The following is a 54,760-nucleotide window of genomic DNA, read 5'->3' as shown; positions in this document are numbered from 1 at the left end:
GGAAGTGATCGGCCCGCGAACGGCACGGCTGAGCATCGTCGAAGGTCGCTACCATCAGGTGAAGCGCATGTTCGGCCACTTCAACAACAAAGTGCTGCGCCTGCACCGCGAATCCATGGGCCTGCTGCACCTGGATAACGCGCTAAAACCGGGCGAATACCGCGCCCTGCGCACCGAAGAGATCCATTTGTTCTAAGCCGCCGACCGCTCAGCAGAAGTTGTCGAACAATTTACCAACGGCACTTGCGCGATCCGGATCCCCCTGCTTGAATCAGGACGTCGGCCAAATTGTGACCGATGAGTCACACATAACTTCTAAGAAACCTTTTGCCGGTAGAGAGCCCTCAAGGCTCCGCCTCAGCCGGCAGATTGCCCGCCAATAACAATACCCGTCGACCTGCCGTTCCGGATCGACATGGGCTCCCAAATTCCAGGCGTATGCCTACCTGTCACAAAGCTCGTGCAATCTCTATTTGCGCGCATACCCGCTTGCCAGGAGTCTTATGACATGAGGCCAGAAATCGCTGTGCTGGATATACAGGGTCAGTATCGGGTTTACACGGAGTTCTATCGCGCAGACGCCGCGGAAAAGACCATTATTCTGGTCAACGGCTCGATGGCCACGACTGCGTCGTTTGCACAGACCGTGAAAAATCTGCACCCGCAATTCAACGTGGTTTGCTACGACCAGCCCTACGCGGGCAGGTCGAAAATCCACAATCGCCACGAGAAACATCTGACGAAAGAAGTCGAAGGTCTGATCCTGCTGGAACTGATCGACCACTTCGCCGCCGAACATGTGCTGTCGTTTTCCTGGGGCGGCGCCGCGACCATGGTCGCTCTCGCGCACCAGCCCCGGCGCATCGAAAAAGCCGTGATCAGCTCGTTCTCTCCGGTGGTCAACGCGCACATGCTCGACTACCTGGAGCGCGGCGTCGAATGCCTCGGCAAACGCGACGGCGACCGGGTCGGCCATCTGGTCAACAACACCATCGGCAAGCACCTGCCGTCGCTGTTCAAGCGCTTCAACTATCGCCACGTCAGCAGCCTCGCCGAGCACGAATACGGGCAGATGCACTTTCACATCAGCAACGTGCTGAACAGTGATCGCCAGTGCTATCTGAACGCAGCGAAAAAGATCAACGTGCCGGTGCTGTTCATGAATGGCGAATGGGACGAATACACCGCCGCCGAAGACGCCCGGCTGTTCGGCAACCACGTGGCGCAAAGCACCTTCACCACCCTGCAAGCCACCGGGCACTTCCTCGACATGGAACACAAATCCGCTTGCCGGGACAGCCAGAACGCCTTGCTCGGTTTCCTGAAACCTGCACAGCAGCCCATCAGCCGAACGCGTCACCCGTTTACTCAGGATCACCATGCATTGGCCGTTTGAAACAGCGTCGTCGCGAGCGAGCCTGCGGGTCTGAGATAAAGCCGTCCTCCAGCCCGCAGCGCTTGCCCGCGATTGACCGATCCGGCTCTGATTCAGGCTTTTCCACTCGCCACACGCAAAGAAAACTTCAAATCCGTGGCCGAGTCTGGTACAAAGTCAGCCGCTCTGAGCGGGTGTCGTATAATGGCATTACTCCAGCTTCCCAAGCTGATAACGAGGGTTCGATTCCCTTCACCCGCTCCAATCGAATTCATGTCCTGCGTCGTGGTTTGACGAGGGATACGCAAACAGAAAAAACCGGCCTTGATGGCCGGTTTTTTTGTGTCTGGGGTTTGAGTTTTCATCGGTAAATCCAAAGATCGTTACCGTCGGCTCCATCGTGATCAGCTTATCGCTGCAAATTCCGCATACGTATGATCCTTCTCTGACGGCGAAGCCAGGTTTAAACCCTCATAAGCAACGCTCCGTATTCAGGCCAAAGAAGCTGGTAACCGACCGGCACAGGGATTGACCATGAACGACACTGCTATTCCCGAGGGCTTCACTCCGCTGACTCGCAGCAGCCCGCTACTCGACTTGCTTGGCCCGATCTATACCAGAGGCAGCGGCTTGCAACTTGAAATCGGTCTGCGGACAGATTCACGACATGCCAATGGACGGGGCACGTTGCATGGCGGTGTATTGGCGACATTGGCGGATGTCGGCATGGGTTACGCCATGGCATTCTCCAGCGACCCTCCCCTGCCATTGATCACGGCGAGCATGACCCTGGACTATCTAAGCGCAGTGCAGATCAATGAGTGGCTCGAGGTACGCGTTGAGCACTCCAAGAAAGGACGGCAGCTTGCGTTTGCCACTGTCGGGTTGCATGTCGGTGATCGAATGGTTGCCCGTGCCAGCGCAGTGTTCGCTGTGCCGCAGTAGTACCCCACCCAAATCCAACCGGTCTTGATGACCGGTTTTTTGTGCCCGTTTCATTTCGCAGCAACGGCCCGCAATACACTCCCCATCCCGCTGAAGCATCCCCACCTAGACTCCTTCGTAAACACCAGCCTCATCAAAGGACGATGACCGCTCGGTGGTTATAGTGTTGATCGTTAAAAAATCGTGGGTATAGTACCCACCAAGCACACCACAAGGAGGTGTTGTGAACAGCCGTTTTCTAATTGGCCAGCTCGTCGCAGACGGTTGGTATCTGGTGCGCATCAGGGGCAGTCATCATCACTTCAAGCATCCGACCAAACCTGGTTTGGTCACAGTGCCTCACCCGAAGAAGGATCTGCTCAAGAAAACGGCCATCAGCATTTTGCAACAGGCGCTGCTTTGACTCGTTCGGTCAACTGCGCCGTGGAGGACGACACATGCTTTACCCGATCGCGATTTCAGTGGGTGACGAAGGACATGCCTGGGGAGTGGAGGTGCCGGATATTCCGGGCTGCTTCTCCGCTGGAGATGATCTGGACGACGCAATGGCCATGGCTCGCGAAGCCATCGAAGGCCATTTCGAGATTCTGGCCGAGGACGGTTCGCCGATCCCGCCAGCCAACAAGGTCACGCTGCATGCCGCCAATCCAAAATACGCTGGCTGCACGTGGGCTTTGGTGGACATCGATGTAACCAAATACCTGGGCAAAGCTCAGAAACTCAACATCACATTGCCGGGCTACCTGCTGAACCGTATTGATGAATACGTGTTGCACCACCCGGAAGAGAAAAGCCGCTCCGGATTCCTGGCCTCGGCGGCGCTTAAGGTGTTGCAGCAAGGTTGAAGCTAAATTGAGAAACCGGTCCTGATAACCGGCTTTTTAATGTATGTTTTTGATGCAACCTCAGGGCCGTCATTCCTTGATAAACAATTCAGATCACATGCTTCAACGTGGGCCCCTACGCTTACGACAAAGCGACTCACCCGCTTTGCTCAATGGATATCAGAGATTGCATCTCTGTTAGGCGAAGACTACTATCTCCCAAAACGGGAGGAGGCATGGATGCGGATAATTGCAAGAGCAACCTTGCGGGAATTTTGGGAGAGCAATCCGGCTCATCTTGATTCCCAGACCCCGCTGGTTGAATGGTATCGCCATATGGAAAAGGCACTCTACCGCACGCCGCAAGAGATCAAGGCCGAGCTCAGAACCGCCAGCATCCTCAAGGGTGCAAGGGTTGTCTTCAATATCGGTGGAAACAAATATCGAGTGATTCTGGCAATTGATTACCAGCGGCAGCTTGGCTTCATCCGGTTCGTCGGCACCCATGCCCAGTATGACCAGATCAACGCGGAGACCGTGTAATGAACATCAAGCCAATTCGTAGCCAGGAAGATCTGGCTGCGGCGTTGACACGAGTAGAACAGCTCTGGGGAGCCGAGATCGGCTCGGCTGAAGGTGATGAACTGGAAATCCTCGTGCTACTCATCGAGAAGTACGAAGAAGAACATTACCCAATACCGCCGTCCGATCCGATTGAGGCAATTAAATTTCGCATGGAACAGCAAGGCCTGACTCCTCGTGACCTGGAGCCTTTCATTGGCACCAGCGGACGCGTGTCAGAAGTACTGAACCGCAAACGAAAATTGAGCCTGTCGATGATCAAACGCCTTCACGATGGATTGCGAATTCCTTACGAAAGTTTGCTTTCGGGCGTTTCCTGACAGAAATCATCCAGGGATACGGAAACCAAAAAACCGGTCGCGATGACCGGTTTTTTTTATGCCTGCCAGAACAGCTGCAATTCAGCTCTTCACCTCAACATGATCCAGCGCCTGATTCACCGCCAATTCCCCCAGCATCACGACTTGCGCAATCCCCAGTGCTGTCTTGCGATGGGACGGATCGAGCACGGCGGCGAAGTTGCTGAGCATTTCGCTGGCCGAGCCCAGGGATTCGCTGGCGTTGGCGAGCAGGGATTCGGTGTTGTAGGCCGGGTTGGCGAGGAACATCGGTTCAGGCTGGTTGGTCGTGCCCATGACATGGGCGCCGGGGCAGAGGTAGTGATCGAGGGCGCGATTGGCGGCGTCGTTGAGTTTTCTGGAGTCGATTGAGGTGTAGGGGGAGGTTGGGTCGGTTTCGACTTCTGGGGGATTCGGTGTCGGCTTCTTCATAATGGCTTCTTTCTAGTCGATAGGTGGAGCTGACCTACTCGGTTCCAATCGAAGAGGTGGCAGCTGTACACGAGTTGGAACCCGGGCGAAAAAAGCCAAAAGCCCGACAGACTCGAAGTCTCTCGCGCACAGCCGCCATAACAGAGTGCACACCATGAAGGCGGGCAAGCATACGTCATGAAAGCTGCTTTTGCTTTTTTGGTAAGCCGCGGGGTTCCAATCCCGATCGCCGATTCATCAGCGACCTTCACAGGCTAGAGCCCGCACTTCCGACGGACAACCTGAAAACCTTGTGGGAAGAATCAGTAAACAGGACCATCTCTTTAAACATCCCGAATCGAAAAACCCCGTTTACAGATCCGCAACACTCCCTCAGTTCTCACACTCGCCACGACCCGCTAGCATTTCCCCATCACCCACCACCCTCCCCCTGCGCGGCCATCGACGAATACGCGCCATCACGTTTCGAGGGACTTCAAATCGTGGCCGTTGAGCCACCCGAATCAAATTCAGACGAGCACCAAACCATGACCCAGAACATCTACGACGACCCCGAATTTTTCCAGGGCTACAGCCAGATGAACCGCTCCATCGGCGGCCTCGATGCCGCGCCTGAATGGCCGGCGCTGAAAGCCTTGCTGCCCTCCCTGCACGGCTTGCAGGTAGTGGATCTGGGCTGCGGCTACAGCTGGTTCTGCCGCTGGGCCAGCGAGCAAGGTGCAGCCGAGGTGCTGGGGCTGGATGTCTCGGAGAAAATGCTCGAACGAGCGAAGGACACCACCTCGGCCGCGAACGTCCGCTACGAACGTGCCGACCTGGAACAGCTCGACTTGCCTACGTGCACATTCGATCTGGCCTACAGCTCGCTGGCCCTGCACTACATCAAGGATCTCTCGGGGCTGTTCGCCAAGCTGCATGCGGCGCTGAAACCCGGTGCGCATTTCGTGTTTTCCATTGAGCACCCGATCTTCATGGCGCCGCGCAATCCGGGCTGGCTGGTCGACAGCGAGGGCAACAAGCGCTGGCCGCTGGACAGTTATCAGATGGAAGGCGAACGGGTTACGAACTGGCTGGCGGACGGCGTGATCAAGCAACATCGCACGGTCGGCACGCTACTCAACGCGTTGATCGACGCCGGATTCACGATTCAACACGTCAACGAATGGGGCCCGAGCGATGCCGAGGTGGCCGCACAACCGGCGCTCGCCGAAGAGCGTGAGCGGCCGATGATGATGCTGGTCGCGGTAGAGCGCTGACCGCAAAAGAAAGGGCCGATCCAATCGGCCCTTTTTCATTTCAACATGTGGCAACGATGAACAACCGCGGAAACGGCAACAACACCGACCCATCCGCCAGCGCCGGATAAGCCTTCGCAACCTCCGCCAGATAGTGCGCCAGATACTCCGCCCGCTCGGCTTCCGTCAGCGGGCTGAGGAACGGAATCAAACCGCTGCCCTTGAACCACTCGACAACGCCTGAAGCGCCGCCCGCCAACTGATGGTGATAGGTGGTGCGCCACACATCGACCCGCGAGCAATGCGGACGCAGCATCGAGAAATAGGTGCTGGCATCCGCCATCTCGGTCCGCTGCCCCGCCGCACCGGCCAGTTTGCTGGCCCAAGGCCCGTTGGCAGCAACCTCGCGCATCAAACGATGGGACGGCTCGTTGAGGTTGTCCGGCATCTGAATCGCCAGACTGCCACCCTGCGCCAGCTTGCCCGCCAGCGCCGGCAACAACGTCCCGTGATCCGGCACCCACTGCAACACCGCGTTGGCGAAAATCACATCGAACGGCCCTGCATCGGCCCACTTATCAATGTCCGCCACCTCGAACTGCAGCTGCGGCAGACGCTTGCGCGCGGCATCGATCATGTCAGGCGAACTGTCGAGCCCCTGCACTTTCGCCCCCGGAAAACGCTCCACCAGCAGCTCGGTCGAGTTGCCGGGGCCACAACCGATATCGACCACTGAACGCGCCTCCCGCGTGGGAATCGCCGCCAGCAGGTCACGGGCCGGGCGGGTGCGTTCATCTTCGAAAGCGACGTATTGTTTGGCGGACCAGGTCATTGCGTTCTCCTGTCTTGGACGTTTTGGCGAAACGTGGAAAAAGCGGCTGCCGTCACGATACAACGAACGTGTTTATCTGCCTTCCCCTACCTACGTCCGATATCGCCGGAATCACGGCCTGCGGCGACTTCCATAGAGAACAGAAAACTGTAAGCAGAATTTTCCTCCCTCCCCCGCTGTCTGAATTTCAAGCTCCCCCCACAAGGAACACCGCCATGAAATTCGCAAAGATTTCCCAGACGCTCGCACTCTGGGCCGGCAGTCCGAAGACGTTCATGGGGGCTTTGATTCTGATCGGGTTGTGGGGGTTGAGCGGGCCGATTTTTCATTTCAATGACACCTGGCAGCTGATCATCAACACCTCGACCACGATCATCACGTTCCTGATGGTGTTCCTGATCCAGAACACCCAGAACCGCGATACCGACATCCTGCATTTGAAGATCGACGAGTTGTTGCTGGTAACCAAAGAAGCGCAGAACGCGATGCTCGGGCTTGAGGCGCTGGATCTCAAACAACTTGAAGCGTTGCGCAAACACTACCGGGCATTGGGTGAAGGCGAGGTTTTCAACCTTGACGGGTTGGGTGAAAAGAGCAAACCGAAGCAGGACCTGAATGACTGCTGAGCAAAAAAACGGCGCCTTGAGCGCCGTTTTTTGTTTGACCCGGTTTCAGCGACTGGCTTGCAGCGCCCGCGCCATTTCCAGATGGCTTTGCAGTTTCGGCAGGGTCTCATCGGCGAAAGCCTTGATCTCCGGCACGTCGGTAGTCTGGGCTTCCTGCTGGATCTGCTCGATGGCTTCTTCCGTGGCTTTGACCTGACTGGCGGCATAGGCCTGATCGAAAGATGCGCCGTCCTTCACTTCCGGAATCAGCGCCTTGGCCTTGTCGGCGATTTCTTCACGGGGGGCGATGGGCAGATCAAGTTTCTTGGCGATTTTCGCCAGATGCTGGTTGGCCGTGGTGCGGTCGTTGATGACCACGATGGTGTAATCCTTGACCTCTTTGGATTCGGCCTTGCTGTGGGCCTGGCGGCTGGCCTCGATGTCGGCCATGCCTTTGGCCGAGGCTTCGTTGATGAAGTCGGCGGGCGACTGGGCAAATGCGCTGCCGGCACTCAGGCCCAGCAGGGTGACAAAACTGATGTTGCGTACTCGGGTGGCCATCCGGCTCATGGTCGCGCCCTCCTTCTCGGCAAATTCAAGCGGGAGCTTGCGCCCCCGCCTCTCAATCAAAACAACCTTCGCCGACTACTTCGATTTCTGAGCGGGCTTGCGGCCCATTTCAGTTTTAGGTTCTTTATCGACAGTCGTGGTGGTGGTTTTCCCACCCTTGCGACCGGCTTCAGAGGCCTTCGTTCGATCGTTGGCAAAGTTTCCCGAGTTCGAGTTTCTTGAGTTAGGCATGATTCTCTTCCTCTTGGTATTGATCGTCAGCGAGCAGATGCCCGCCTGGATTGAGAATTCGCCAGCCCCCAAAGGTTTAGAAAAGTTGCCGTTGCCGCGACGAACGGCGGTCGCCAGTCAGATATCACGCGCCCGATGATTTTCCCGTTTGGCGGCGTACATGGCCTGATCGGCGTGGCGAAACAGTTGCTGCTCGTGATGGCCATGTTCGGGAAAACGCGCAACGCCGATGCTCGGCTCGATGTGCAGGTTGTGCCCGTCCAGACGCATGGGTTGCACCAGCACCTGTCGGATTTTTTCCGCCACGCTGTCGGCATCGTCCGGGGCGTGGACGCTGTGCAGCAGCACCACGAACTCGTCGCCGCCGATGCGCGCCACGGTGTCGGTCTCGCGCACGCAGCCCTTGAGGCGGTTGGCCACGGTCTGCAGCAGCATGTCACCGACGCCGTGGCCGAACGTGTCGTTGACCTGTTTGAAGCGATCCAGATCGACATACAGCAGCGCCATGTGCCCCGAGGTTTCCCGAGCGCTGGCCAGCGCAGCCTTCAGTCGATCACGCAACAATTCTCGATTGGGCAATTGGGTCAATTGATCGTATTGCGCCATGCGCCGCAGGCGGGCGTGCAATTGCTGGCGTTCGATGGCGGTGGCGACCTGGGCACAGACGTATTGCAGCAGTTCCTTGTCGCGCTCGGTGTAGCGCTCGCCGCCGGGCAGGCTTTTGACGATCAGGGCGCCGATGGTGCCGTTTTTTGAATTCAACGGCACACCGAGCCAGCACGGTGATTGCTGCCCCGCCACCAATGCTTCGAAGCCTGCCGGGGCCTGCGGGCAATCCGGAGTCAGCAGGATCGGCTGGCCGCTGCGGATGACCTCGGCGCACAGGCGACCGGTCACAGTGCCGGGTTGCTCCGGTTGCAACTCGTCATCGTCGACGTGGTAGGGGAAATTCAGTTTTGCGCAGTGTTCGTCGTACAGCGCCACGGAGAAATTCAGCGCCGGCAGCCACTCGCCGATGATCGTATGGATGCGCTTGAACAGCGCCAGCAGATCTTCCGCCGCATGGGCCGCTTCGGAGATCGCATACAACGCGGCCTGACGGGACTCGGCCAGTTTGCGCTCGGTGATGTCCCGGGCCACGGCGATACGCAATTGATCGACTTCCGACCAGCGTGCCGACCAGAGGATGTGCACAAGGCTGCCGTCCTTGCGCACGTAGCGGTTTTCGAAATTGTGCTTGGGCTCGCCGCCCATGATGTCGCTGGCGGCGGCCAGGGTGCGTTCACGGTCGGCGGGATAGACGTAGTCGATCATCGACTGGCCGATCAGTTCGTCAGGGGTATAGCCGAGAATCCGCTCGCAGGCTGCGCTGACAAAAACGAAGCGACCTTGTTTGTCGACCGCGCAAACGGCGTCCAGCAACAGATCGATGTAACTCGCCAATGGCGCAGAATTTCGGCTTTCCATGGTTCAGCGTGGGTGTCCGGGCAATGCAGCACTGATCAACCGTCCCTGACCTCGACCTCGCGTCCCAGCGATTTTCTTCAAGTCTTGCTCGGCATCAGCCCCGGCAACGCGTGCACCAGGGCATTGATGGCGAAACCGATGAACATTACCCCGCACAACCGGGTGATGGCCAGTTCATGGCGCTGATACAGCGTGCGCACCCGACGGGCGCCGACAACGCCAATGAGAATAGCGTAGGCGAGCAATCCGCCGAGGAAACTCAGGGCAATCAGCATCGGCAGCATCGACCAGTTGAGCAGTTCGGCGCGGCTCGACAGCAGCGCGGTGAACGTCGCCACCGCCACCGGGTAGGCTTTGGGGTTGGTCAGGCCGAACAGGATGCCGTGCCAGAACGGCTGACGCGCCGCGCCCTGGGGCTGATCACTGTTGCTGCGCTTGGCCCGCACCGCGCGCCAGCCGAGCCAGAACAGGTACAGACCGCTGAGTACGCCGAGCACGTCGAATGCGGTGCTGCCGATTTCCCGGGCGCCGACAATCGCGATCAGCGCGGTGCTGCACCAGATCACATCGCCCAGCAGATGCCCGCACAGGAATCCCGCCCCGGCCCGACGACCGCGCGCGGCGCCAATGCCGAACACCGCCAGCACACCCGGCCCCGGCGTGATGCCGTAGATGAAACCCGAGGCCAGCACGGCCATAAGCAACGATGGAGTCATGGAATACCTGCAAGCGCCGGAAAACGTGGCCGCCAGTCTATCCCAGCGGTTTGTGAATATTCACGACTCGTTGAAAAAACGCATCCCCGCGTAGGGCTTTTGCCGACACGCGGCCAGTCGCGAGGCCAGATCGCCGACATGCGCTTCGAGCTTGTGCCCGTCCGGGTCGAGAAAGTAGAACGATGCACCTTCGCTGCGGTTGTCGCGCCATTCCTGCACGTTCGCAGCGCGAAGCTGTTGCACGAATCGTGGAAAGTCCGCTGCGCCGAGGCTGAAGGCGTAGTGGGTGTAGTCGGCGGCGGGCTCGGATTGGCGTTGCGCATCGAGCGACAGGCACAACCACAGGCCCGGGAGCGACAGGTAGGCACCGGCATCCCACGTGGCCTCGACCCGCAGCTTGAGGACGTCGCGATAGAACGCAAGGCTGCGATCCAGGTCGCTGACGGCGAGGGTCAGGTGGTTGAGGCCGGTGAGCATCGGTCAGTAACCTCGCAGGTCTTCGGGGATGGTGTATTGCTTGCCGTCGTAGGTCAGGGTGATTTGGGTGTTTTTCAGGTCGGTGGTTTTGGAAACACACTCTTTTCCTGACTGGGTCGATGTGGATACCGAACCACTCGAAGAAACGATCAAATCTGCAAATCCATTGTGGCTGGAGGGGCCGATTTCCACAGTCCTGCGGATTTGCGTGTCCTTGTTTTCACACTCCCCCGAACCCTCGCCGAATACCTTGCGAATGACCAGCCCCTCAAGCACCGGCCGCAACTTGGCACCTTCACGTACGTACAGCGCCAAATCTGTCCTCGAGTAAGGGTTGGCGCTGGAGAGATGGATAGAGAAATCCGAACGTAACCCGAAGGCGCGAACGTCCGATGCGAGACGGTAACGGGCGGTATCGATCTTCAGGTCGTCGAACCGGGTGGCATCAGAGTTGTAGGCACCGGGCTTGGCATAAGTCGCCAGCGGTTTGGCGTCGGAAGCGTTGAGCAGCGACAGTTCCAGATCAAATACTCCGTCCTGGTCACCTTCCGAATCCGGCACGAACGTGGACTTCGCCGAGATCGCCTTGTCCGGGAAGGCCGGCCACACTTTGCAGCGTGACAGGGAATGGCCGTCGAGTTTCTTGACCTCACAGGCGGCGTGGGCCTGAGTGGTGATGGCCAGAATACCGAGGGCGATGAAAAGTCGGGTTGGAGTGAGCATTGTTCTTCCTTGAAATAAGTCGTGTTAAGCAGGCGTCAGTCACGAGCCTTTGTAACCTTGAGGCAGGACGTAAGACTTGCCGTCATACCGAAGTGTGGTCAATACGGGTTTATCGGCCGTAGTCTTCAATTCACAAGTCTCCGGTGGCCCCTCGCCCACAAGGCTGGTAGAGACGGATTTAACAATCAGGTCGACGTAACCGTGCGAACTGGTTTTACCGATTTCAATGGTGCGTTCCGTGTAATAACGCTCACCCGCGCACCCACCATCCCATTCGCCACCGTAGTCATACATCACCAGTCGATCCAGCACCGGACGCAACTTGTCGCCCTCTTTCACATAGAGCGACAACAGGACTTGATCCAAAGGATTTACGCGAGAGGAGCCCTTGAATCTCACTCGAACGCCAAAAGCCCGAAGCTCGGGAGTGAGCTTGTAACGCGCCGTATCGAATTCCACGCTTTCCAACGCGATGGCATCGGACATGAATGCAGCGGGCAAGTGATAGCTTGCAATCGAATTCGACTCATCTGTCGTAACCGATAAGCCAAGGTCATAACTGCCGACATTACCGGTTTTGCCATACTCCGGATCCGGCTCAAACTTCGAAACCGCATTCAGCGTAAGTCCGGGATAAGCCGGCCAATCCTTGCAAACAGAAAAATCCCGCTGGTTCACCACCGGCACAGGCACACAATCAGCCCACACCTGCCCCGCCATCAGCGCCCCGCAAATCGCCAGACACCCCACCACCCCAGACTTCACTGTCACGCCCCGCTCCTTGATGTTTTTCAGCCGCGCACTATCCCCTCCCCGATCCGCCGATTCAACCAGTTCAACGCCTGATCCCCGCCCCGCCGCTTGTGCCATGCCGACACAAACGTGAACGGCGCAATTTCAAACGGCGGTGGCACGACGATCAGCGAATCGTCATCCACATCCTTCAACGTCCGCGAGGCCACGGTCAGGATCAGATCCGTGCCACTGATGAACTGCGGCGCGACGCTCCAGTGCGGCAGGCTGATGGCGACGCGGCGCCGCTCGCGCAAGGCGGTCAGTGTGCGTTCGATTTCCGGCGTGCCGCTGCCGCGCATTTCCAGCAGGACGTGGGGTCGGGAAAGGTAGGTTGGCAGGTCGAGAACACCTTCGGCGGGAAGGCTTTGACGATCCAGCAGGCAGACATAGCGCTCCTCGAACAGCGGCGTGCTGCACAACTCACCGGGCAATTCCGGAAGCACACCGGCAGCGAGGTCAATGTCGCCGTTGAGCAAACCTTCAACCATCCCTTCGCGACTGGCGTGGCTGATTTGCAGATCAATGCCCGGAGCCTCCGCGCGCAACGTGCGAATCAAACCCGGCAGGATAATCGCCGCGCCATAGTCCGACATCGCAAGCCTAAAGGTCCGACGAGCGCTGGCCGGGTCGAAGGTGTTCGGCGCCAGCAGCGATTGCACCTGGGCCAGGGCCTCGGCCAGAGGTGCAACCAGTTCCAGCGCCCGGGCGGTAGGCACCAGCCCCGAACCGGCACGTACCAGCAATGGATCACCGAGCAAGTCACGCAATCGGGCCAACGCATGACTGACTGCCGGTTGACTCAGGTGCAGACGCTCGGCCGCACGGGTGACGTGCTGCTCGCCGAGCAAGGCGTCGAGGATCACCAGCAGGTTGAGATCGATACGCCGAAGATCATTCATCTGATGCATGTTCCGCATGACAAAACAGAATTTAAATCTGCGCGACGAATACCCTAGAGTCCAGCAAAACCTTGCTGGAGAACGATCATGAGTACGTTGCAGTGGGCCGGTCTGTTGCTGCTGGCGGCAGTGGCCGGGGCTGTCGTCCCGTTTCAAAGTGCAATCAATACCAATCTGGCCCGAGGGTTGGGCCATCCGTTATGGGCGACGTTGGCGTCATTGCTGGTCAGCGTGCTGGTGTTGTTGCCGGTGATTGCCGCGCTGCGCTTGCCGTTGCCATCGCTGGCGTTCATCGGCAAAGCGCCGCTGTGGATGTGGGCCGGTGGCGCGTTCGGGGTGTGTTTTGTGGCGCTGGCGGTGGTGCTGGTGCCGAAACTCGGGGCATCGGGGTTTGTCGCGCTGGCACTGGCCGGACAGGTACTGGCTTCGATGGTGCTGGATCACTTCGGGTTGTTCGGGCTGCTGGAGAAGCAACTCACGTTGCCCCGGGTATTCGGCGCGGTGTTGCTGATGGCGGGCGTAGTGCTGATCCAGTTCTCCCCGGCGCTGGAAAAGAGCGCCACCGCCGTTGGATAACAGGGCAAAGGTAAGCCCTTCACTACCTGGGTTGTCGGGCATTTCACCGCCTTACAACCCGGCGAGGCATCGCCCTACAAACAAAACTCCTACAGCCCTCAGCGCTATCGGATACAGCCGATTCTGGCCCTGCATTGCTCTCTGTAAAGTCTGGCAACACACACAAATTGCAACACCCCATGGATTGCCATGCTCAAGGAGAGCTGCCTATGAATCACTCGCCGGAATCCGCCAACACCTTCTCCAACTACCGCAAAGTCATCGCGCTGGCCGACCACGACTGGGAGGCCGCCGAAGCCGGAAAAATCGCCGCCCTCAACGTCGAAGTCAAAGGCTGCAACCATTTGCTCGATCAGCACGGGCGCCGGTTCCATCACTTCTGCACTACTTCCTATCTGGGTCTCGATCACCATCCCGCCCTGCTGGAGGGCGCCATCGCGGCGTTACGTGAAACCGGCACACTGCGCGTTGCCAATTCGAAAAACCGCTGCAAACTGGCGCTGCTCGACCGATACGAAAGCGAGCTGTCGCAATTGTTTGGCGCCGTATGTCTGAGCACTCTGTCCTGCAGCGCCGCGAGTGCCGGGATTCTGCCGCTGTTGGCCAGTGGTGTGTTTACCCAGGGCCGTCCACCGGTGATGGTGTTCGATCGTCTGGCTCACTATTCGATGAATCACCTGAAGGCCAGTTGCGCCGACGAAACCCAGGTATTGACCTGCCCCCACAACGACATGGATTTTCTCGAATCGGTGTGCCAGCGCCACGCAACGGTCGCCTATATTGCCGACGGTGCCTACAGCATGGGTGGCGTGGCCAATCTGGACGGTCTGCTGTACCTGAAAGAACGCTATGGCCTGTTCCTTTATCTGGACGACTCCCACGCGTTGTCGGCGGTCGGCAGCAACGGCGCCGGTCTTGTACGGCCAAGAATGCCGGCGCTGGATGAGGACTGTCTGATCGTCGCGTCACTGGCCAAATCGTTCGGGGCCAGCGGCGGTCTGGTGATGCTCGGCCATGAGCGGCAGCGGAAACTGATCCAGCGTTACGGCGGGCCGAGCAACTGGTCGCAAAGCCTCAATTGCGCGGCCATCGGTGCGGGCCTGGCCTCGATCCAGCTGCATCGCAGTGCAGAGCTGCGCGCGTTGCAGATTCGGCTCCAGGCCAATATTCGCCTGTTCGACAGCCTGTTGTGCACCGAACAGCACGGCAGCCCCATGGCCATCCGTTTGATCAACTGCGGCGAGGCTGCCCTGGCCACTCGCATCGCCATTGAACTGGCCGAACACGGCTTTTTCACCAGCGCCGTGTTCTTCCCGGTGGTGGCTCAAGGTAAAGCCGCGATCCGTGTGACCCTGCGTGCCGACATGGAATCGACACTGATCCACCAATTCTGTGATTTGATCACCGGACTGTTACTGACTCACAGCGGCCATCGCGACCGCTGAACCTTCACGGACGACTCATGAACCCCGGACTCATCCTGCTCATCACCTGCTCCACCGTGTTCCTCGCCCAACTGGGCATGAGCATTTACCTGCCGGCGTTGCCGCAGATCGCCGGGCACTTGCACGTCGATGCAACGCAGGTGGCCTGGGGTTTGTCGCTGTACCTGATCGGCATGGCATTGCCCATGCTGTTCTGGGGCAGCCTGGCGCAGCGCATCGGGCGCAAACCGGTGCTGCTGGCGGCGCTGGGGATTTACGGGCTGGCGAATCTGGCGCTGCCGCTGGGTTCGACGCTGGAGTCGTTCCTGCTGTTGCGACTGCTTCAAGGGATCGGCGCCAGTGGCATTTCAGTGATGGCGCGGGTGCTGATCCGTGACAGTTTCCGGGGCGATCTGCTGGCGAAGGCGCTGTCCTGGATTTCGATTTCGTTTGTTGTTGCTCTGGGGATCGGGCAATACGCCGGCTCGCTGATTCAGGTGACGCTGGGCTGGCAGGCGATCTTCTATCTGCTGGGTGCGGTCAGCCTGTTGATGGCCGCGATTGTCTCGCGCCTGAATTTCCCGAAACTCGTCGAGACGCCCACAACCGCTTCACCCTGGGCGGTATACGGAAGGATTCTGACCCACCGGGCGTTTATTCTGCCGGCGCTCGCGGGCGGTCTGGGTTATGGCGTGATCATCACGTTCAACAGTGCTGCGCCGTTGATTCTGCAAGGCCCGTTCGGTTGGTCGACGACCGAATACGGGTTGCTGGGCTGGCCGATCAGTGCGGCGTATTTTCTGGGGGCGCTGGCGGTCAATCGCTTTGTGCTGCGTACCGGTCAGCATCGGTTGATGGCGTTGGGTGTGGGCCTGGTGATGGCCGGCAGCGGGGTGATGCTGGCTGGCAGCCTGTTGGCCAGTTCCGTTGCCTGGCTGCTTTGGCTGCCTTACTGCGTCGCCGTGTTCGGCCAGTCGCTGAACTATCCGATCAGCCTGTCACGGGCCAACGATGGAGCGCCGATTGCCGGCGCTTACGCGATGGCCCTGAGCGGTTTCATTCATCAATTGATGGCCGCATTGATCGGCGCGGTGGCCAGCCTGCTGGCCGGTCCACACGCGTGGCCGCTGTCGCTGTTGTGTTGCGTACTGGCGGCGGGCGCGGTGCTCTGCACGAGGTTCACGCCCGAGCGCCAGTCCGCTTAAAACGCGCTGCGGAAAATCTCCTCGATCTGCCGCTGATCCGCCGCCCGCGGGTTGGTGAAACCGCAGGCGTCTTTCAGGGCATTGGCAGCGAGTACCGGAATGTCGGTGCATTTGGCACCGAGGTCACGCAAGCCGCCGGGGATGTCGACGTCTTTGGCCAGGCAGCGGATGGCGTCAATCGCGGCTTTTGCGCCCTCCTCCGGGCTGAAACCACGAATGTCGGCACCCATGGCGTGGGCCACATCGGTGAGACGATCGGCGCAGACCAGCGCGTTGAACATCTGCACATGGGGCAACAACACCGCGTTGCACACCCCATGAGGCAGATCGTAGAAACCGCCCAGCTGGTGCGCCATCGCATGCACGTAACCGAGCGAGGCATTGTTGAACGCCATGCCGGCGAGGAACTGCGCGTATGCCATGTTTTCCCGCGCCGCCAGATCGCTGCCGTCGCGTACCGCCAGACGCAGATTGTTGCTGATCAGGGTCATCGCCTTCAGCGCGCACGCGTCGGTAATCGGGTTGGCGGCGGTGGACACATAGGCTTCGATCGCATGGGTCAGCGCGTCCATGCCGGTGGCGGCGGTCAGGCTTTTCGGCATGGCGACCATCAGCGCCGGGTCGTTGACCGACAGCAGCGGCGTGACATTACGGTCGACGATGGCCATTTTCACGTGGCGGGTTTCGTCGGTGATGATGCAGAACCGGGTCATCTCGCTGGCGGTGCCGGCGGTGGTGTTGATGGCGATCAGCGGCAATTGCGGCCTGGCCGATTGATCGACGCCTTCGTAGTCACGGATCTGCCCGCCGTTGGTCGCGCACAGGGCGATACCCTTGGCGCAGTCGTGGGGCGAGCCGCCGCCGAGTGACACGACGAAATCACAGCGGCTGTCGTTGAGCAGCGCCAGCCCGGCCTCGACATTGGCGATGCTCGGGTTGGGTTTGGCGCCGTCGAAGATCACCGAATCGATGTCCTGCATCGCCAGTTTCTCGGCGATCATGGTCGCCACGCCAGCCTTGGCCAGGCCCGCGTCGGTAACGATCAGCGCCTTGCGAAAACCGTAGTTGCGGATGGCATTCATGGCTTCGTCGAGGCAGCCGCTGCCCATGATGTTTACGGCGGGAATGAAAAAGGTGCTGCTCATGGCGCGTCTCCTGACAGGGGCCGGATCGACTCCTGCGATCCGGCGGATGCATACAGGATCGACCGATCGGTCACGGCGGATGTTGATCTGGCTCAATGCCCGCTCGTGATAAAGTCGCCGCCCATCTGCCCCTTGTTTTGAGACGTGCCCTGCAATGACCGATTTTCTGGATGTCGACGCCACCCTCGAAGACTGGAACGCGTTACGCGCCACCACCGACTTTCGCGGTTTGCTGGTGGGCAACGGCGCCAGCCGCGCGGTATGGGACGATTTCGGCTACGACTCGCTGTTCGAAAACGCCCGCACGGTGGAAGAAAAACCGTTGAGCCCGTCGGAACTGAGCGTGTTCGACGCCATGCAGACGCGCAGTTTCGAGCAAGTGCTCGGCGCGCTGAAAACCACCAGCCGGGTCAACAAGGCACTGGCCGTCAGCTCGGCCGCGCCGCGCAATCGCTACTACGCAATCAAGGAGGCGCTGATCAACGCCGTCCACGACTTGCACATTCCGTGGCGACTGGTCGAAGCGTCGACCCTGACGATCCTGAACCACGAACTGGCCAGTTATCGCACGGTGTTCACCACCAATTACGACCTGCTCAACTACTGGGCCCTGCAACATCAGGGCGAGGCCATCGACGACCTGTTCAACGGCCCCGACGCCAGCTTCGATCTGTGCGAAAGCCACACTGAAAAACCGCGTCTGCTGTACCTGCACGGCGGCCTGCATCTGGTACGCAACCAGGACGGCAGCGCCCGCAAACTGACCGCCACCGAAGGCACGCTGCTCGGCAGTTTCGCGATCAACAACACCCTCAAGACCCTCGACGACGTGCCGCTGTTCGTCAACGAAGGGCCGAGCGCGGACAAGCTCAAGACCATCCGCAGCTCCGATTATCTGTCGTTCTGCTACGACCAGTTACTGGAGCATGGCGACAACCTGTGCATCTTCGGCCATGCCATGGGCGAGCAGGACAGTCACATCGTGCGTGCCCTGCGACTGGCGAAACCGAAGACCGTGGCGATCTCGATCTACCCGCGCAGCGCGGCGTTCATCCAGCACCAGAAGCGGCATTACGCGAAGGTATTCGAGGACACGGGCGCCGAGTTGCGGTTCTTTGATTCCAAGAGCCACGCGCTGGGTAATCCGAAGCTGTCGGTGCCGGTCGAGGTCTGATCACTCTTCGCTGCTATGCACGACCACCAGCAGTTGTGCCTGCTCCTCGCCCACCGAGCGTATCCGGTGCGGTTTCTGCGCATTGAAGTGCAGCGCGTCGCCCCGCTCCAGCAGGACCCGTTCGTTCATGAAGTCGACTTCGACCCGGCCTTCATGGACGAACAGAAACTCCTCGCCCAGATGTTCCTTGAAGGTCTTGTCGGTGAATTCAGTCGGCGGATAGATGATGAACGGCAGCAGGCTGCGCTCGCTGACCTGATGGGCCAGCACCGCGTAACCGGGGCTGTGATCGTTGGCCGCCAGTGACTGGCGTTCGTGACTGCGCACCAGGCTGTAGCTGTCGAGGCTGACGTTGTCTTCCGAAAACAGCTCCTCGACCTTCACATTCAGCGCTTTCGCCAGTTTCAACGCAGCGGCAATCGACGGCGTGTTCAACCCGCGCTCGACTTTCGACAGGTAACTCTTGGTCATGCCGGATTTCTCGGCCAGTGCCTCAAGGGTTACGCCAAGTTTTTTTCTCAATAATTTCAAACGGATAGACATGCGAAGCGATTATTCCAGCAAAGGAAAGACGATTTGTCCTTGCCAATGACACAAAGTGTCATATAGCCTCTTAAGTGTCATCCATGGCAACCACCACAGGACACGGATATGGCGAAGACATTAGCACTACCCAAAGACGAACTGGTCAAGCAAGCGCTGACCCAGATGCAAAAAAGCCTGGCGGATAATACGTGGACGGACCGGCAAAAGCTGGCCCTGACCTGCCGGATCCTCTTCGAGAACGGTCACGATTCGGGCCTGGCCGGGCAGATTACCGCCCGTGGCCCGCAGCCGGGCACTTACTACACGCAGCAACTGGGGCTGGGGTTCGATGAAATCACCGCGAGCAATCTGCTGCTGGTCAACGAAGACCTGGAAGTGCTCGAAGGCCACGGCATGGCCAACCCGGCCAACCGTTTCCACAGTTGGGTGTACCGCGCCCGGCCGGACGTGAACTGCATCATCCACACCCACCCGACGCACATTGCCGCGCTATCGATGCTGGAAGTACCGTTGCAGATTTCCCACATGGACTTGTGCCCGCTGTACGACGACTGCGCGTTTCTTGAAGGCTGGCCGGGCGTCCCTGTCGGCAACGAAGAAGGCGAGTTGATTGCCGGGGCGTTGGGCGACAAACGGGCGATCCTGCTTTCCCACCACGGTCAGCTGTCCACCGGCACGACCATCGAGGAAGCCTGTGTCATCGCGCAATTGATCGAACGCGCCGCCAAACTGCAATTGCTGGCCATGGCCGCCGGGACGATCAAACCGATCATCCCCGAACTCGGTCGCGAGGCCCATGACTGGGTCTCGAAACCCAAACGCCACGCCGCAGCCTTCAACTACTACGCCCGGCAGAACCTGCGCCAGCACGCCGATTGCCTGAACTGAACACTTCATCCTTGCGGAGCACTCTCATGTCCAACATTCACGGCATCATCGGCTACACCATCACCCCGTTCGGCGCCAATGGCGAAGGTCTTGATCTGCCGGCCCTGGGCCGTTCGATCGACCGGCTGATCGCCGGCGGCGTTCACGCCATCGCGCCACTGGGCAGCACCGGCGAAGGCGCCTACCTGAGCGATGCGGAATGGGACCAGGTCGCCGAGTTCAGCATCAAACACGTGGCCAAACGGGTGCCGACCGTGGTCAGCGTGTCCGACCTGACCACCGCCAAAGCCGTGCGTCGCGCACGTTTTGCCGAAGCCCACGGTGCCGACGTGGTGATGGTGCTGCCGGCGTCCTACTGGAAGCTCACCGAAGCAGAGATCCTTGCGCATTACCGCGCCATCGGTGACAGCATCGGCGTGCCGATCATGCTCTACAACAACCCGGCCACCAGCGGCACCGACATGTCGGTGGAACTGATTCTGCGCATCGTCAACGGCGTGGAAAACGTGACCATGGTCAAGGAGAGTACCGGCGACATCCAGCGCATGCACAAGCTGCAACTGCTCGGCGAAGGCCGGGTGCCGTTCTACAACGGCTGCAACCCGCTGGCGCTGGAAGCCTTCGCGGCCGGTGCCAAGGGTTGGTGCACGGCGGCGCCGAACCTGATCCCGCAACTCAACCTGGACTTGTACGAAGCCACGCTGGCGGGGGATCTGGGCAAGGCGCGGGAATTGTTCTACCGCCAGTTGCCGCTGCTGGATTTCATCCTCAACGGTGGTTTGCCGGCGACGATCAAGGCCGGGCTGCGTGACACCGGGCTGGAAGTGGGTGATCCACGCCTGCCGGTGTTCCCGTTGGGCGAGGCCGGGCGCAACCAGTTGCAGGCCATACTCAAAACCCTGAGCTGATTTCAAGGTAAACACCAACCCTGTGGGAGCGAGCTTGCTCCGGGCGGCGATCCGACGATGAGGCCATCAGATCCGACAAAGATGTCGACTGATGAACCGTCATCGCGAGCAAGCTCGCTCCCACAGGTTTTGTGCTGGATTCAAAGTACCGGCAGGGTTTTGTCCTTGATCACCTTGGTCGGTCCATTGGTCTTTACGGCAGCAATGCCTTTGGCGCACGCCGCCTCCGACGAATAAGACTCGCTGCTGCCGATGATCTGGTGATTGGCCGCTTTCAGGTTGAAGTAGGGATGGCCGTCCTTCGTCGTTTTCTTCTCGTAGCGCTCATCCAGCGGACTGTTGCCCTGCACCGCCGCGATACCGTTTTCGGCGGCACTGTGAGAGGTGTACAACTCGCTGGTCAGAATGGTTTCGGCATTCGCCGCTTTCAGCACGAACCTGAACTGGCCGTTGCTGCTTTTGCTCAACTCATACCATCCGGACATGCTGCGTCTCCTTAGCGATGGGTCACAGGGTGATTTTAGTCCCGAGCAACCCCAGGAACCCGGCCAGCCATTTCGGATGCGCGGGCCACGCTGGAGCGGTGGCCAGATTGCCCTGGACATGGCCGTCCGTGACCGGGATATCGATGTAAGTGCCGCCGGCCAGCCGTACTTCCGGGGCACAGGCCGGATAGGCGCTGCACTCGCGTCCTTCGAGAATCCCCGCCGCCGCCAGCAGTTGAGCACCGTGACAGACGGCAGCAATCGGCTTGCCGGCCTTGTCGAAAGCCCTCACCAGTTCCAGGACTTTTTCGTTCAGCCGCAGGTATTCCGGCGCACGACCACCGGGCACCAGCAGTGCGTCGTAATCCTTGGCATCGACCTTGGCGAAATCGAAGTTCAGGGCGAACTGGTGACCGGGCTTTTCGCTGTAAGTCTGATCGCCTTCGAAATCATGAATCGCTGTGCGCACGGTCTTCCCGGCGGCTTTGTCGGGGCACACGGCGTGCACGGTGTGCCCGACCATTTGCAGGGCCTGGAACGGCACCATCACTTCGTAGTCTTCGACGTAATCGCCGACCAGCATCAGAATCTTTTTCGCGGCCATGGACAGGACTCCTCTGGTGAATGCACAGGAGTATTCAAAGTAGTCCAAGGACCGCGATGGCGTTTGCAAACTGTATGGATAACTCTGCGCTCAGCTGTAACAGCCCGGTTGCCGTGGTTTGTGGCTAGATGAATGCACCTCCCTGCCACCTTCGAATCTGGTTGCCATCATGTCTTCGCGCGAAAACACCGGCATGGCCCTGGGCCTGCTCGGCGTTGTGATCTTCAGCCTCACCCTGCCCTTCACCCGCATCGTGGTGCAGGAACTGCACCCGTTGCTCAATGGCCTGGGCCGGGCGTTGTTCGCGGCAATTCCGGCGGCATTGCTGCTGTTGTGGCGACAGGAAAAGTGGCCGACCTGGCAACAGGTCAAAGGCCTGAGCCTGGTGATCGCCGGGGTGATTCTCGGTTTCCCGGTGCTGTCGGCGTGGGCCATGCAAACGCTACCGGCGTCCCACGGTGCGCTGGTCAACGGTTTGCAGCCACTGTGCGTGGCGCTGTACGCCGCGTGGCTGTCCCATGAGCGACCGTCGAAAGCCTTCTGGGCCTGCGCCGCGTTGGGCAGTGCGCTGGTGCTGGGTTACGCGTTGTACACCGGCGCCGGCAGCATTCAGGCCGGTGATTTGCTGATGCTGGGTGCGATTGCAGTGGGCGGTCTGGGTTATGCCGAGGGCGGACGCCTGGCACGGGAAATGGGCGGCTGGCAGGTGATCTGCTGGGCGCTGGTGCTGTCGACGCCGTTGCTGATCGGCCCGGTGCTGTATCTGGCGATTCAGCATCAGGGCGCGGTGTCGACGAAAACCTGGTGGGCCTTCGGTTACGTCGCGCTGTTTTCGCAGTTCCTGGGTTTCTTCGCCTGGTACGCCGGGCTGGCCATGGGCGGCATTGCCCGGGTCAGTCAGATCCAGCTGTTGCAGATCTTCTTCACCATCGCGTTTTCCGCGCTGTTCTTCGGGGAACATGTGGAACCGATCACCTGGCTATTCGCCTGCGGGGTGATCGCGACGGTGATGCTCGGGCGCAAGACCTCGGTGCGCCCGGCGCAACCGGGCACGTTACCGGCCGGGGTTCAGCTCAAGCCTTGAGCGGCAGCAGGCCATCGGCGAGCAGCAGGGTTTCCAGGCAGTGCTCGCTGATCTGGTAGAACGCCTTGAGTTCCTGGATTTTCACCAGCAGTTGAGTCGGGTCCACCGGCTCGGCGCGCTTCACGGCGAGGATCATCTTGTTCTTGTTGGTGTGTTCCAGCGAGATGAACTCGAACACTTTGGTCTCGTAACCGCAGGCTTCGAGGAACAGCGCACGCAGGCTGTCGGTGACCATTTCCGCCTGCTGCCCCAGATGCAAACCGTATTGCAGCATCGGCTTGAGCAGCGCCGGGCTCTGGATTTGCAGGCGAATCTGTTTGTGGCAGCACGGCGAGCACATGATGATCGCTGCGCCGGAACGGATGCCGGTGTGGATCGCGTAGTCGGTGGCGATGTCGCAGGCATGCAGGGCGATCATCACTTCCAGCTCGCTCGGCGCCACGCTGCGCACATCGCCGCATTTGAACACCAGCCCCGGGTGGTCGAGTTTCTGCGCGGCGGTGTTGCACAGCTTGACCATCTCTTCGCGCAATTCGACACCGGTGACTTCGCCCTCGGCCTTCAGCGTGTTGCGCAAATAGTCATGAATGGCGAACGTCAGGTAACCCTTGCCCGAACCGAAATCCGCCACCCGCACCGGTTTGTCCAGGGCCAGCGGCGAGGACGTCAGCGCATGGCTGAAGACTTCGATGAACTTGTTGATCTGTTTCCACTTGCGCGACATCGCCGGGATCAGCTCGTGTTGCGCATTGGTCACGCCCAGATCCTTGAGGAACGGACGGCTCAACTCAAGGAAGCGGTTTTTCTCGCGGTTGTGCTCGGCGGACGGCACTTCACGCAATTGCTGGGGTTTGCTCATGAACAGCGAGCTCTTGCCCTTTTTGCTGTATTCGAGCTGGGCTTCGTCGGTCAACGTGAGCAAATGCGCATTCTTGAACGCCGTCGGCAGCAGCCCGGCAATCGTCGCCACCGCCTCGTCCAGCGGCAGGTTCTTGGTGATGTCGCGGGTCTTGTAGCGATACACGAACGACAGGTTCGGCTGCGCCTTGACCGTCACCGGTTTGATGATGATCCGCTGCAGGTCCGCTTCTTCGCCGACGTACTTGGCCAGCACCAGTTTGATGAAGCCGTTCTGTTCGAGGCTGGTTTGCAGCAGCTCGATGAACCGGGCGTGGTGGTCGGGGGTGGAAACGGCGGTGGCAGACATGCAGAAAACGGCCTCGGACGGGCAAATCGGGAATGGCCGCTAGTTTAGGGGGGATGGCGTTCGAGGGCACGGCTAATTTCCCGAACGGCTTATCCCAACACCACCAACCGATTCGGCAACTCATTCCTCACCTGCGTCACCGGCACATGCACCTTGAGCAATTCGCCGCACGCCTCGATGCAGGTCACGAACCCCTGTAACGTCTGCCCCTGGCGCACCTGCTCGGTAAACGCCGCGACAATCGCATCCCAGCTCTTGTCGTCCAGCCGTCTGGAAATCCCTTCGTCCACCAGAATCTCCACGTACCGCTCCGCCTCGCAGACAAAGATCAGCATGCCGGTGCTGCCCACCGTGTGATGCAGGTTCTGTTCGAGAAACTGCCGCCGCGCCAGGTTCGAGGCGCGCCAGTGCCGGACATGACGTGGAATCAGGTGAGTGGTGACTTTGGGCAGACGAAACACCAGGCACAGCACGACAAAACTGATCCACTGCACCAGCAACAGACTGTGCATGGTCAGCCAGCCGGTCAGGTAATGCAGGACCCCCGGCACCACCAGCGCCAGCAGGCTGGCCCACAGCAACGGAATGTACGCGTAATCATCAGCGCGGGCCGCGAGCACCGTCACCAGTTCGGCGTCGGTGTCGCGCTCGACCCGGGCGATGGCCTCGGCGACCTTGCGTTGTTCGTGTTCAGTCAGTAATGCCATGTCGTGAAGTGCCTGCTCGTTATTGTTATCACCAGCCGCCGGAGGACCCGCCCCCGCCGAAACTGCCACCGCCGCCGCTGAAGCCCCCGCCTCCACCGCCGCCGCCGAATCCACCGCCACCGAAGCCGCCCCCTCCTCCGGAGCCGCCCCGGCCGGCGGGAAGGATACCGAGCATCTGGCAGACAAAAACAGTCAGGATGAACAACATCACCAGAAATACGAAAATTCCCGGATGCCGCGAGACAAAGTCGTCCGAAGGATCGCCGGACGATTCGTACACCGTGGAAGGTTCGTCCAGCGGATTGCCGCCCAGCACCACCAGCATCGCCGCCACGCCGTCGCTGATGCCTTTGCTGTAATTGCCGGCCTTGAACGCCGGCGTGATCACCTGATGGATGATCACCGAACTCTGGGCATCGGTCAGGCGATCTTCCAGCCCGTAGCCGACTTCGATGCGCAACTTGCGCTCGTCCCGGGCGACGATCAGCAAGGCGCCGTTGTTCTTGTCCTTCTGGCCGATGCCCCAGTGCCGGCCGAGTTCGACGCCGTAATCCTCGATGGTGGCGCCTTGCAGGTTCGGCAAGGTCACGACCACAAGCTGCTCGCCGGTCGCCTGCTCGTGAGCCTGCAACTGCTGGCTCAACTGCGCGCGCACCGCCGGCTCGATCATCTGCGCATCGTCCACCACCCGCCCGGTCAGCGCCGGGAAGGTCAACTCGGCCCGGGCGCTGACGGCGAACAGCCACAACATCAGCACCAGGCCCATCTTCAACGCACGCATTGGCATCACCGAGTCAGAACTTCACTTCCGGGGCCTTGTCCGCGCCGGGGCTGGTGGCTTCGAAGGTCTCACGGATCGGCAGGTCGCTGTACATCACGCTGTGCCACAAACGACCGGGAAAGGTGCGGATTTCGGTGTTGTATTTCTGCACCGCCAGAATGAAATCCCGGCGGGCCACGGCGATGCGGTTTTCCGTGCCTTCAAGTTGCGACTGCAGGGCGAGGAAATTCTGGTTGGCCTTGAGATCCGGATAACGTTCGGACACCACCATCAAACGGCTCAAGGCACCGGTCAGCTGATCCTGGGCCTGCTGGAATTGCTTGAGTTTTTCCGGGTTGTCGAGGGTACTGGCATCGACCTGGATCGACGTCGCTTTGGCCCGGGCCTCGACCACCGCCGTCAGCGTGGCCTCCTCGTGTTTGGCATAGCCCTTCACGGTTTCCACCAGGTTGGGGATCAGGTCGGCACGGCGCTGGTACTGGTTCTGCACCTGGCCCCAGGCGGCCTTGGCCTGTTCGTCGAGAGTGGGAATGTTGTTGATGCCGCAGGCGGTCAGCAACGCGGCCAGCACCAGCAAGGTGGCGACCTGCAAACGCGAGCGGTAGACAGGACTGACATTCATCGTTCGGGAGCTCCCTTGCACATTTCATGAATGATCGCGCGTGAAACCTTCTGGACCGGCTCTTGGGGCATAATCGCCCGCGCCACTGGATTGCAGCGGGCCGATGGGCTAAAAAGAGGCCCTGCGCGATCACGTCGCCGAAACTGTCGACGTACATTCGGCTGTCGTTTTTTGAATCAGCACCCGAACAACAATAGTCGCTCCCTAAATTTTGGCTGGCCGGCGTTGTAACGCCGTTTAGGCCCTTGAGAAAACTATTCATGAAGAAGCTGTGTTTGCTGGGCCTGTTCGTCAGCCTGGCCAGTCATCAGGTACTGGCCGCCACGACCCCGGTACCCCTGGAAAACAAGGACGCGTTCATCAGTAACCTGATGAAACAAATGACCCTCGACGAGAAGATCGGCCAGTTGCGCCTGATCAGTATCGGCCCGGAAATGCCCCGCGAGTTGATCCGCAAAGAGATCGCCGCCGGTAACATCGGTGGCACGTTCAACTCGATCACCCGCCCGGAAAACCGTCCGATGCAGGACGCTGCGATGCGCAGCCGCCTGAAGATCCCGATGTTTTTCGCGTACGACGTGATCCACGGTCACCGTACGATTTTCCCGATTCCGCTGGCCCTGGCATCAAGCTGGGACATGGACGCCATCGGCCAGTCCGGGCGCATCGCCGCCAAAGAGGCGGCAGCCGACAGCCTCGACATCACATTCGCGCCGATGGTCGACATTTCCCGCGACCCGCGCTGGGGCCGCAGCTCCGAAGGCTTCGGTGAAGACACCTATCTGACCTCGCGCATCGCCAAAGTCATGGTCAAGGCCTATCAGGGCGACACGCCGAGCGCGGCCGACAGCATCATGGCCAGCGTCAAGCACTTCGCCCTGTACGGCGCGGTCGAGGGTGGTCGCGACTACAACACCGTCGACATGAGTCCGGTGAAGATGTACCAGGATTACCTGCCGCCGTACCGCGCCGCCATCGATGCCGGCGCCGGTGGCGTGATGGTCGCGCTGAACTCGATCAACGGTATCCCGGCCACCGCCAACACCTGGCTGATGAACGACCTGTTGCGCAAGGAGTGGGGCTTCAAGGGTCTCGCGGTCAGCGACCACGGCGCGATCTTCGAGCTGATCAAGCACGGCGTGGCCGCCGACGGTCGCGAAGCGGCGAAGCTGGCGATCAAGGCCGGCATCGACATGAGCATGAACGACACCCTGTACGGCAAAGAACTGCCGGGACTGCTCAAGTCCGGCGAGATCGAACAGAAAGACATCGACAACGCCGTGCGCGAAGTCCTCGCCGCCAAGTACGACATGGGCCTGTTCAAGGACCCGTACCTGCGCATCGGCAAGGCTGAAGACGACCCGGCCGACACCTACGCCGACAGCCGACTGCACCGCGCCGAAGCCCGGGAAGTGGCGCGTCGCAGTCTGGTGCTGCTGAAGAACCAGAACGAAACCCTGCCGCTGAAGAAAACCGCGAAAGTCGCCCTGGTCGGCCCGCTGGCCAAGGCCCCGATCGATATGATGGGCAGCTGGGCCGCCGCCGGTCGTCCGGCTCAATCGGTGACCCTGTTCGACGGCATGAGCAACGTGATCGGCGACAAGTCGAACCTGATCTACGCCCGTGGCGCCAACATCACCAGCGACAAGAAAGTCCTCGATTACCTGAACTTCCTCAACTTCGATGCGCCGGAAGTGGTCGATGACCCGCGTCCGGCCAACGTGCTGATCGACGAAGCGGTGAAAGCCGCCAAGGACGCCGACATTGTGGTGGCGGCCGTGGGCGAATCCCGTGGCATGTCCCACGAATCGTCGAGCCGTACCGACCTGAACATCCCGGAAAACCAGCGTGAGCTGATCCGCGCCCTGAAAGCCACCGGCAAGCCGTTGGTGCTGGTGCTGATGAACGGCCGTCCGCTGACGATCCTTCAGGAAAAAGAACAGGCTGACGCGATCCTGGAAACCTGGTTCAGCGGCACCGAGGGCGGCAACGCCATCGCCGACGTGCTGTTCGGTGACTACAACCCGTCGGGCAAACTGCCGGTGACCTTCCCGCGCTCCGTGGGCCAGATCCCGACCTACTACAACCACCTGAGCATTGGCCGGCCGTTCACGCCGGGCAAACCGGGCAACTACACCTCGCAGTATTTCGATGACACCACCGGGCCGCTGTTCCCGTTCGGTTTCGGCCTGAGCTACACCGATTTCGCCCTGAGCGACATGGCGCTGTCGTCGACCACCCTGAACGCCACCGGCAAGCTCGACGCCAGTGTCACGGTGAAAAACACCGGCAAGCGTGACGGCGAAACCGTGGTGCAGCTGTACATCCAGGACGTCACCGGTTCGATGATCCGTCCGGTCAAGGAGCTGAAGAACTTCCAGAAAATCATGCTCAAGGCGGGCGAACAGAAGGTCGTGCACTTCACCATCAGCGAAGATGACCTGAAGTTCTACAACGCCCAGCTCAAGTACGCGGCCGAGCCTGGCAAGTTCAACGTGCAGATCGGCCTGGACTCCCAGGACGTGACGCAGCAGAGCTTTGAATTGCTGTAACAGTAGTCACACTGCAAAACCTGTGGGAGCGAGCTTGCTCCCACAGTTGTTTTGGGGCAGCGACTAGCCGCGTCTGTCCAGCAAGTTGACCACCACCCGATCCACCCACCCCCAGATCCGCTGCTTCACCCGCCGCCACAGCGGCCGGCGCTGCCATTCCTCCAGACTCACCTGCTGACTCAGGCCAAAGTCCTTCTCGAAACTCGCCACCACCGCTGCCGTCAATGACGGATCCAGCGCCTCCAGGTTCGCCTCAAGATTGAAGCGCAGATTCCAGTGGTCGAAGTTGCACGAACCGATGCTCACCCAATCGTCCACCAGCACCATTTTCAGGTGCAGGAAACACGGCTGGTATTCGAAGATCTTCACCCCGGCCTTGAGCAGGCGCGGGTAGTAGCGATGCCCGGCGTAACGCACCGACGGGTGATCGGTGCGCGGCCCGGTCAACAGCAGGCGCACGTCGAGGCCACGGACGGCGGCCTTGCGCAGGGAGCGGCGGATTTTCCAGGTCGGCAGGAAGTACGGCGTGGCCAGCCAGATGCGTTTCTGGCCGCTGTTCAGGGCACGAAACAGCGATTGCAGAATATCGCGATGCTGACGGGCATCGGCATAGGCCACACGGCCCATGCCCTCGCCCGTATCGGGTACGCGCGGCAATCGCGGCAGGCCGAAATTCGCGTGAGGCTTCCAGGCGCGGCGGTGGCGGTTGGCAATCCATTGGCGGTCGAACAGCAGTTGCCAGTCGAGCACCAGGGGGCCGGTGATGTGCACCATCACTTCGTGCCATTCGCTGGTGTCGTGGCCCGGCTGCCAGAACTCGTCGGTGAGCCCGGTGCCGCCGACCACCGCCAGACGCTGATCGACCAGCAGCAGCTTGCGGTGATCGCGATAGAAATTGCCGACCCAGCGCCGCCAGCTCAAGCGATTGTAGAAACGCAGTTCGACCCCGGCGAGGGTCAGGCGCTGACGCAAGGTCAGGGTGAGCGCGAGACTGCCGTAATCATCGAACAGGCAACGCACCCGCACGCCCCGCTCGGCCGCCAGCACCAGCGCCTGAATCACGGTTTCGGCGCAGGCGCCGGCCTCCACCAGATACAGCTCCAGTTCGATCTGCTCGCGAGCGCTGGCGATTTCCTCCAGCATGCGCGGGAAAAATTGCGGACCATCGATCAACAGTTCGAAGCGATTGCCGTCCCGCCACGGGAACACTGCGCCGCGCATGTCAGCGCGCCGTGAAGATCAGCACCGCACCCACCGGCACCGACAGACTGATGGCCGACAGGCCGGCCATGTTGCGCAGGTTTTCCAGGCCCGGCAGCAGATCGAAATCCTCGGCGCTGATCACCAGCGGCTCCAGGGTCACCACTTGAAAGCGTCGGTCATCGAGGCGCGTGGCGAGCAGTTCGGCGGGGTATTCGTGTTGCTTGCCGTGCAGGTTGACGGTCAGCGGCAGGCGCAATTCAAGCTGCGCGCCGGGGGCCAGATCGTTGATCGGGCGCAGGTCGATTTGCGTGGTGATGGTCGCTTCGGGGAATTGCTCGATCTGGAACAGCTCCTTGCGCATGCGCTCGTCGCGCAGTGGAATGCCGCTGTTGATCGAATCCAGCTCGACCTCGACTTCGGCGCGGCCATCGGGATCGACCTTGCCGTGCAACACCAGAAAGCGCTGCACCTCGGAAATATTGGCGTTTTTCGTGCTGACGAACGACAGCCGCGATGACTCGCCGTCCAGATACCAGTTGGCCTGGGCCGGCAGCGCGGCGGCGCCCAGCAACAGGCCGGCGAAGGCGTTGCACAGAGAACGGTTGAACATTGAAGACTCGTGGGGCCGATAAACCTGCACGAACCTTAACTGCCTGAAGCCGGGATGCAAACCGGTAGTTGATTTTGCGGATCAGGGCTTGAGGCGACAGCCCTGACGTTCGCCCTGCCATTGGGCGCTGTTGCTACGGCCCATGCCACTGGCGCTGACGAGTTTTTGCGTGCTGTCATCGGTCAATTCGCTGGGCAACCACTGTTTGACGTAGCCCCGACAGTATTCGGCGTCGTTGTGCATCACGTAGCGGCACGAGCAGTATTCCTTGGCGGTGTAGGCACTGATGATGTCGGGGAAGGCCCACAGGTTTTCCCGTTCATGCCAGCCCCAGCCCAGCAGTACGACCAGCAGCACCAGCAGGATGCGTCTGAACAGTTTCATGGCCGCACCGCCGCGAGCACGCGCTTGAGCAATTCGTTGTGGCGATAGCTGCCATCGCGGTCATCGCCGTAGCGCACGATCACCAGTTTTTCGCTCGGGATCACGTACAGCGCCTGGCCCCAATGGCCGAGGGCGGCGAAGGTGTCGGGCGGCGCGTCGGGCCACGGCGAGGCGGCGCCGTCCGCCGGACGATTGAGCCACCAGTGGCCGCCGGGTACGGCTTCGTCCTGATGGGCCTTGTATCCGGCGAAGGGCTGGCGGTTGAAGGCGACCCAATCCTTGGGCAACAACTGCCGGTCGTTCCAGCGTCCGTCCCGTTCCATCAGCAGGCCGATTCGCGCCAGATCCCGGGCCGTCAGGTAAGCATAGGAAGACGCGACGAAAGTGACCGTGGCATCGGTTTCCCAGGTAGCGTGGCGGATGCCCAACGGATCGAAAAGCGCTGTCCATGGATAGTCCGGATAGCGCTGCGGGCCGACGATGGTTTTCAGTGCCGCCGCCAACAGATTGCTGTCGCCGCTGGAGTAGCGGAACGCCTGACCCGCTGGCGCGTAGCTGTCGTGATGGGCAGTGAAGGCGGCCATGTCGCGATGACCACGGGTGTAGAGCATCGCCACCACCGAGGATTTCAGCGGGGCGTATTCGTAGTCTTCCTGCCAGTCGATGCCCGAGGCCCAGTGCAGCAGATCCTGGATTTTGATGGCCGGGTGTTTTTCCAGCACCGGGTAAAACTTCGCCGCCGGATCATCGAGCTTGAACAAGCCTTCGCCGTAGGCCACGCCAAACACCGTGGCCATCAGGCTTTTGCTGATGGACCAGGTCAGGTGCGGGGTGTCGGCGGTGGTCGCGGCGGCGTAGCGTTCGTAGATGAGCTGGCCGTCGCGGATCACCAGCAAGGCATCGGTGCGGATGCCCTTTCGGGTGTTGTCGTCGCGGCTCGGGAAGGCATAAGCCTCCAGTGCCTCGACGGCCGGGCCGGCGATTTTCGGACCGGTCGGCCACTGCTCATCGGCCATTGCTCGGCCTGAACCGTGAAGCTGATCAGCAGCAGAAACAGGGACAGGCCTTTGAACATGGTGACGGCTCTGGGAATGAACCTGCCAAGACTAGCCGGCGTTCATGACAGATGTGTTTTGGCTGGCTGCCAACGCCTTGGCCAGTCGTTTGGCCCGTGCGCCTGCTGCCAGTTGCATCAGTGCCTGGTCGCGCTGCCACATCGCGGCCCATTCAGGATGACTGTCGCGCAATGCCTGATCGACTTCCGGTTTGAGCCCGTCGAACTGGGCAAACAAGCCACCGAGCAACACATGCCCGGCGGGATTGTTCGGCGGCTGGCGACTGACTTCCGCACAACCGGCCAATAGCGCCAGCAAGCGCAATTGCAGCGGCTGCGGCCAACCGCTGTCCTGACCGACGCCGTACAGCCATGCGGTCATTGCGCTCAACACGTAAACATCTTCAAGGGTGCGGAACGGTTTGACGTAAGCGTCCCAACCGTCCCCGGCGAGCAGCTCGCACTGGGCGTCGTCGAGGTGCAAGCGGCCATGGCTGATGTCCGGCATCAACGGCAACGCCGGGAGTTTTTCCACACGCACGCCGGATTCGCCGGGGTACACCACCGCCAGACTCAGGCGCGGTGATTCGCCGGGTTGCTCACTGCGGGCAGCGATCAACAGCCAGTCCGCCGCATCGCCTGCGGTAACGAAATCCTTTTGCCCGGTGAGACGCAAATCCGTGAGCCGGGTCTGCATGTCCGCCGGGCGCAAGCTGCGCTGTTCGGTCGCACACAACGCTCCCAGGCTCAGTGGCGCGCTCGGCCAGAGCATGCGCAACGCTGCCTGATAGCCCACCAGAAAAGCCAGCCCCGGCGTCGCCATCCGCCGCCCTCCCGCCACCGCCAGTTCGAACGGCGTGACGCTGCCCAGTTGATGCAACAGCGTGGCGAAACCCTCCGCCAGATCGGCAACGGCGGGCAGGCGTTCGCGACATTCAAGCAGGGTCGACCAGGTCATCAGAGGCTCCTCGTGGGCTGTCATATAAGCATCACCAAACATTCATGGCGATGACACCGGGGCTACATAGCCTGACTTTGCACAACACAGCTGCATAAAGAAAGTCGATCGGCTGTAACCCACGACGGGTTAAAGGCCCGTACGGAGATTCAAATGACTCAGATCGCCCGCATCAGCGACACCGGCAATGAACGCCGCCTGCAAGCCGAACGCCTGATCGGCGCCGAGGCCTTGCAGCAAGCCCAGGCCTTGCGTTTCAACGTGTTCAGCGGCGAGTTCAACGCCAAGCTGAAAGGCGCGGAACTGGGTCTGGACATGGATGACTATGATGTTCACTGCAGCCACATCGGCGTGCGTGACCTGAACACCGGCCGCCTGGTGGCGACCACTCGTTTGCTCGATCACACCGCCGCCAGCAGCCTGGGCAAGTTCTACAGCGAAGAAGAATTCAGCCTGCACGGCCTCGCCGGTCTGCAAGGCCCGATTCTGGAAATCGGCCGCACCTGCGTCGACCCGGCCTACCGCAACGGCGGCACCATCGCCGTACTCTGGGGCGAACTGGCCGAAGTCCTCAATCAGGGCGGCTACAGCTACCTGATGGGTTGCGCGAGCATCCCGATGCAGGACGGCGGCGTACAGGCCCACGCGATCATGCAGCGCCTGCGCGAACGTTATCTGTGCACCGAACACCTGCGCGCCGAACCGAAGAATCCGCTGCCAACGCTGGATCTTCCTTCGAACGTGATCGCCGAAATGCCACCGCTGCTCAAGGCCTACATGCGCCTGGGCGCGAAGATCTGCGGCGAGCCGTGCTGGGACGAAGACTTCCAGGTCGCCGACGTGTTCATCCTGCTCAAGCGCGACGAACTCTGCCCGCGCTACGCCAAGCACTTCAAGGCGGCCGTGTGATGAGCCGGCTGCGGGTGTACGCGCGGATTGCGCGGGTGCTGCTGGTGGTGACGCTGGGCCTGAGCATGGCCAGTGTCTTCGGGGTTTTCGAACGTCTGGGTCTGGCTCATTCGATGCAACGCCGGCAGCGCTGGTCGCGGTTTTTCATGGCGCGTCTGAGCAATGCCCTGCCCTTTCGCGTAACCGTCCACGGCGACTTGCCGAAGCAGCCGATGCTGTGGGTCAGCAACCATGTGTCGTGGACTGACATTCCGCTGCTCGGCATGCTCACGCCGCTGTCGTTTCTGTCCAAGGCCGAAGTGCGCACCTGGCCGGTGGCCGGCTGGCTGGCGGCAAAGGCCGGCAGCCTGTTCATCCGTCGCGGTTCGGGCGACAGCCAGTTGATCCGCAAGCAGATGACCCGTCACCTGCAAACCGATCATCCGCTGCTGATGTTCCCGGAAGGCACCACCACCGACGGTCGCTCGCTGCGTACCTTTCATGGTCGCCTGCTGTCGGCGGCGATTGATTCGGAAGTGATGCTGCAACCGGTGGCAATCCGTTATCTGCGTGACGGCGAGATCGACACGCTGGCACCGTTCATTGGCGACGATGATCTGCTGTCACACCTGATGCGTCTGTTCAGCAACGATTGCGGCGAGGTGGAAGTTCACCTGCTCAAGCCGATTGCCTGTCAGGGCCGGGAACGCGCTGCACTGGCGTACGAAGCCCAGCAAGCGGTGCAGAAAGCATTGTTCGGCGAGGTGGCCAAACCGGCCGAACCGCGTCGTGCAGGCGAGCTGATCGCTGCCTGATCGTCCTCATCTGCCTACAGCTGCCGGCCTGCAAAGTCCTGCAGCTGTGGGTAGAACAAACGAAAGTCATCACTGAGCGGTTCATACAGACGCCGCAGTTCCTGCATCGCCCCCGCCAGTTCTTCGGGTTTGCTCAGGCGCCGGGAAATCCCGCGCAGCACCTGTTCCAGCACTTCGAATTCCTGATACGAACCCAACCAGTCATTGGCCACCATGTGCGGGGCGATCTTCGCCAGGCGCTCGGGCAATTGCCGCTCGCTGGTCAGCACGCGGTAAACGTCGGTGGTGAATTGCCCCAACGGCCGGTCGGCGTACAACGCCCAATCGCGGGCCAGGCAATGGTCGAAGAACACGTCGAGGACGATGCCGGCATAACGGCGGCGGGTCGTGGAAAACCGCGCCAGTGAAGCGTCGACCAACGGGTGGCGATCGGTGAACACATCGATCTGACGATGCAGGGCAATCGCCGCTTCGATCTCTGGGTCGAACTGCCCTTGCAGCCGTCCCTTGACGAAATCGCCATACAGACTGCCGAGCAGTTGACCGGGGCGCTGGCCACCGAGGTGCAAATGTGCGAGATAGTTCATGGGCGCAGCTTAGCACCGCGCCCGCGTTTGTTTACACCTCACATATCGTTATAACCCGATATACCGATTTATGCGGTCGTCAGATCGAATTCATATTGGTATATCGCGAAATACCGATTTAAAGTTCGCCTCATCGCGATATAGCGCTACACACATCACGAGCAACCAGCCATGAACATTGACCTCGACGAAATAATAAAAGCCCTGGCACACCCAGTACGGCGAGACATCCTCAACTGGCTGAAAGACCCGAAAGCCCAGTTTCCGGAACAGATCCACAACCACGAGTACGGCATCTGCGCCGGGCAGATCGACCAACGCTGCGGCCTGTCGCAATCGACCGTCTCCGCCCACCTGGCCACCCTGCAACGGGCCGGGCTGATCAGCAGCCAGAAGGCCGGTCAGTGGCACTTTTTCAAACGCAACGAGGACGTGATCCAGGCGTTCCTCAGCACCCTCAGTAAAGAGCTCTGACCCTTAACGTCAGCCAGCCGAAAAGGACTAAATGATGCCCCTCTCGCTCCTCATACTCGCCCTGAGCGCCTTCGCCATCGGCACCACGGAATTCGTCATCATGGGCCTGTTACCCGATGTGGCGGCGGATCTCGGCGTGTCGATCCCCGGCGCCGGCTGGCTGGTGACCGGTTACGCCCTGGGCGTGGCCATCGGTGCACCGTTCATGGCGATGGCCACCGCCAAACTGCCGCGCAAGGCTGCACTGGTGGCGTTGATGGGCATCTTCATTATCGGCAACCTGCTCTGCGCCATCGCCACTGACTACGAGGTGCTGATGTTCGCCCGAGTGGTCACCGCCCTGTGCCACGGTGCGTTCTTCGGCATCGGTTCGGTGGTCGCGGCCAACCTGGTGGCGCCGAACAAACGCGCTTCGGCCGTGGCCCTGATGTTCACCGGCCTGACCCTCGCCAACGTGCTGGGTGTGCCGCTGGGCACCGCACTCGGTCAGGAAGCCGGCTGGCGTTCGACCTTCTGGGCAGTGACCGTGATTGGTGTGATCGCGCTGATCGGCCTGATCCGCTTCCTGCCGGCCAAGCGTGACGAAGAAAAACTCGACATGCGCGCCGAACTGGCTGCGCTCAAGGGCGCCGGGATCTGGCTGTCGCTGAGCATGACTGCACTGTTCGCTGCGTCGGTATTCACCCTGTTCACCTATGTCGCGCCGCTGCTGGGCGATGTCACCGGCGTCTCGCCCCGTGGCGTGACCTGGACCCTGATGTTGATCGGCCTGGGCCTGACCGTCGGCAACATCATCGGCGGCAAGATGGCCGACAAAGGCCTGGCCGCGACGCTGATCGGCGTGTTCATCGCCATGGCCGTGACCTCCACCGTCCTGACCTGGACCAGCGTCGCGCTGATCCCCACCGAAATCACCCTGTTCCTCTGGGCCACCGCGTGTTTCGCCGCCGTGCCTGCCCTGCAAGTGAACGTCGTGACCTACGGCCAGGCCGCACCGAACCTGGTGTCGACCCTGAACATCGGCGCCTTCAACGTCGGCAACGCCTTGGGCGCCTGGGTCGGCGGCAGCGTCATCGCCCACGGCTACGGCCTGACCAGCGTGCCTCTTGCTGCCGCAGCACTCGCGATCCTCGCCCTGCTGGTCACCCTGATCACATTCCGCCGGAACGGTAATCCCGAGCTGGCCACCGCTAACTGATTCACTCACTTACTTCACGAGGGTTGTATCTCATGGCAACAATTTTCGATCCGATCAAACTGGGCGACCTCGAGCTGTCCAACCGCATCATCATGGCGCCGCTGACCCGCTGCCGCGCCGACGAAGGCCGCGTACCGAACGCGCTGATGGCCGAGTACTACGTACAACGCGCCTCCGCCGGCCTGATCCTCAGCGAAGCCACCTCGGTGACCCCGATGGGCGTCGGCTACCCGGACACCCCGGGCATCTGGTCCAACGATCAGGTGCGCGGCTGGACCAACGTGACCAAGGCTGTTCACGCCGCCGGCGGCAAGATCGTCCTGCAACTGTGGCACGTCGGGCGGATTTCCCACCCGTCGTACCTGAACGGCGAAACCCCGGTTGCACCGAGCGCCATCCAGCCTAAAGGCCACGTCAGCCTGGTTCGCCCTCTGGCCGACTTCCCGACCCCACGCGCGCTGGAAACCGCTGAAATCGCCGACATCGTCGACGCCTACCGCGTCGGTGCGGAAAACGCCAAGGCCGCCGGTTTTGACGGCGTGGAAATCCACGGCGCCAACGGCTACCTGCTCGACCAGTTCCTGCAAAGCAGCACCAACCAGCGCACCGACAACTACGGCGGCTCCCTGGAAAACCGTGCCCGCCTGCTGCTGGAAGTGACCGACGCCGCCATCGAAGTCTGGGGCGCCGGCCGTGTCGGTGTACACCTGGCACCACGTGCCGACTCCCATGACATGGGCGACGACAACCTGGCCGAGACCTTCACCTACGTCGCCCGCGAACTGGGCAAGCGTGGCATCGCCTTCATCTGCTCCCGCGAGAAAGAAGGTGCCGACAGCCTCGGCCCGCAACTGAAAGAAGCCTTCGGCGGCGCGTACATCGCCAACGAGCGCTTCACCAAGGACAGCGCCAACGCGTGGCTGGCCGAGGGCAAGGCTGACGCCGTGGCATTCGGCATCCCGTTCATCGCCAACCCGGATCTGCCGGCCCGTCTGAAGGCCGACGCGCCGCTGAACCAGCCGCACCCGGAAACCTTCTACGGCAAAGGCGCAGTTGGTTACCTCGACTACCCGACGCTGTAAATCGCAGCGCAGAAACGCAAAAAGCCCCCGACTCGTGAGAGCCGGGGGCTTTTTATTGGGCGCGGGGTTCGCGAATCGCTCACAGGTTTGACACAAAATCCCTACAAAATACGTAGTTCGCTACGTATCAACTCGATGGGTTGAGGTATATAAAAGCAATCCACTGCGGCGAGGCGAACGAACAGGGATCTTCATCCGCCTCCTTCGTTGACATAACCTGATCCAATTACGCATTTTGTTTCATTTGCGCAGGCTGGGGCTCCAGCGCAGCATATCCAGCCCTGTATCGACCCAGCGCTCGGCTTCGGCGTACAGCTCGAAGCTGTCCGGGGCCAGCAGCCACTGATACAGGATGCCATCGATAAAGGCGTGAATGCTGATGGCAGCGCGGGCGGTGTCGAGGTCCGCCGGCAGTTGCCCACGATTGACCGCATTACTCAATGTCAGCGCGATCCGCACATTGCAATCGAGGCTGGCGGTCCGGCGCTGTTGGCGCAGGTCGCACATTTCATCGGTGAACTCGCACTTATGAAACAGAATTTCGTTGATACGCCGGGTCTTCGGGTCCAGCGCAACTTGATGAAACAAATGAATCAGCAGCTTGCGCATGCAGCCCAGCGGGTCGGGTTCGTCCTCGCTTTCGCTGGCCTTGGCCAGTTCATCCAGCGGCTCGTGCAGCGTATGGAGCATCGCCTGCAGCAAATCGGCCTTGTTGCTGAAGTGCCAATAGATGGCACCCCGCGTCACGCCGGCCAGGCTCGCGATATCGGAGAGCGTGGTGCGGGCCACTCCCCTCTCGAAGAAAGCTTTTTCGGCGGCTTCCAGAATCTGGCTTCGCGTTTCCTGAGCTTCCTCTTTGGTGCGACGAACCATGGCAGTAAAACCTCAAACAGGATGTTTCAGGGATGGCTGAATATCCGCTGAATAAAAAGGGGTGGATCTCTCGCGGATCGACTCCCCCGGCCTACAATTTCAGACCTTGCCACGACCTTTGTAACCGGTTGGGTACGCAGCCAAGGTGTTTACAAACAACCATGAACGTAAGTATATTCCTTAGCAAGCTACTTATCCACCCGGTAACCTTTTTTTACCCTTCCACACTTCTTGTGCGCTTTTCGCGCGCCTGACCCGAGGATCTTCATGCAATTCAAGCCAGCTGTTACCGCTCTGGTCACTGCCGTCGCCCTGGCATCGCTGCTCAGCGGATGTAAAAAGGAAGAGGCGGCTCCCGCCGCACCACCTCCTCAGGTCGGCGTCGTCACCCTGCAACCACAAGCCTTTACCCTGACGTCGGAACTTCCGGGCCGCACCAGTGCGTTCCGCATCGCTGAAGTCCGTCCGCAGGTCAACGGCATCATTCTCAAGCGTCTGTTCAAGGAAGGCGGCGATGTCAAAGCCGGCCAGCAGCTGTATCAGATCGATCCGTCGGTCTATGAAGCGACCCTGAAAAGCGCCGAAGCCAACCTGCGTTCGACCAAGTCGATCTCCGACCGCTACAAGCAACTGGTCGACGAGCAGGCCGTGAGCCGCCAGGAATACGACACGGCCGTGTCCAACCGCCTGCAATCGGAAGCCTCGCTGCAGAGCGCGCAGATCAACGTGCGTTACACCAAGGTCTACGCACCGATCTCCGGGCGTATCGGTCGCTCTTCGGTGACCGAAGGCGCGCTGGTCAGCAGCGGTCAGGCCGATGCGATGGCGACCATCCAGCAACTGGACCCGATCTACGTCGACGTTACCCAGTCCTCGGTCGAACTGCTGGAGCTGCGCCGTGAACTGGAAAGCGGTCGCCTGCAGAAGGCTGGCGACAACGCCGCTGCGGTCAAACTGACCCTGGAAGACGGCAGCCAGTACAAGCTCGACGGTAAGCTGGAATTCTCCGAAGTGTCGGTCGACCCGACCACCGGCTCCGTGACCCTGCGCGCCGTGTTCCCTAACCCGGATCACACCCTGTTGCCAGGCATGTTCGTGCGCGCCCAGCTGCAGGCCGGTGTCAACGCCGCCGCCATCCTGGCGCCGCAACAAGGCGTGACCCGTGACCTCAAGGGCACCCCGACCGCTCTGGTCGTCGGTGCGGACAATAAGGTCGAGCTGCGTCAGCTCAAGGCCAGCCGCACCGTCGGCAGCCAGTGGCTGATCGAAGACGGCCTGAAAGCCGGCGATCGCCTGATCACCGAAGGGCTGCAATTCGTGCGTCCGGGTGTTCAGGTCAATCCGACCGAAGCGACCAACGTAGCCAAGAACCCGGCACCCGCCAAGGCAGCTGACAAAGCCTACGGCGGCAAAGGGGAGTAACTCATGTCGAAATTTTTTATCGACCGTCCGATTTTCGCCTGGGTAATTGCCCTGGTGATCATGCTGGTCGGGGCTCTATCGATCCTCAAGTTGCCGATCAACCAGTACCCGAGCATTGCGCCACCGGCCATTGCGATTTCCGTGACCTACCCGGGTGCTTCGGCACAGACGGTCCAGGACACCGTGGTCCAGGTGATCGAGCAACAGCTCAACGGTATCGACAACCTGCGTTATGTGTCGTCGGAAAGTAACTCCGACGGCAGCATGACCATCACCGCGACCTTCGAGCAAGGCACCAACTCCGACACCGCGCAGGTTCAGGTCCAGAACAAGCTGAACCTGGCCACCCCGCTGTTGCCGCAGGAAGTGCAGCAACAGGGTATCCGCGTGACCAAGGCAGTGAAGAACTTCCTGCTGGTGATCGGCGTGGTTTCCAGTGACGGCAGCATGTCCAAGGACGACCTGTCCAACTACATCGTGTCGAACATGCAGGACCCGATCTCCCGGACCGCCGGTGTCGGTGACTTCCAGGTCTTCGGTGCCCAGTACGCAATGCGCATCTGGCTCGACCCGGCCAAGCTGAACAAGTACAACCTGACCCCGGCCGATGTCAGCGCCGCGATCTCGGCGCAGAACGTACAGATCTCCTCCGGTCAGCTCGGTGGTCTGCCGGCGCTGCCAGGCCAGCAACTGAACGCCACGATCATCGGCAAGACCCGTCTGCAGACGGCCGAGCAGTTCAAGGCGATTCTGCTTAAGGTCAACCAGGATGGTTCGCAAGTGCGTGTCGGCGATGTCGCCGACGTTGGTCTGGGTGGTGAAAACTCCACCATCTCGGCCCAGTTCAACGGCAAACCGTCTTCCGGTCTGGCGGTAAAACTGGCCAACGGCGCCAACGCCCTCGACACCGCCAAAGCCCTGCGCAAGACGATTGATGAACTCAAGCCGTTCTTCCCGCCAGGCATGGAAGTGGTGTTCCCGTACGACACCACCCCGGTGGTGACCGAATCGATCAAGGGTGTGGTTGAAACCCTGGTCGAAGCGATCGCGCTGGTGTTCCTGGTGATGTTCCTGTTCCTGCAGAACTTCCGCGCCACCGTCATCACCACGATGACCGTGCCGGTGGTATTGCTCGGTACGTTCGGCATCCTCGCGGCCGCCGGTTTCAGCATCAACACCCTGACCATGTTCGGTATGGTGCTGGCCATCGGCTTGCTGGTGGACGACGCCATCGTCGTGGTGGAAAACGTCGAGCGGGTGATGGCCGAAGAAGGCCTGTCACCGAAGGAAGCGACCAAGAAGTCCATGGGCCAGATCCAGGGCGCACTGGTCGGTATCGCCCTCGTACTGTCGGCGGTACTGCTGCCGATGGCGTTCTTCAGCGGCTCCACCGGTGTGATCTACCGTCAGTTCTCGATCACCATCGTCTCGGCCATGGCCCTGTCGGTAATGGTTGCACTGATCTTCACCCCGGCGCTCTGCGCAACCATGCTCAAGGCGATTCCGAAAGGCGAGCACGGCACGCCGAAAAAAGGTTTCTTCGGCTGGTTCAACCGCAACTTCGACCGCAGCGTGCGCAGCTACGAGCGCGGTGTCGGCAACATCCTGCAGCGCAAGGCGCCGTACCTGTTGGCCTACCTGTTGATCGTGGTCGGCATGATCTGGCTGTTCACCCGCATTCCGACGGCGTTCCTGCCGGAAGAAGACCAGGGTGTACTGTTCGCCCAGGTGCAGACTCCGGCCGGTTCCAGTGCCGAGCGCACTCAGGTGGTGATCGACGAAATGCGTTCCTACCTGCTGGATAAAGAATCCAGTTCGGTAGCCTCGGTATTCACCGTGAACGGCTTCAACTTCGCCGGCCGCGGTCAGAGCTCGGGTTTGGCGTTCATCATGCTCAAGCCATGGCACGAGCGTGGTGCGAACGACAGCGTATTTGCCCTGGCTCAGCGTGCCCAGCAACACTTCTTCAGTTTCCGCGACGCGATGGTGTTTGCCTTTGCTCCGCCGGCCGTACTGGAGTTGGGTAACGCCACCGGTTTCGACGTGTTCCTGCAAGACCGCGCCGGTATCGGTCACGACAAGCTGATGGAAGCCCGTAACCAGTTCCTCGGCATGGCCGCGAAGAGCAAGGTGCTCTACCAGGTGCGTCCGAACGGTCTGAACGACGAGCCGCAATACCACCTGGAAATCGACGACGAGAAGGCCCGTGCCCTGGGCTTGAGCCTGTCCGACATCAACAGCACCCTGTCGATCTCCTTCGGTAGTAGCTACGTCAACGACTTCATCGACCGTGGCCGTGTGAAGAAGGTGTACGTGCAAGGTCAGGCCGGTGCTCGCATGAGCCCTGAAGACCTGAAGAAGTGGTACGTGCGCAACAGCGCCGGCACCATGGTTCCGTTCTCCGCGTTCGCCAAGGGCGAGTGGATCTACGGTTCGCCGAAACTGGCGCGTTACAACGGTGTAGAAGCGATGGAGATCCTCGGTTCTCCGGCGCCGGGTTACTCCACCGGTGAAGCGATGGCCGAAGTCGAAGCGATCGCCGCCAAGCTGCCGCCAGGTGTCGGTATCTCCTGGACCGGCCTGTCCTACGAGGAACGTCTGTCCGGCTCGCAAGCGCCAGCGCTGTACGCTCTTTCGTTGCTGATGGTGTTCCTGTGTCTGGCGGCGCTGTATGAAAGCTGGTCGATCCCGATCGCGGTCATGCTCGTGGTGCCACTGGGGATCATCGGTGCACTGATGGCCACCAGCCTGCGCGGTCTGTCGAACGACGTGTACTTCCAGGTGGGACTGTTGACGACCATCGGTCTGGCGGCTAAAAACGCCATTCTGATCGTCGAGTTCGCCAAGGAGCTGCACGAGCAAGGGCGCAGTCTGCGCGATGCGGCGATCGAAGCCTGCCGCATGCGTCTGCGACCGATCATCATGACCTCGCTGGCGTTCGTCCTCGGTGTAGTACCGTTGGCCATCTCCACCGGCGCCGGCTCGGGCAGTCAACACGCGATCGGTACTGGCGTGATTGGCGGTATGCTCACGGCCACGATCCTGGCGATCTTCTGGGTCCCACTGTTCTTCGTCACTGTGTCGTCCATGGGTCAGCGCAAAATCGCTGGCGAGGATGACACCAAAGAAACTCCTAAAGAGGCTGGCCAATGAGCAAGTCGCTACTCTCCATCGCAGTCGCCGCCTTCGTGCTGAGCGGTTGCTCGCTGATACCGGATTATCAGCAGCCTGAAGCACCGGTGGCCGCGCAATTCCCGCAGGGCCCGGCGTACTCGCCGGCCCAGGCACCGGCGCAGGCCGCTGCCGAACAGGGTTGGAAGCAGTTTTTCCATGACCCTGCCCTGCAACAGCTGATCCAGGTTGCCCTGGAAAACAACCGCGACCTGCGCGTCGCGGCGCTGAACATCGACGCCTACGCGGCTCAATACCGCATCCAGCGTGCCGATCTGTTCCCGGCGGTTTCGGCCAATGCCAGCGGCAGCCGTCAGCGGGTTCCGGCCCGTGCATCGCAGACCGGTGAAGCGAACATCACCAGTTCCTACACTGCTACCGTCGGCATCAGCGCCTACGAGCTCGACCTGTTCGGTCGGGTTCGCAGCCTGAGCGAGCAAGCGCTGCAACAATACTTCGCCACCGAAGAAGCGCGCCGCAGCACCCAGATCAGCCTGGTGGCCAGCGTGGCCAACGCCTACCTGACCTGGCAGGCCGACAAGGAACTGCTGAAGCTGACTCAAGACACCCTCGGTGCCTTCGAGGAAAGCTACAAGCTGACCAGCCGCAGCAACGAAGTCGGTGTGGCCTCGGCACTGGACCTGGCGCAGTCACGCACTTCGGTCGAGAACGCCCGTGCCCAACTGGCGCGTTACACCCGCCAGGTGGCCCAGGACGAAAACAGCCTGACCCTGCTGCTCGGTACTGGCGTGCCGGCCAACCTGCAAGCGGCCAAACCGCTGTCGGATGACCTGCTCAGCGATGTGCCGGCCGGTCTGCCGTCGGATCTGCTGCAACGTCGTCCGGACATCCTTCAGGCCGAATACAACCTGAAGGCGGCCAACGCCAACATCGGCGCCGCCCGTGCAGCGTTCTTCCCGAGCATCAGCCTGACCGCCAACGCGGGCAGCCTGAGCCCGGACCTGTCCGGCCTGTTCAAGGGCGGTTCGGGCACCTGGCTGTTCCAGCCGCAGATCAACCTGCCGATCTTCAACGCCGGCAGCCTGCGCGCCAGCCTCGACTACGCCAAGATCCAGAAGGACATTGGCGTGGCGAACTACGAGAAGTCCATTCAAACGGCCTTCCAGGAAGTCGCCGACGGCCTGGCCGCACGCCAGACCTACACCGAGCAGCTGCAGGCCCAGCGTGATTTCGTCGCCGCGAACCAGGACTACTACCGTCTGGCCGAGCGTCGCTATCGCATCGGCGTCGACAGCAACCTGACCTTCCTCGATGCCCAGCGTCAGCTGTTCAGCGCCCAACAGGCCCTGATCACCGACCGCCTCGCGCAGCTGACCAGCGCGGTCAACCTGTACAAGGCACTGGGTGGTGGCTGGAATGCGCAAACCGCGCAGAACGAGCCGCTGAAAGAAGAAGCGCCGAAGATGAAGTTGTTCTGATCGTCTCGCGATAAACAAAAAGCCCACCATTCGGTGGGCTTTTTGTTGCCCGCTCATCTTGCGTTCGATAATCGCCCGGAACCCGCTTTCAGCGATTGAACCGCGCCACTCGCGCCCCGCACCATTCGACCCACAAAACCAATAACAACAGGTTCGACACCATGTACCCGCGCCCTGCCCCGTCCGGCTGACACCAGCCGAAATCTCCCGATGTTGCAACCTCGTGTCAGCCCCTGAAACGGCTGCAACGGATCCCGTTCGTCTTCAAAAAAATAAAAAAGAGACCCTGCGATGACCCATCCCACTGCGCCATACGCCCTCCCCGGCCTGATTGCCCTGGCTCTGCTCGGCACCGCCCTGCCCGCGGCCGCTGAAGAAGCAGGCTTCATCGACGGTGCCAAGGCCGACCTGAACCTGCGCAACTTCTACATCAACCGCAACTTCACCAACCCGACCAAGGCCCAGGGTCTGGCGCAGGAATGGACGCAGAGTTTCATCCTCGACGCCAAATCCGGTTTCACCCAGGGCACCGTCGGTTTCGGCATGGACGTATTGGGGCTGTACTCGGTGAAACTCGATGGCGGCAAAGGCACGGGGGGCACGCAACTGTTACCGCTGGATCATGACGGTCGCCCGGCGGACACCTTCGGCCGCACCAACGTGGCGTTCAAGGCCAGACTGTCGCAGACCGAAATCAAGGTCGGCGAATGGATGCCGGTACTGCCGATCCTGCGCTCGGACGACGGTCGCTCGCTGCCGCAGACCTTTCGCGGCGGGCAGATCACCTCGAAGGAAATCGACGGCCTGACCCTGTATGGCGGCCAGTTCCGCGCCAACAGCCCGCGCGACGACAGCAGCATGAGCGACATGTCGATGTTCGGCAAAGCGGCGTTCACTTCGGATCGCTTCAACTTTCAGGGCGGCGAATACGCGTTCAACGACAAGCGCACGCAGATCGGCCTGTGGAACGCCGAACTCAAGGACATCTACAGCCAGCAATACGTCAACCTGATCCACAGCCAGCCGCTCGGCGACTGGACCCTGGGCGCCAACCTCGGTTTCTTCTACGGCAAGGACGACGGCAGCGCCCGGGCCGGCAAGCTCGACAACAAGACCTGGTCGGGGCTGTTCTCCGCGCGCTACGGCGGCAACACCTTCTACGTCGGCCTGCAGAAACTCACCGGCGACAGCAACTGGATGCGGGTCAACGGCACCAGCGGCGGGACCCTGGCCAACGACAGCTACAACTCAAGCTATGACAACGCTCAGGAACGCTCCTGGCAAATCCGCCACGACTACAATTTCGCCGCCCTCGGCATCCCCGGCCTGACCCTGATGAACCGTTACCTCAGCGGCGACAACGTGCACACCGGCACCATCACCGACGGCAAGGAATGGGGCCGCGAATCGGAACTGGGCTACACCGTGCAGAGCGGCACGCTGAAGAACCTGAATGTGCGGTGGCGCAATTCGACCATGCGCCGTGACTACAGCAATAACGAGTTCGACGAAAACCGGGTGATCGTCAGCTACCCGATCAACCTGCTCTAGAGGGCTGTGCCATCCGTCAGGATTCATGGATCGTCACCCATCGTTGAGTACAGTGGATGCACCTGAAGGACTCAGGCGCTCCACCCTTCCCGCTTCCGTTATCTGTTGATGTTGGTCCCCCGGGACTTGAGCCAGGCTGTCACCGGAAGACACTGCCGATCATCGGAGGACCACCTCATGATCACTCGAGTCAAACCGGCTCCCGATTGGGATGCCAGGGCGTATCAGCAGTTTTCCCGTCTCAGGCAACAACCGGTCGATGAACTGCTCGGCCGCGTCGATCTGCACGATCCTCAACGCATCTACGATCTCGGTTGCGGCACCGGAATTGCCACGAAGGTTCTTGCAGATCGCTGGCCCCGGGCCGATCTCAAGGGCATCGACAGTTCGCAAGACATGCTTCAGGTCGCGCGCTGTCTGCCGATCAAGGCGCGCTGGCAGCACGCCGAGCTGCAACACTGGAAACCCCGCAAGCCGGCTGACCTGCTGTTCGCCGCTGCTGTGCTGCATTTCATCGATGACCATCAAACGCTGTTGCCAGGATTGCTCCGTCACCTCAACCCCGGCGGATGCCTGGCCGCCCATATGCCCGACTGGCGCGATGCGCTGTGGTATCGCCTGATGCTCGACACCCTCGAAGATGCCAGCCCCGGAGGTCAACCGCTGGGCAGCCCGCAACTGCGCCAGCGCATGGCCGCGCGGCCGTTGTTGTCGCTGGAGGATTACTACCGTTTGCTCGCACCGCTGACCCGGTCGCTGGATATCTGGGAAACCGAGCAATTGCAGGTGGTCGACGGCAAGTCACCGGTTTATGACTGGGTAAAGGTGTCGGCGCTGCGGCCGGTGATGCAGGGGCTGACGCCGGAGGAACAGGCGCGCTTCATCTATCACTACCTGATGCGGGTGCATGCGCATTATCCGCAGGAAGACGACGGGCATACGTTGTTTCCGTTCAAGCGGATATTCATTGTCGCCAAGGTGTGAAGCTCTAAGGATCGCAGCCTTCCACAGGCTGCGATCCCTCGAATTCAACGATTACTCGCGTGATTCGGTACCCAACTCATCCCACACCGATTCGGCCAGATGAAACGTCGCATTCGCCGCCGGAATCCCGCAGTAGATCGCGCTCTGCATGATCACTTCCTTGATCTCGCCACGGCTCACGCCATTGTTGGCCGCCGCCCGCAGGTGCAACTTGAGTTCGCCTTCGCGGTTCATGCCGATCAGCATGGCGATGGTAATCAGGCTGCGGGTGTGGCGCGGCAGGCCCGGACGGGTCCAGATGTCGCCCCAGGCGTGCCGGGTGATCATCTCCTGGAACTCCGAGTTGAACTCGGTCAGCGTGGTCAGGCTGCGATCGACATGGGCATCACCGAGCACCGCGCGGCGCACTTGCATGCCGTCGTCATAACGTTGTTTCTCGTCCACAAAAGTCCCCTCAAGCGGCCAGCAGGAATGTCAGCACACGGTCGCTGAACGCGTTGCCGGCCTGAACGTTGGAAAGATGTGCGGCATAGAACTCGGCGTACTCGGCGCCGCGCACATGCTCCTGAATGAAATGCCCGCCGGACGGTGGCGTCACCGCATCTTCCGAGCCGGCAATCACCAGCATCGGGACCGTGATCGACGCCAGTTGATCGCGGAAATCCGCATCGCGCACCGCCGCGCAGTTGGCAGCGTAACCTTCAGGATTGGTGGCCGCGAGCATGTCGGTGATCTGCTTGGCCGCTGCCGGATTGGCCGCCGAAAAATCTGGCGTAAACCAGCGGGCAATCGATGCATCGCGCAACGCGACCATCGCCGCCGGGCCGTCACGCAGCACGGTTTCGATGCGCGGATTCCACACCGACGGATCGCCGATTTTGGCGGCGGTGTTGCAGACGATCAGCTTGTTCAGACGCTGGCCGGCGTTGATCCCCAGCCATTGGCCGATCAAGCCGCCCATGGACAGACCGCAGAAATACGCACGTTCGATGTGCAGTGCATCCAGCAGCGCCAGCACGTCGCGGCCCAGTTGCTCGATGCTGTAGGGGCCCGGCGTCACCAACGACTGGCCGTGACCACGGGTGTCGAAACGCAGCACGCGAAAATGCTCGGTGAACGCCGGCATCTGGGCGTCCCACATGTGCAGGTCAGTGCCCAGCGAGTTGGACAGGACCAGCACCGGCGCATCGACCGGGCCTTCCAATGAGTAATGCAGTTCGCCATCGGCGAGTTGAACGAAAGCCACAGCCCTCTCCTTTCAGTCAGACAATGCGTTGTGTTCGGCCAGCGCCCGCTCGACCCAGACCTGCGCCTGACCGAGGTAGCGGGCGGGATCGAGCAGGTGATCCAGTTCGGTTGCGCTGAGCTCGGCGGTCACTTGCGGCTCGTCGCCGAGTACCGCACGCAGATGGCGTTGTTCGGCCACCGCCCGTTTGCAGCATTGTTCGAGCAGATGATGCGCGGCGTCGCGGCCGACCCGTTGCGCGAGCACGATGCTCACCGCTTCGGCCAGCACCAGACCTTGGGTCAATTCCAGGTTGCGGCCCATGCGCGCGGCATCGACTTCCAGACCATCAGCCAGCAATCGCGCCTGTTGCAGCGCGCCCGACACCAGGCAGCAGATTTCCGGCAAGGTTTCCCACTCGGCGTGCCACAGACCGAGGCTGCGTTCGTGTTCCTGAGGCATGGCGCTGAACAGCGTCGAGACCAGACCCGGCACACGGGTCGCCGCACCAATCAACACCGCCGCGCCCACCGGGTTGCGCTTGTGCGGCATGGTCGAGGAGCCGCCCTTGCCCGGCGCCGAAGGCTCGAACACTTCCGCCGCCTCAGTCTGCATCAACAGGCTGATGTCGCGGCCGAGTTTGCCGAGGCTGCCGGCGATCAGACCGAGCACCGCGCCGAACTCGACAATGCGATCGCGCTGGGTGTGCCAGGGTTGTTCCGGCAGGGTCAGATTCAGTTCTTCGGCCAGCGCACGGGCAATCGGCAACGCCTGTTCACCCAGCGCCGCGAGGGTGCCGGACGCGCCGCCGAATTGCAGCACCAGCAGCCGTGGTTTGAGTTCGCGCAGACGCTGACGGCTGCGGGTCACAGCGCCGAGCCAGCCGGCGATCTTCATACCGAGAGTGACCGGCGTTGCGTGTTGCAGCCAGGTGCGTCCGGCCAATGGCGTCGCGGCGTGGCGCTGCGCCTGAGTGGCGAGGGAACTGGCCAGTTGCGCCAGCTCCGCCTCGATCAGCGCCAGCGCCTGACGCAATTGCAGCACCAGCCCGGAATCCATGACGTCCTGGCTGGTGGCGCCCAGATGTACATAACGTTCGGCTTCAGCATCGGATGCGGCGATCCGTTTGCCCAACGCCTTGACCAGCGGGATCGCCGAGTTGCCCGCCGTGGCGATGGCTTCGCCCAACGCTGCGAAATCAAACAACTCGGCGCGGCAGGCGTTTTCGATGGCTGCCACAGCGCTCGCCGGAATCACCCCGACCCGCGCTTCGGCCCGGGCCAGCGCGGCTTCGAAGTCGAGCATCGCCTGCACCCGGCCCTGATCGCAGAACACCTCGCGCATTTCGCGGGCAGTGAAATAGGCATCGAACAATTGATTGCCCGGTCGCTGAGTCATAAACAGTCCTTGCCGGCGCGGGCCATCGCGGCCCGCGCACTTCGGTTTAGAGATCGTGGTGCAAATACGCGGCCTGTTTCGGCAAGCGCAGGCTGAACAGGAACGCCACTGCCATCATCACCGTGACGTACCAATAGAAGGCGTTTTCCATGCCCCCGGCCTTGAGGCTCAGAGCCACATATTCCGCCGAACCGCCGAAGATCGCGTTGGCCACCGCATAGGCCAGGCCGACGCCAAGGGCGCGCACTTCCGGCGGGAACATTTCGGCTTTCACCAGGCCGCTGATCGAGGTGTAGAAACTGACGATTGCCAGCGCCACGGTGATCAGCACAAAAGCCAGGAACGGACTGCTGACGCTTTTCAGGCTCAACAGGATCGGCACGGTGAACAGCGTACCGAGGGCACCGAACCAGAGCATCGAGTTACGTCGGCCGATCTTGTCGGCGAGCATGCCGAACAGTGGCTGCATGCACATATATAAGAAGAGCGCGCCGGTCATGATGAAACTGGCGGTCTTGGCGTGCATGCCGGCGGTGTTCACCAGGTACTTCTGCATGTACGTGGTGAAGGTGTAGAAAATCAGCGAGCCGCCGGCGGTGTAACCCAGCACGGTGATAAACGCGGCTTTGTGATCGCGGAACAGCGCAGCGATGCTGCCGGCGTCCTTGTGCTCACGGGTTTCCTTGTTGGTGGTTTCTTTCAGGGTGCGACGCAGGAACAGCGAAATCAGCGCCGCCACCGCCCCGACCACGAACGGAATCCGCCAGCCGTAGGCCCGCAGTTCGTCTTCAGAGAGAAACTGTTGCAGGATCACCACCACCAGCACCGCCAGCAGTTGCCCGCCGATCAGCGTCACGTACTGGAACGAGGCAAAGAATCCGCGCTGGCCCTTGAGCGCGACTTCGCTCATGTACGTCGCCGTGGCGCCGTACTCACCGCCCACCGACAAGCCTTGCAGCAGACGCGCGAACAGCAACAGCACCGGTGCCCAGACGCCGATGCTGTTGTAGGTCGGCAGACAGGCGATGAGCAACGAGCCGAAGCACATCATCAGAATCGAGATCAGCATCGAATTCTTGCGCCCGTGCTTGTCCGCCACCCGACCGAAGATCCAGCCGCCGATCGGTCGCATCAGGAACCCGGCCGCGAACACGCCTGCCGTGTTTACAAGCTGCACCGTAGGGTTGTCCGAGGGGAAGAACGCCGGGGCGAAATAGATCGCGCAGAAGGCGTAGACATAGAAGTCGAACCATTCGACGAGGTTGCCGGACGAGGCGCCGACAATCGCGAAGATACGCTTGCTGCGCTCTTCGCCGGTGTAATGGGTGGTGGTGGTTGTCATTGTTTTTCACTCGATAGGGACAGTGAGAGTCTAGACACACTTCGCAACAGTCCCGTTCCACAGATACTCAAGCGCTGCAAATCCCTGTGGGAGCGGGCTTGCCCGCGATGCGGAGTGTCATTCAGCACATAGGTCACTGATCTACCGCCATCGCGAGCAAGCTCGCTCCCACAGGGTTAAGTGGTGTTCTAGTAATCGAAGAACACGGTTTCCGCGTCAGTGCCCTGTAGGATCACATTCCACTGATAGACACCCTCTGCATCCTGCTTCGCCAGCAATGTGCTGCGGCGCTCGGCCGGTACGCATTCGAGCAGAGGATCATTGACGTTTGCCGGATCGCCGTCGAAGTAGATCCGCGTCAGCAAGTGCTTCACCAGCCCGCGCGCAAACACCAGCACCACCAGATGCGGTGCCTGGGTCGTGCCTTTCAGGCCTTCGACCGTGCCCGGTTTGATCGTGGTGAAACGGAAACGCCCTTCGGCGTCCACCGGCACCCGGCCGAAACCTTCGAAATTCGGGTCCAGCGGTTTGGCCTGCTCGTCTTCCGGGTGATCGTATTTGCCGGCGGCGTTGGCCTGCCAGACTTCGAGCATGGCGTCGTTGACGACATCGCCGTTGCCGTCCACCACTTGCCCGGTGATCGCCACGCGCTGGCCGAGGGTCAGTTCATTGGCGAGGTTTTCGCGGTTCAGCCAGGTCAGGCCAATGTGGTAATACGGCCCGACGGTGTGGGACGTGGTCGCAGTCAGGGTCATCTCATTTCTCCATCGGCGTGGCTTCGCGGCCGCGCAGCACGATGTCCCAGCGATAAGCGAGGGCGTAGGACGGAATGGTTTTTTCCAGATCGAAAGCGGCGATCAGGCGTTCCTTGGCCGAAGTGTCCGGCACGCAGTTGTAGATCGGGTCGTAGGGCAGCAGCGGGTCGCCGGGGAAATACATCTGCGTGACCAGACGCGTCAGGATGCTCGGGCCGAACAACGAGAAATGCACGTGGGCCGGGCGCCAGGCGTTGTGGTGGTTGCCCCACGGATAGGCGCCGGGCTTGATGGTCTGGAACTGATACCAGCCATCGGCGTCAGTCACGGTGCGGCCGGTGCCGGTGAAATTCGGGTCCAGCGGCGCGTCGTGCAGGTCACGGGCGTGGTTGTAGCGACCGGCAGCGTTGGCCTGCCAGATCTCCACCAGAATCCCCGGCACCGGCAGACCGTCTTCATCGAGCACACGCCCGTGGATGATGATCCGCTCGCCGAGCGGCTCGCCCTGATGCTGGGCGGTCAGATCGTTATCGGTGTCGGCCACGCGTTCGGCGCCGATGGTCGGACCGGTGATTTCCGACAGCGAGTGAGGCAGGAACACCAACGGCTTGGACGGCGAGCGCAGGTTGGTGGATTGATAATTCGGGTGCAGATACGGCGGCTGGGTGCCTTCCTGCGGGCGGCGGTAACCAGGCTTGTCAGTCATTTCGCTTTCCTCTGTTCTTGTTCGTCACGGCTTGCGTCAGACGCGTTCGATGGCCAGGGCCAGACCCTGGCCGACACCGACGCACATGGTCGCCAGACCTTTCTTGCCACCGGTCTTTTCCAGTTGATGCAGGGCAGTCAGCACCAGACGCGCGCCACTCATTCCAAGCGGATGACCGAGGGCAATCGCCCCGCCGTTCGGGTTGACCTGGGCTGCGTCGTCCGCCAGCCCCAGTTCGCGCAGCACCGCCAGACCCTGGCTGGCAAACGCTTCGTTGAGTTCGATCACATCGAAATCGCTGACCGCCACGCCGAGGCGCTCGGTGAGTTTGCGCACCGCCGGTACCGGGCCGATGCCCATCACCCGTGGCGCCACCCCGGCACTGGCCATGCCCAGCACTTTGGCGCGGGCGGTCAGACCGTGTTTTTTCACCGCTTCGGCCGAGGCCAGAATCAGCGCGGCCGCGCCGTCATTCACGCCCGAGGCATTGCCGGCGGTGACAGTCTTGTCCGGGCCATTCACCGGTTTCAGTCTGGTCAGGGCTTCAAGGGTGGTGTCGGCCCGAGGATGTTCGTCCTGGCTGACCACGGTTTCGCCTTTCTTGTGGGCGATCCGCACTTCGACGATTTCCTCGGCGAAGTAGCCGGCAGCCTGGGCGGCGGCCGTCCGTTGCTGACTGCGCAGGGCGAAAGCGTCCTGGTCCTCGCGCGACACTTTATAGTCGTCGGCGACGTTGTCAGCGGTCTGCGGCATTGCGTCGACGCCATACTGCGCCTTCATCAACGGGTTGATGAAACGCCAGCCGATGGTGGTGTCTTCCAGCTTCATGTTGCGCGAGAACGCCGCGTCAGCCTTGCCCATTACGAACGGCGCGCGGGACATCGACTCGACACCGCCGGCAATCGCCAGCTCCATTTCGCCGCTGGCGATGGCGCGGAACGCCGTGCCGATGGAGTCCATGCCCGACGCGCAAAGGCGATTGAGGGTGACGCCGGGAACGCTCTCCGGTAGACCGGCCAGCAACAGCGCCATGCGCGCCACGTTGCGGTTGTCTTCACCGGCCTGGTTGGCGCAACCGAGGAATACTTCGTCGAGGGCGCTCCAGTCCACCGACGGGTTGCGCTCCATCAGGGCCTTGATCGGCACGGCGGCCAGGTCGTCGGCGCGAACCGCCGCCAGACCACCACCGAAACGACCGATGGGGGTACGAATCGCATCGCAAATATAAACGTCGCGCATCATGCCTCTCCTGGTGTCTGGCCGTGAGCCGCTGCGGTGCGGGCTTCGAGATCGCGCAAAGCGCTCAGCTCGACCTCGGTCGGTTCGGCAGTGGTGGCCACGCTGTCGGCAAAACGGATGGCCCAGCCGGTGGCGGCGACCACTTGCTCACGGGTCACGCCCGGATGCAGCGCGGTGACCACGAACTCATTGGTGCCCTCTTCCGGCTCCATGATGCACAGGTCAGTGATGATGCCGACGGGACCTGCGCCCGGCAGGCCCAGGCGTTTACGCGAATCGCCGCCCTCGCCATGGCCGACCGAGGTAATGAAATCGAGCTTGTCGACAAACGAGCGCGCCGACTGTTTAAGGATGATCAGCACGCTTTTCGCGGAGCCGGCGATTTCCGGCGCACCACCGGCACCCGGCAGACGGACTTTCGGCTGATGGTAATCGCCGACCACCGTGG

At 61.1% G+C, this 54,760-nt stretch carries 59 protein-coding genes, 1 tRNA gene and 1 pseudogene (2 of these 61 running past the window's edge); 28 read left to right on the top strand and 33 right to left on the bottom strand.

Annotated features, from left to right (window positions below; genetic code table 11):
• The 8 genes from CAG02_RS09805 to CAG02_RS09770 form a co-directional block, all read left to right on the top strand.
• On the top strand, positions 1-196 hold the final stretch of the coding sequence (locus CAG02_RS09805; RefSeq protein ID WP_085710216.1) for a pseudouridine synthase. The gene continues 497 nt to the left of window position 1, outside the view; the window shows 196 of its 693 coding nt (coding positions 498-693); its start codon lies off the left edge, out of view; the stop codon is at positions 194-196.
• 312 nt (positions 197-508) lie between these two features.
• Positions 509-1,396: an alpha/beta fold hydrolase gene (locus CAG02_RS09800; protein WP_085710215.1), complete on the top strand. Its 888-nt coding sequence runs from the start codon at positions 509-511 to the stop codon at positions 1,394-1,396.
• A gap of 169 nt (positions 1,397-1,565) precedes the next feature.
• Positions 1,566-1,639 (top strand) — tRNA-Gly (locus CAG02_RS09795).
• Positions 1,640-1,909: 270 nt separating this feature from the next.
• Positions 1,910-2,320: a PaaI family thioesterase gene (locus CAG02_RS09790; RefSeq protein WP_039772722.1), complete on the top strand. Its 411-nt coding sequence runs from the start codon at positions 1,910-1,912 to the stop codon at positions 2,318-2,320.
• Positions 2,321-2,543: 223 nt separating this feature from the next.
• Entirely contained in the window at positions 2,544-2,723 is a 180-nt protein-coding gene (locus tag CAG02_RS09785) for a type II toxin-antitoxin system HicA family toxin (protein WP_085710214.1), read from the top strand.
• Positions 2,724-2,757: 34 nt separating this feature from the next.
• Positions 2,758-3,165 (top strand): type II toxin-antitoxin system HicB family antitoxin, encoded by a 408-nt coding sequence (locus CAG02_RS09780; RefSeq protein WP_085710213.1) that lies wholly within the window; start codon positions 2,758-2,760, stop codon positions 3,163-3,165.
• Positions 3,166-3,384: 219 nt separating this feature from the next.
• The gene (locus CAG02_RS09775; RefSeq protein WP_085683209.1) at positions 3,385-3,687 is read left to right on the top strand and encodes a type II toxin-antitoxin system HigB family toxin; all 303 of its coding nucleotides are present in this window, start codon (positions 3,385-3,387) and stop codon (positions 3,685-3,687) included.
• The gene (locus CAG02_RS09770; RefSeq protein WP_065257616.1) at positions 3,687-4,046 is read left to right on the top strand and encodes a type II toxin-antitoxin system HigA family antitoxin; all 360 of its coding nucleotides are present in this window, start codon (positions 3,687-3,689) and stop codon (positions 4,044-4,046) included. The genes CAG02_RS09775 and CAG02_RS09770 overlap by 1 nt, the downstream gene beginning before the upstream one ends.
• An 81-nt stretch (positions 4,047-4,127) precedes the next feature.
• On the opposite strand, the gene CAG02_RS09765 is transcribed toward CAG02_RS09770, so the two are convergent.
• Positions 4,128-4,496 (bottom strand): DUF6124 family protein, encoded by a 369-nt coding sequence (locus CAG02_RS09765; protein ID WP_085710212.1) that lies wholly within the window; start codon positions 4,494-4,496, stop codon positions 4,128-4,130.
• Between the two features lie 527 nt (positions 4,497-5,023).
• Between CAG02_RS09765 and CAG02_RS09760 the strand changes: the two genes are divergently transcribed.
• On the top strand, positions 5,024-5,752 hold the full coding sequence (locus CAG02_RS09760; protein ID WP_085710211.1) for a bifunctional 2-polyprenyl-6-hydroxyphenol methylase/3-demethylubiquinol 3-O-methyltransferase UbiG: 729 nt from the start codon (positions 5,024-5,026) through the stop codon (positions 5,750-5,752).
• A gap of 40 nt (positions 5,753-5,792) precedes the next feature.
• On the opposite strand, the gene tam is transcribed toward CAG02_RS09760, so the two are convergent.
• Positions 5,793-6,563, bottom strand: coding sequence for a trans-aconitate 2-methyltransferase (gene tam / locus CAG02_RS09755; RefSeq protein ID WP_085710210.1), 771 nt, complete (start codon positions 6,561-6,563; stop codon positions 5,793-5,795).
• A 215-nt stretch (positions 6,564-6,778) separates the two neighbouring features.
• On the opposite strand from tam, the gene CAG02_RS09750 reads away from it, so the two are divergent.
• Positions 6,779-7,189 carry a low affinity iron permease family protein gene (locus tag CAG02_RS09750; RefSeq protein ID WP_085710209.1) on the top strand — a complete coding sequence of 137 codons (411 nt, stop codon included), beginning with the start codon at positions 6,779-6,781 and terminating at the stop codon, positions 7,187-7,189.
• A 45-nt stretch (positions 7,190-7,234) separates the two neighbouring features.
• Here the strand turns inward: CAG02_RS09750 and CAG02_RS09745 are convergent, their stop codons facing one another.
• From CAG02_RS09745 to CAG02_RS09710, 8 genes are all read right to left on the bottom strand, one after another.
• A complete protein-coding gene (locus CAG02_RS09745) occupies positions 7,235-7,738 on the bottom strand; it encodes a DUF4142 domain-containing protein (protein ID WP_085710208.1) in 504 nt (167 codons plus the stop codon).
• Between the two features lie 75 nt (positions 7,739-7,813).
• A complete protein-coding gene (locus CAG02_RS09740; protein WP_082302357.1) occupies positions 7,814-7,969 on the bottom strand; it encodes a KGG domain-containing protein in 156 nt (51 codons plus the stop codon).
• Between the two features lie 117 nt (positions 7,970-8,086).
• Positions 8,087-9,436, bottom strand: coding sequence for a bifunctional diguanylate cyclase/phosphodiesterase (locus CAG02_RS09735; RefSeq protein WP_085710207.1), 1,350 nt, complete (start codon positions 9,434-9,436; stop codon positions 8,087-8,089).
• Between the two features lie 77 nt (positions 9,437-9,513).
• A complete protein-coding gene (locus CAG02_RS09730; protein ID WP_085710206.1) occupies positions 9,514-10,152 on the bottom strand; it encodes a LysE family translocator in 639 nt (212 codons plus the stop codon).
• Between the two features lie 60 nt (positions 10,153-10,212).
• Positions 10,213-10,629 (bottom strand): fosfomycin resistance glutathione transferase, encoded by a 417-nt coding sequence (fos, locus tag CAG02_RS09725; RefSeq protein WP_085710205.1) that lies wholly within the window; start codon positions 10,627-10,629, stop codon positions 10,213-10,215.
• Between the two features lie 3 nt (positions 10,630-10,632).
• Positions 10,633-11,352: a hypothetical protein gene (locus tag CAG02_RS09720; RefSeq protein WP_085710204.1), complete on the bottom strand. Its 720-nt coding sequence runs from the start codon at positions 11,350-11,352 to the stop codon at positions 10,633-10,635.
• A 39-nt stretch (positions 11,353-11,391) separates the two neighbouring features.
• Positions 11,392-12,123 (bottom strand): hypothetical protein, encoded by a 732-nt coding sequence (locus CAG02_RS09715; RefSeq protein WP_085710203.1) that lies wholly within the window; start codon positions 12,121-12,123, stop codon positions 11,392-11,394.
• 20 nt (positions 12,124-12,143) lie between these two features.
• On the bottom strand, positions 12,144-13,055 hold the full coding sequence (locus tag CAG02_RS09710) for a LysR family transcriptional regulator (RefSeq protein ID WP_170931582.1): 912 nt from the start codon (positions 13,053-13,055) through the stop codon (positions 12,144-12,146).
• A 78-nt stretch (positions 13,056-13,133) separates the two neighbouring features.
• Between CAG02_RS09710 and CAG02_RS09705 the strand changes: the two genes are divergently transcribed.
• From CAG02_RS09705 to CAG02_RS09695, 3 genes are all read left to right on the top strand, one after another.
• Positions 13,134-13,622 carry a DMT family transporter gene (locus tag CAG02_RS09705; RefSeq protein WP_085710201.1) on the top strand — a complete coding sequence of 163 codons (489 nt, stop codon included), beginning with the start codon at positions 13,134-13,136 and terminating at the stop codon, positions 13,620-13,622.
• Positions 13,623-13,831: 209 nt separating this feature from the next.
• On the top strand, positions 13,832-15,067 hold the full coding sequence (locus CAG02_RS09700; RefSeq protein WP_085710200.1) for an aminotransferase class I/II-fold pyridoxal phosphate-dependent enzyme: 1,236 nt from the start codon (positions 13,832-13,834) through the stop codon (positions 15,065-15,067).
• 17 nt (positions 15,068-15,084) lie between these two features.
• The gene (locus tag CAG02_RS09695; protein WP_085710199.1) at positions 15,085-16,251 is read left to right on the top strand and encodes an MFS transporter; all 1,167 of its coding nucleotides are present in this window, start codon (positions 15,085-15,087) and stop codon (positions 16,249-16,251) included.
• Here CAG02_RS09695 and yiaY read toward each other — a convergent pair.
• Complete coding sequence (yiaY, locus tag CAG02_RS09690) at positions 16,248-17,396, bottom strand: L-threonine dehydrogenase (protein WP_085710198.1); 1,149 nt, start codon at positions 17,394-17,396, stop codon at positions 16,248-16,250. The two genes, CAG02_RS09695 and yiaY, sit on opposite strands and share 4 nt — an antisense overlap.
• Positions 17,397-17,550: 154 nt before the next feature.
• On the opposite strand from yiaY, the gene CAG02_RS09685 reads away from it, so the two are divergent.
• Entirely contained in the window at positions 17,551-18,570 is a 1,020-nt protein-coding gene (locus CAG02_RS09685) for a DUF4917 family protein (RefSeq protein WP_085710197.1), read from the top strand.
• On the opposite strand, the gene CAG02_RS09680 is transcribed toward CAG02_RS09685, so the two are convergent.
• A complete protein-coding gene (locus tag CAG02_RS09680) occupies positions 18,571-19,113 on the bottom strand; it encodes a helix-turn-helix domain-containing protein (protein WP_085710196.1) in 543 nt (180 codons plus the stop codon).
• A 108-nt stretch (positions 19,114-19,221) separates the two neighbouring features.
• Here CAG02_RS09680 and CAG02_RS09675 point away from each other — a divergent pair, with 108 nt between their 5' ends.
• Both CAG02_RS09675 and CAG02_RS09670 read left to right on the top strand, forming a co-directional pair.
• Positions 19,222-20,004 carry an aldolase gene (locus CAG02_RS09675; protein WP_007957912.1) on the top strand — a complete coding sequence of 261 codons (783 nt, stop codon included), beginning with the start codon at positions 19,222-19,224 and terminating at the stop codon, positions 20,002-20,004.
• Positions 20,005-20,030: 26 nt separating this feature from the next.
• Positions 20,031-20,912 (top strand): dihydrodipicolinate synthase family protein, encoded by an 882-nt coding sequence (locus CAG02_RS09670; RefSeq protein ID WP_085710195.1) that lies wholly within the window; start codon positions 20,031-20,033, stop codon positions 20,910-20,912.
• A 140-nt stretch (positions 20,913-21,052) separates the two neighbouring features.
• Here the strand turns inward: CAG02_RS09670 and CAG02_RS09665 are convergent, their stop codons facing one another.
• Complete coding sequence (locus tag CAG02_RS09665; protein ID WP_085710194.1) at positions 21,053-21,397, bottom strand: YegP family protein; 345 nt, start codon at positions 21,395-21,397, stop codon at positions 21,053-21,055.
• Positions 21,398-21,419: 22 nt separating this feature from the next.
• On the bottom strand, positions 21,420-22,001 hold the full coding sequence (locus CAG02_RS09660) for a DJ-1/PfpI family protein (RefSeq protein WP_007957909.1): 582 nt from the start codon (positions 21,999-22,001) through the stop codon (positions 21,420-21,422).
• Positions 22,002-22,170: 169 nt separating this feature from the next.
• Here CAG02_RS09660 and CAG02_RS09655 point away from each other — a divergent pair, with 169 nt between their 5' ends.
• Positions 22,171-23,085 carry a DMT family transporter gene (locus CAG02_RS09655; RefSeq protein WP_085710193.1) on the top strand — a complete coding sequence of 305 codons (915 nt, stop codon included), beginning with the start codon at positions 22,171-22,173 and terminating at the stop codon, positions 23,083-23,085.
• Here CAG02_RS09655 and CAG02_RS09650 read toward each other — a convergent pair.
• From CAG02_RS09650 to CAG02_RS09635, 4 genes are all read right to left on the bottom strand, one after another.
• On the bottom strand, positions 23,075-24,292 hold the full coding sequence (locus CAG02_RS09650) for an SAM-dependent methyltransferase (RefSeq protein WP_085710192.1): 1,218 nt from the start codon (positions 24,290-24,292) through the stop codon (positions 23,075-23,077). The genes CAG02_RS09655 and CAG02_RS09650 overlap by 11 nt on opposite strands.
• Before the next feature lie 89 nt (positions 24,293-24,381).
• Complete coding sequence (locus tag CAG02_RS09645; RefSeq protein ID WP_085710191.1) at positions 24,382-24,999, bottom strand: TPM domain-containing protein; 618 nt, start codon at positions 24,997-24,999, stop codon at positions 24,382-24,384.
• Between the two features lie 28 nt (positions 25,000-25,027).
• The gene (locus CAG02_RS09640) at positions 25,028-25,780 is read right to left on the bottom strand and encodes a YgcG family protein (protein ID WP_085741052.1); all 753 of its coding nucleotides are present in this window, start codon (positions 25,778-25,780) and stop codon (positions 25,028-25,030) included.
• 13 nt (positions 25,781-25,793) lie between these two features.
• Entirely contained in the window at positions 25,794-26,402 is a 609-nt protein-coding gene (locus CAG02_RS09635; RefSeq protein ID WP_085712991.1) for a LemA family protein, read from the bottom strand.
• 260 nt (positions 26,403-26,662) lie between these two features.
• Here CAG02_RS09635 and bglX point away from each other — a divergent pair, with 260 nt between their 5' ends.
• Positions 26,663-28,954, top strand: a complete 2,292-nt coding sequence (bglX, locus tag CAG02_RS09630; RefSeq protein WP_085712990.1) for a beta-glucosidase BglX — start codon at positions 26,663-26,665, stop codon at positions 28,952-28,954.
• Between the two features lie 63 nt (positions 28,955-29,017).
• On the opposite strand, the gene CAG02_RS09625 is transcribed toward bglX, so the two are convergent.
• The 5 genes and pseudogenes from CAG02_RS09625 to CAG02_RS09605 all read right to left on the bottom strand — a co-directional run bounded on the left by CAG02_RS09625 (position 29,018) and on the right by CAG02_RS09605 (position 33,163).
• A complete protein-coding gene (locus CAG02_RS09625) occupies positions 29,018-30,175 on the bottom strand; it encodes a phosphatidylserine/phosphatidylglycerophosphate/cardiolipin synthase family protein (protein WP_085712989.1) in 1,158 nt (385 codons plus the stop codon).
• Position 30,176: 1 nt separating this feature from the next.
• Complete coding sequence (locus tag CAG02_RS09620; protein WP_085712988.1) at positions 30,177-30,767, bottom strand: YceI family protein; 591 nt, start codon at positions 30,765-30,767, stop codon at positions 30,177-30,179.
• A gap of 81 nt (positions 30,768-30,848) precedes the next feature.
• Positions 30,849-31,151, bottom strand: a complete 303-nt coding sequence (locus CAG02_RS09615; RefSeq protein ID WP_085712987.1) for an amidase — start codon at positions 31,149-31,151, stop codon at positions 30,849-30,851.
• A pseudogene (locus tag CAG02_RS09610) lies at positions 31,148-32,226 on the bottom strand (serine hydrolase domain-containing protein). Before CAG02_RS09610 ends, CAG02_RS09615 begins: the two are co-directional and overlap by 4 nt.
• Before the next feature lie 31 nt (positions 32,227-32,257).
• A complete protein-coding gene (locus CAG02_RS09605; protein WP_085712986.1) occupies positions 32,258-33,163 on the bottom strand; it encodes an acyl-CoA dehydrogenase family protein in 906 nt (301 codons plus the stop codon).
• Between the two features lie 153 nt (positions 33,164-33,316).
• On the opposite strand from CAG02_RS09605, the gene olsB reads away from it, so the two are divergent.
• Together olsB and CAG02_RS09595 are read left to right on the top strand one after the other, a co-directional pair.
• Positions 33,317-34,072, top strand: a complete 756-nt coding sequence (gene olsB / locus CAG02_RS09600; protein WP_085712985.1) for an L-ornithine N(alpha)-acyltransferase — start codon at positions 33,317-33,319, stop codon at positions 34,070-34,072.
• Positions 34,072-34,866, top strand: coding sequence for a 1-acyl-sn-glycerol-3-phosphate acyltransferase (locus CAG02_RS09595; protein WP_085712984.1), 795 nt, complete (start codon positions 34,072-34,074; stop codon positions 34,864-34,866). The genes olsB and CAG02_RS09595 overlap by 1 nt, the downstream gene beginning before the upstream one ends.
• Before the next feature lie 14 nt (positions 34,867-34,880).
• Here the strand turns inward: CAG02_RS09595 and CAG02_RS09590 are convergent, their stop codons facing one another.
• On the bottom strand, positions 34,881-35,453 hold the full coding sequence (locus CAG02_RS09590; RefSeq protein ID WP_085712983.1) for an ACP phosphodiesterase: 573 nt from the start codon (positions 35,451-35,453) through the stop codon (positions 34,881-34,883).
• Positions 35,454-35,624: 171 nt separating this feature from the next.
• Between CAG02_RS09590 and CAG02_RS09585 the strand changes: the two genes are divergently transcribed.
• The 3 genes from CAG02_RS09585 to CAG02_RS09575 are packed head-to-tail and all read left to right on the top strand — an operon-like array spanning position 35,625 to position 38,207.
• Positions 35,625-35,927, top strand: a complete 303-nt coding sequence (locus CAG02_RS09585) for a helix-turn-helix transcriptional regulator (protein ID WP_007957866.1) — start codon at positions 35,625-35,627, stop codon at positions 35,925-35,927.
• A 34-nt stretch (positions 35,928-35,961) separates the two neighbouring features.
• On the top strand, positions 35,962-37,125 hold the full coding sequence (locus CAG02_RS09580; protein ID WP_085712982.1) for an MFS transporter: 1,164 nt from the start codon (positions 35,962-35,964) through the stop codon (positions 37,123-37,125).
• 32 nt (positions 37,126-37,157) lie between these two features.
• Complete coding sequence (locus CAG02_RS09575) at positions 37,158-38,207, top strand: alkene reductase (protein ID WP_085712981.1); 1,050 nt, start codon at positions 37,158-37,160, stop codon at positions 38,205-38,207.
• Positions 38,208-38,447: 240 nt separating this feature from the next.
• Here CAG02_RS09575 and emhR read toward each other — a convergent pair whose 3' ends face one another.
• Positions 38,448-39,080: an efflux system transcriptional repressor EmhR gene (gene emhR / locus CAG02_RS09570; protein WP_085712980.1), complete on the bottom strand. Its 633-nt coding sequence runs from the start codon at positions 39,078-39,080 to the stop codon at positions 38,448-38,450.
• A gap of 267 nt (positions 39,081-39,347) precedes the next feature.
• On the opposite strand from emhR, the gene emhA reads away from it, so the two are divergent.
• From emhA to CAG02_RS09545, 5 genes are all read left to right on the top strand, one after another.
• The gene (gene emhA, locus CAG02_RS09565; RefSeq protein WP_085712979.1) at positions 39,348-40,502 is read left to right on the top strand and encodes an efflux RND transporter periplasmic adaptor subunit EmhA; all 1,155 of its coding nucleotides are present in this window, start codon (positions 39,348-39,350) and stop codon (positions 40,500-40,502) included.
• 3 nt (positions 40,503-40,505) lie between these two features.
• A complete protein-coding gene (gene emhB / locus CAG02_RS09560) occupies positions 40,506-43,655 on the top strand; it encodes an efflux RND transporter permease subunit EmhB (protein WP_085712978.1) in 3,150 nt (1,049 codons plus the stop codon).
• A complete protein-coding gene (gene emhC, locus CAG02_RS09555; RefSeq protein ID WP_085712977.1) occupies positions 43,652-45,112 on the top strand; it encodes an efflux RND transporter outer membrane subunit EmhC in 1,461 nt (486 codons plus the stop codon). The genes emhB and emhC overlap by 4 nt, the downstream gene beginning before the upstream one ends.
• Positions 45,113-45,403: 291 nt before the next feature.
• A complete protein-coding gene (locus CAG02_RS09550; protein WP_085712976.1) occupies positions 45,404-46,663 on the top strand; it encodes an OprD family porin in 1,260 nt (419 codons plus the stop codon).
• Between the two features lie 177 nt (positions 46,664-46,840).
• Positions 46,841-47,647: a methyltransferase domain-containing protein gene (locus tag CAG02_RS09545; protein ID WP_085712975.1), complete on the top strand. Its 807-nt coding sequence runs from the start codon at positions 46,841-46,843 to the stop codon at positions 47,645-47,647.
• Positions 47,648-47,698: 51 nt separating this feature from the next.
• Here CAG02_RS09545 and pcaC read toward each other — a convergent pair whose 3' ends face one another.
• From pcaC to CAG02_RS09505, 8 genes are all read right to left on the bottom strand, one after another.
• The gene (pcaC, locus tag CAG02_RS09540; RefSeq protein WP_011332825.1) at positions 47,699-48,091 is read right to left on the bottom strand and encodes a 4-carboxymuconolactone decarboxylase; all 393 of its coding nucleotides are present in this window, start codon (positions 48,089-48,091) and stop codon (positions 47,699-47,701) included.
• Between the two features lie 10 nt (positions 48,092-48,101).
• Positions 48,102-48,893 carry a 3-oxoadipate enol-lactonase gene (gene pcaD / locus CAG02_RS09535; RefSeq protein WP_085712974.1) on the bottom strand — a complete coding sequence of 264 codons (792 nt, stop codon included), beginning with the start codon at positions 48,891-48,893 and terminating at the stop codon, positions 48,102-48,104.
• 12 nt (positions 48,894-48,905) lie between these two features.
• Positions 48,906-50,270 carry a 3-carboxy-cis,cis-muconate cycloisomerase gene (locus CAG02_RS09530; RefSeq protein WP_085712973.1) on the bottom strand — a complete coding sequence of 455 codons (1,365 nt, stop codon included), beginning with the start codon at positions 50,268-50,270 and terminating at the stop codon, positions 48,906-48,908.
• Positions 50,271-50,316: 46 nt separating this feature from the next.
• A complete protein-coding gene (locus CAG02_RS09525) occupies positions 50,317-51,612 on the bottom strand; it encodes an MFS family transporter (RefSeq protein WP_085712972.1) in 1,296 nt (431 codons plus the stop codon).
• A gap of 188 nt (positions 51,613-51,800) precedes the next feature.
• Positions 51,801-52,367 (bottom strand): protocatechuate 3,4-dioxygenase subunit alpha, encoded by a 567-nt coding sequence (pcaG, locus tag CAG02_RS09520; RefSeq protein ID WP_085712971.1) that lies wholly within the window; start codon positions 52,365-52,367, stop codon positions 51,801-51,803.
• Between the two features lies 1 nt (position 52,368).
• Positions 52,369-53,073, bottom strand: a complete 705-nt coding sequence (pcaH, locus tag CAG02_RS09515; RefSeq protein WP_007957831.1) for a protocatechuate 3,4-dioxygenase subunit beta — start codon at positions 53,071-53,073, stop codon at positions 52,369-52,371.
• A gap of 36 nt (positions 53,074-53,109) precedes the next feature.
• On the bottom strand, positions 53,110-54,315 hold the full coding sequence (pcaF, locus tag CAG02_RS09510; RefSeq protein WP_170931581.1) for a 3-oxoadipyl-CoA thiolase: 1,206 nt from the start codon (positions 54,313-54,315) through the stop codon (positions 53,110-53,112).
• A protein-coding gene (locus CAG02_RS09505) for a CoA-transferase subunit beta (RefSeq protein WP_085712969.1) crosses the window boundary here: on the bottom strand, positions 54,312-54,760 show its 3' portion. The gene runs 331 nt beyond the window's last position; 449 of the gene's 780 nt are visible here — the last part of the coding sequence; its start codon lies beyond the right edge, outside the window; it ends in the stop codon at positions 54,312-54,314. Before CAG02_RS09505 ends, pcaF begins: the two co-directional genes overlap by 4 nt.

This window comes from Pseudomonas sp. R43(2017) (assembly GCF_002112345.1).
Taxonomy (GTDB): Bacteria; Pseudomonadota; Gammaproteobacteria; order Pseudomonadales; family Pseudomonadaceae; genus Aquipseudomonas; species Aquipseudomonas kribbensis.
Note: the sequence above shows the minus strand (reverse complement) of the source record. Positions and strands in the feature narration are given on the sequence as shown.

What these genes read in the sequence shown, in the direction of transcription:
- CAG02_RS09550 (WP_085712976.1), top strand. Translation starts at nt 45,404, where the DNA reads ATGACCCATCCCACTGCGCCATACGCCCTCCCCGGCCTGATTGCCCTG.
- CAG02_RS09660 (WP_007957909.1), bottom strand. Translation starts at nt 22,001, where the DNA reads ATGGCCGCGAAAAAGATTCTGATGCTGGTCGGCGATTACGTCGAAGAC.
- CAG02_RS09790 (WP_039772722.1), top strand. Translation starts at nt 1,910, where the DNA reads ATGAACGACACTGCTATTCCCGAGGGCTTCACTCCGCTGACTCGCAGC.
- CAG02_RS09770 (WP_065257616.1), top strand. Translation starts at nt 3,687, where the DNA reads ATGAACATCAAGCCAATTCGTAGCCAGGAAGATCTGGCTGCGGCGTTG.
- CAG02_RS09575 (WP_085712981.1), top strand. Translation starts at nt 37,158, where the DNA reads ATGGCAACAATTTTCGATCCGATCAAACTGGGCGACCTCGAGCTGTCC.
- CAG02_RS09585 (WP_007957866.1), top strand. Translation starts at nt 35,625, where the DNA reads ATGAACATTGACCTCGACGAAATAATAAAAGCCCTGGCACACCCAGTA.
- CAG02_RS09525 (WP_085712972.1), bottom strand. Translation starts at nt 51,612, where the DNA reads ATGACAACCACCACCACCCATTACACCGGCGAAGAGCGCAGCAAGCGT.
- CAG02_RS09615 (WP_085712987.1), bottom strand. Translation starts at nt 31,151, where the DNA reads ATGAAACTGTTCAGACGCATCCTGCTGGTGCTGCTGGTCGTACTGCTG.
- CAG02_RS09745 (WP_085710208.1), bottom strand. Translation starts at nt 7,738, where the DNA reads ATGAGCCGGATGGCCACCCGAGTACGCAACATCAGTTTTGTCACCCTG.
- CAG02_RS09580 (WP_085712982.1), top strand. Translation starts at nt 35,962, where the DNA reads ATGCCCCTCTCGCTCCTCATACTCGCCCTGAGCGCCTTCGCCATCGGC.
- CAG02_RS09735 (WP_085710207.1), bottom strand. Translation starts at nt 9,436, where the DNA reads ATGGAAAGCCGAAATTCTGCGCCATTGGCGAGTTACATCGATCTGTTG.
- CAG02_RS09780 (WP_085710213.1), top strand. Translation starts at nt 2,758, where the DNA reads ATGCTTTACCCGATCGCGATTTCAGTGGGTGACGAAGGACATGCCTGG.
- CAG02_RS09645 (WP_085710191.1), bottom strand. Translation starts at nt 24,999, where the DNA reads ATGGCATTACTGACTGAACACGAACAACGCAAGGTCGCCGAGGCCATC.
- emhR (WP_085712980.1), bottom strand. Translation starts at nt 39,080, where the DNA reads ATGGTTCGTCGCACCAAAGAGGAAGCTCAGGAAACGCGAAGCCAGATT.
- CAG02_RS09705 (WP_085710201.1), top strand. Translation starts at nt 13,134, where the DNA reads ATGAGTACGTTGCAGTGGGCCGGTCTGTTGCTGCTGGCGGCAGTGGCC.
- CAG02_RS09730 (WP_085710206.1), bottom strand. Translation starts at nt 10,152, where the DNA reads ATGACTCCATCGTTGCTTATGGCCGTGCTGGCCTCGGGTTTCATCTAC.
- CAG02_RS09750 (WP_085710209.1), top strand. Translation starts at nt 6,779, where the DNA reads ATGAAATTCGCAAAGATTTCCCAGACGCTCGCACTCTGGGCCGGCAGT.
- emhB (WP_085712978.1), top strand. Translation starts at nt 40,506, where the DNA reads ATGTCGAAATTTTTTATCGACCGTCCGATTTTCGCCTGGGTAATTGCC.
- emhA (WP_085712979.1), top strand. Translation starts at nt 39,348, where the DNA reads ATGCAATTCAAGCCAGCTGTTACCGCTCTGGTCACTGCCGTCGCCCTG.
- emhC (WP_085712977.1), top strand. Translation starts at nt 43,652, where the DNA reads ATGAGCAAGTCGCTACTCTCCATCGCAGTCGCCGCCTTCGTGCTGAGC.
- CAG02_RS09700 (WP_085710200.1), top strand. Translation starts at nt 13,832, where the DNA reads ATGAATCACTCGCCGGAATCCGCCAACACCTTCTCCAACTACCGCAAA.
- CAG02_RS09625 (WP_085712989.1), bottom strand. Translation starts at nt 30,175, where the DNA reads ATGCGCGGCGCAGTGTTCCCGTGGCGGGACGGCAATCGCTTCGAACTG.
- CAG02_RS09740 (WP_082302357.1), bottom strand. Translation starts at nt 7,969, where the DNA reads ATGCCTAACTCAAGAAACTCGAACTCGGGAAACTTTGCCAACGATCGA.
- tam (WP_085710210.1), bottom strand. Translation starts at nt 6,563, where the DNA reads ATGACCTGGTCCGCCAAACAATACGTCGCTTTCGAAGATGAACGCACC.
- bglX (WP_085712990.1), top strand. Translation starts at nt 26,663, where the DNA reads ATGAAGAAGCTGTGTTTGCTGGGCCTGTTCGTCAGCCTGGCCAGTCAT.
- CAG02_RS09595 (WP_085712984.1), top strand. Translation starts at nt 34,072, where the DNA reads ATGAGCCGGCTGCGGGTGTACGCGCGGATTGCGCGGGTGCTGCTGGTG.
- CAG02_RS09635 (WP_085712991.1), bottom strand. Translation starts at nt 26,402, where the DNA reads ATGAATGTCAGTCCTGTCTACCGCTCGCGTTTGCAGGTCGCCACCTTG.
- CAG02_RS09695 (WP_085710199.1), top strand. Translation starts at nt 15,085, where the DNA reads ATGAACCCCGGACTCATCCTGCTCATCACCTGCTCCACCGTGTTCCTC.
- CAG02_RS09800 (WP_085710215.1), top strand. Translation starts at nt 509, where the DNA reads ATGAGGCCAGAAATCGCTGTGCTGGATATACAGGGTCAGTATCGGGTT.
- CAG02_RS09590 (WP_085712983.1), bottom strand. Translation starts at nt 35,453, where the DNA reads ATGAACTATCTCGCACATTTGCACCTCGGTGGCCAGCGCCCCGGTCAA.
- CAG02_RS09685 (WP_085710197.1), top strand. Translation starts at nt 17,551, where the DNA reads ATGACCGATTTTCTGGATGTCGACGCCACCCTCGAAGACTGGAACGCG.
- CAG02_RS09760 (WP_085710211.1), top strand. Translation starts at nt 5,024, where the DNA reads ATGACCCAGAACATCTACGACGACCCCGAATTTTTCCAGGGCTACAGC.
- CAG02_RS09675 (WP_007957912.1), top strand. Translation starts at nt 19,222, where the DNA reads ATGGCGAAGACATTAGCACTACCCAAAGACGAACTGGTCAAGCAAGCG.
- pcaG (WP_085712971.1), bottom strand. Translation starts at nt 52,367, where the DNA reads ATGACCCTGACTGCGACCACGTCCCACACCGTCGGGCCGTATTACCAC.
- pcaF (WP_170931581.1), bottom strand. Translation starts at nt 54,315, where the DNA reads ATGATGCGCGACGTTTATATTTGCGATGCGATTCGTACCCCCATCGGT.
- CAG02_RS09720 (WP_085710204.1), bottom strand. Translation starts at nt 11,352, where the DNA reads ATGCTCACTCCAACCCGACTTTTCATCGCCCTCGGTATTCTGGCCATC.
- CAG02_RS09775 (WP_085683209.1), top strand. Translation starts at nt 3,385, where the DNA reads ATGCGGATAATTGCAAGAGCAACCTTGCGGGAATTTTGGGAGAGCAAT.
- olsB (WP_085712985.1), top strand. Translation starts at nt 33,317, where the DNA reads ATGACTCAGATCGCCCGCATCAGCGACACCGGCAATGAACGCCGCCTG.
- CAG02_RS09605 (WP_085712986.1), bottom strand. Translation starts at nt 33,163, where the DNA reads ATGACCTGGTCGACCCTGCTTGAATGTCGCGAACGCCTGCCCGCCGTT.
- CAG02_RS09680 (WP_085710196.1), bottom strand. Translation starts at nt 19,113, where the DNA reads ATGTCTATCCGTTTGAAATTATTGAGAAAAAAACTTGGCGTAACCCTT.
- pcaH (WP_007957831.1), bottom strand. Translation starts at nt 53,073, where the DNA reads ATGACTGACAAGCCTGGTTACCGCCGCCCGCAGGAAGGCACCCAGCCG.
- CAG02_RS09545 (WP_085712975.1), top strand. Translation starts at nt 46,841, where the DNA reads ATGATCACTCGAGTCAAACCGGCTCCCGATTGGGATGCCAGGGCGTAT.
- CAG02_RS09665 (WP_085710194.1), bottom strand. Translation starts at nt 21,397, where the DNA reads ATGTCCGGATGGTATGAGTTGAGCAAAAGCAGCAACGGCCAGTTCAGG.
- CAG02_RS09530 (WP_085712973.1), bottom strand. Translation starts at nt 50,270, where the DNA reads ATGACTCAGCGACCGGGCAATCAATTGTTCGATGCCTATTTCACTGCC.
- yiaY (WP_085710198.1), bottom strand. Translation starts at nt 17,396, where the DNA reads ATGAGCAGCACCTTTTTCATTCCCGCCGTAAACATCATGGGCAGCGGC.
- CAG02_RS09670 (WP_085710195.1), top strand. Translation starts at nt 20,031, where the DNA reads ATGTCCAACATTCACGGCATCATCGGCTACACCATCACCCCGTTCGGC.
- CAG02_RS09620 (WP_085712988.1), bottom strand. Translation starts at nt 30,767, where the DNA reads ATGTTCAACCGTTCTCTGTGCAACGCCTTCGCCGGCCTGTTGCTGGGC.
- CAG02_RS09650 (WP_085710192.1), bottom strand. Translation starts at nt 24,292, where the DNA reads ATGTCTGCCACCGCCGTTTCCACCCCCGACCACCACGCCCGGTTCATC.
- fos (WP_085710205.1), bottom strand. Translation starts at nt 10,629, where the DNA reads ATGCTCACCGGCCTCAACCACCTGACCCTCGCCGTCAGCGACCTGGAT.
- CAG02_RS09710 (WP_170931582.1), bottom strand. Translation starts at nt 13,055, where the DNA reads ATGCATCAGATGAATGATCTTCGGCGTATCGATCTCAACCTGCTGGTG.
- CAG02_RS09640 (WP_085741052.1), bottom strand. Translation starts at nt 25,780, where the DNA reads ATGCGTGCGTTGAAGATGGGCCTGGTGCTGATGTTGTGGCTGTTCGCC.
- CAG02_RS09765 (WP_085710212.1), bottom strand. Translation starts at nt 4,496, where the DNA reads ATGAAGAAGCCGACACCGAATCCCCCAGAAGTCGAAACCGACCCAACC.
- CAG02_RS09655 (WP_085710193.1), top strand. Translation starts at nt 22,171, where the DNA reads ATGTCTTCGCGCGAAAACACCGGCATGGCCCTGGGCCTGCTCGGCGTT.